The organism is Vibrio sp. A2-1 (genome assembly GCF_021728355.1).
Taxonomy (GTDB): domain Bacteria; phylum Pseudomonadota; class Gammaproteobacteria; order Enterobacterales; family Vibrionaceae; genus Vibrio; species Vibrio splendidus_K.
The window spans coordinates 691,298-748,968 of the sequence record NZ_JAKKCO010000002.1; the positions used below are offsets into that span (position 1 = coordinate 691,298).

Genomic DNA, 57,671 nt, shown 5'->3' on the forward strand with positions numbered 1-57,671 from the left:
CTCGCTTCCTAGCGGGTCACGCAAAAGAGCTAGACCTTCGCATCGTAGAATTCAAAGGTGGTAGCCTTCGTAATGCGATCCCTCGTGAAGGTTTCGTAACGGTTGCGGTTCCTGCTGTAAACCAAGAAAAACTGGCTTCGCTATACAACTACTACACAGAGCTGCTTTCAACAGAGCTAGGTAAAGTTGAAGACAGCATCGTGACCTTCAACGAAGAAGCTTCAGTTGAAATGGGCACACTAGCATCAGCAGACCAAGCTCGCTTTATCGCGGCACTTAACGCATGTCCAAATGGCGTGATTCGTATGAGTGACGAGATTGAAGGTGTTGTTGAAACGTCTCTAAACGTAGGTGTTATCACAACGGAAGAAAATTCAATCACAGTACTTTGCTTGATCCGTTCTCTTATCGACTCTGGTCGTAGCCAAGTAGAAAGTATGCTTCACTCTGTTGCTGAACTAGCAGGCGCTAACATCGCGTTCTCTGGTGCTTACCCAGGTTGGAAACCAGACGCAGATTCAGAGATCATGCATATCTTCCGCGACATGTACGAAGGCATCTACGGTCACAAGCCAAACATTATGGTTATCCATGCTGGCCTTGAGTGTGGTCTGTTCAAAGAACCTTATCCGAACATGGATATGGTTTCTTTCGGCCCAACGATCAAGTTCCCACACTCTCCTGATGAGAAAGTGAAGATCGATACTGTTGAATTGTTTTGGAACCAAATGGTTGCATTACTTGCTGCGATCCCAGAAAAAGCATAAATCGATTAGCTATGTGTTTTTCAGTAAATGGTGTTTTCCAATAAATGAGCTCTTCAATAAATAGCACTTTTCAGTAAACACCGTTTATTAAGAACAAAATAAAACAGGTACTCAATGAGTACCTGTTTTTGTATCTAATCTTTGTCACTGCTACTTGTGACTAAATAATTAAGCGCGTGAAGCCGCGTAGCTTTCTAGCTCATCAATTGAAGTTTGTGCCACGACTTCGCCGTCGATGAAGTACGTCACCATCTCGCCATCACGAACACCGATTAACGTCGCACGCTCACCAGACTGGTAAGTGATGTCCATTTGGATAGTGTTTTCGTCGATCTGCTGCATTTGACCTTTCTCAATCATATCGGCACTCGTGATCGGGCCTACTGGCGCTTCAGTCAGTGACTTATCAAGCTGATCGTTGATATCAAGGTAAGTATCAGTCTTAGTATCAAAGATGTGCGGAGCACCTGTTAGTGGGTTGCTACCCGTCCAGAACTCTAGTGAGTTGAATACCAAGTAATCCGCAGCAACAGTTAAACCGTAAGCTGGAGCTAACAGAATGTTAAGACCACCACGAGCGTAACGGTTATCAACAGCCTTCACGTTAAACTTCATTAAGTAACCTGTAACTGCGTTGCTACCAACACAACCAGATAGAGCGATAGAAACCACCGCCAGTGCAACGATCTTAGTAATTGTTTTTTTCATTTTTATCTCAATATATGAATTTGGCCGCCAAAAAATGGCGATGGATGATAACAGCCCTCACATCCAGAATTATCAGATTAAAATCAATAAATTGTCAGGAAAATCACAAATAAAAGCCCCCTCAGTTATCGTAAATAAAAAATAGAAACCAATTCCAAAGCCCCTCCATAAAAAAGTTTTGTCGTCACCGTAAAGCGATTGATTCGTACTAAAAATCAACGATTGCTACATTCCGTGTTAATGAATTATCACTATGTTGAGAACAACCTAAATGGCAAGACTAAAACCTAATCAACCATTCGAATTACTTGGTTATACTGTTCAGCCAGGACAACGAAAAGAGATTGAACTGCAAGCGGCTCAGCTTTACACGCACTCTCCACTTTCGATCCCGATTGAGATCATCCACGGTCGCCAAGCAGGCCCAACACTAATGGTAAACGCTGCTATCCACGGTGATGAGTTAAACGGTGTTGAGATTGCACGACAGTTAACGAACGCAATTGAACCCAATAAACTAAAAGGGACATTAATTGTTGTGCCGATCGTTAACGTGTTTGGCTTCATTCATAAGTCTCGTTACCTACCAGACCGTCGCGACCTAAACCGTTGCTTCCCTGGCAGTGAGAAAGGATCACTGACATCACGTATCGCACACACTTTCTTTGAAAATGTAGCGAAGCACTGTGATTACATTCTGGATCTTCACACGGGTGCGATTCACCGTACGAACCTGCCACAAATTCGTGCAAACTTGTCTAACCCAGAAACACTACGTATTGCGAAAGCGTTCGCAACACCAGTCATCATTGATTCACCTCTGCGTGATGGTTCACTGCGTAGCGAAGCCGAGAAGCTTGGCATTCCGGTGTTAACGTACGAAGGTGGTGAGGCTCTGCGTTTTGATCATTTAGCGATTCGTGCAGGCTACCTCGGTGTTCATCAAGTAATGAAAGAAATTGGCATGCTGCGTCCAAACCGCAAAAAGCTACCTGAACCCGTGCTCAGTAAATCAACCAGTTGGATCCGCGCTGAATCAGACGGTATCTTGCGTAATATGGTAAGACTTGGCGAACAAGTGGAAGCCGGACAAACTTTGGCTTACATCAGCTCTCCTCTAGGGCACGAAGAAGGGCAAGTGATCACGACTAAAGGTGGTATCGTGATTGGTCAGCAAACGCTGCCTCTGGTGAATGAAGGTGATGCGGTGTTCCACATTGCTTACTTCAAACAAGACGATGAAGAAGTAGGCCAATCCGTAGAAAGCTACATTGAAGAAGTAGCAGAAGACGATTGGTTAACCGCGCTGAACAACTGATTAAAGCTTGATAGCTCGACGTTAAAAGCGACAAATCAAAACCGTCGCTCTTAGGCAAAATAGAAACGAACTCCACAAACGAAAAAGCCCCAATATAGGTGACTATATTGGGGCTTTTTTTATAAGTCCCTTATCTTAAAATTAAGGGACCTATAAGTTAATCGTGCACCGAATTACTCAGCGTCTTCTTGCTCTTCTTCACGAGCTTTTGCGCGTGCTTCACGTGCTTGCTCAGCTTTAAGCTCTTTAGTGTGACGTAGGTCGTCACGCTCTTTACGCTGTTCTGATTTACGCTCGTTACGTTCAGCTTGGTTTGAGATGAAAGATGCTAGTTCTTTCTCAGCCCACTCTTGTGCTAGAGCTTCAGTTTCAAAATCAGATTGACGCTTAGATACTGTCGTGCTGCGAGACGTTACTTGACGAGTAATTTCTGCACACCAACCGCTGCGTTTTTCTGTAAGGCGGATATCAAATTTTTTGTTCTTAGACATGTTCTATATTTTCCTAAGGGAGATCATTAAGGGATCGGTCACTTTGATAACTCCATCTAAGTGAGCATCTTTTAACACCATCCCTTGGTAAGCGCGGTATTAGAGCACAAATCAATGAATATTGCTGCAAATATTTGCAGCGGATCACACTCTAATGCTGCAAATCGTTTGCGCCTGATTTCAATGGGTTCGTAACTCTCGATTCGCCACCAATTTACGCCCAGTTTTATCGGCCACAACGAAATAGACTATGCTCAAACAAAGATAAAAAACGAGATAGCTTATGTACTCGGATCTCGCCATCAAAACATCTCACCTACTCCGCCCATAATTACAATAGCTAAGGAGTTGCTATGGATAGCTTTATCAAAAACTTACCTAAAGTTGAGCTGCACTTGCATATTGAAGGCTCGCTAGAACCTGAACTAATGTTCAAACTCGCCAAGCGTAATAACATTTCAATTCCCTTTGAAAACCCAGACCAAGTAAGAGACGCATACCAATTCCACAATCTTCAATCCTTTCTCGATATCTATTACCAAGGCGCTAACGTACTGATTAATGAACAAGACTTCTATGACCTAACTTGGGCTTACCTCCTGAAATGCCAGCAAGACAACGTAATTCATACCGAGATATTTTTTGACCCGCAGACTCATACCGAACGTGGGGTAGCTTTTGAAACCGTTGTTAGTGGTATCAGTCATGCTTTGCAACAGGCCGAACACGAACTCGATATTACTAGTCAACTCATCATGTGCTTTCTTCGACATCTTGATGAAGAGAGTGCTTTTGAAACACTAAAACAAGCGCTTCCCTTCAAAGACAAAATTATAGGTGTCGGACTTGATTCATCAGAGCAAGGCAACCCACCAGAGAAGTTTAAACACGTATTTCAAGAGGCCATCAATCAAGGGTTCTTGGCCGTTGCACATGCCGGAGAAGAAGGGCCAGCACAAAACATTATCGATGCATTAAGTCTGTTAGGCATTACTCGTATTGATCATGGCGTTCGCTGTATCGACGATGACGCGTTAATGGAAAAGTTAGCCGCGAAGCGTATCCCTTTGACCGTTTGCCCGTTGTCGAATACAAAGCTCAAGGTCTTCGACACCATGCAAGAGCACAACATCGTCGAGTTGCTGAGAAAAGGGTTGTGCGTCACCATCAATTCCGATGATCCGGCTTACTTCGGCGGCTATATGAATGATAACTTCTTCGCCGTCGCCAATGCTCATCCACTGACTAAAAACGAATTAGCGCAATTCAGTATTAATGCTGTCGAAGCGAGTTTCATCTCGCCTCACGCCAAAGAAGATCTCATTGCACAGGTACGTCAATATCTTGCTGCGAATACTTAATGAGTTATCAAGATCAAAAAGGGAAGCTCAGAGCTTCCCTTTTAGTATGAGTTGATAACCCATTGGCTTAGCCTGGGTGACCATCCACTCTTGGCGTTAAAAGCATCATGCCGAACTTCCAGATAAACAACCCGAATGCTAGCGTCCATAAACCCGCGCTGATGTTCACCATCTCAAATAAATACGCAGGGAAGAAAGTCACACCTACGCTGCGAACCAAAGCCGCGACAAAAATAGCCGAGAACGCTAACGCCATACTTGGCCCTTTATAGATAGCACGACCGGTATGCCCCATTGTCACGCGCGTAATCATCGCAAGAATTAATCCACTCAAACCGCCAATCGCAAACAAGTGCAGCATGTTGTGGCTCGCGAACGGGTTGTCTAATAAACCACGTAGCAGCAAGCTTAAAGGGATGCATAGGTAAGCCGCATGCAGCGACCACACCAAGGGTTCAGATAACGTAGTCCAAGGCTTCCAGCGGATAAAGCGCACCAACTGAGTCACACCTGCAAATACCATCAACTCATTGCCGACTTGAGCAAAGGTCAATGGGAAGAAGCTCAATACAAATAAGCCAACCAAAGGTAGATTCGCTAACCATTCTAACCAAACCAGTGGTTGTGCTTTTTCAAAATCGAAGCGACGTGCCGTGAAGAACGGAATAACTCGCCCACCCATCACTGATAGCAGCAAGGTAAACCACCATAACATTGCGTGCCATACTGCAGACGATGGGAATGGAGGCATACCTTTAACGGTCGCGTAACTAGCAAAGTTCGCCACGATAGCCAATATAAACAGCGGCACAAAGAATAGATTCTTCCAGCCTTTCGATTTAACAACTCGGAAACCAATTTCGTAAGCGGCGAAGATTAAGAACAACGCCTCAACCGATGAGATCAGCCATAACGGTGCGGGGGTCCAAAACAGAATACGAGGTGCCAACCACAAACCAACCAGTCCGGCTAATCGATAGTGTTTGGTTCCATTGACGCCCGTCCACGTTTGCACCGCAGTTAACACAAAACCGACCACAATCGCCATGGCAAAGCCAAACAGCATTTCATGTACGTGCCACCAAAGCGCCGGTACTTTTAGCATTTCTGGCTGGCCGTTTTGGAACATGATGACCCAAGCTACAATCGCGATCACAGCATAGAGACTGCCTAAAAAGAAGAAAGGTCTAAAACCTAATCGAAGATATGCAGGAATCGCATCTTCTACACTTTTATCTGTGATATTTAACAAACTCGTTCCTCATTTCAGATAACAAGCCAAAAGTGGCTTCTGGGAATTGCTATTTCATAGTCAAATTCATGATGCAGTAATCATCACTGCAATATTGCCTAACGTAATGCATGAAACGCGCCAAAGATATAAAGCCAATAAAAACAAGCAACAAGGAGTCTTTAAGCTTCAAAAAAGTGTCAATAAAACACACCCCATAAAGTCATTTAGACTCATGAGTGTGTAAAATAAAAACTACTGACATTTGATGAAGCCAAACATATAGTAAGACTAGTCTCAAATACAAAAGAACAGACAGGGAACGCGATGTATATTTTTGGTTATGGTAGCTTGATCAACTCCTCTTCTCGTCAACTCACAGGTCAAACAGGACAAGCGATTCCTGCGATAGTGCATGGCCTAGTTCGTCACTGGAGTAAGATCGATGACAGCTATGTTTTGTCACCTTTGATCGTAAATCTCGGTGAGGGAGAAGTGAATGGAGTTTTACTTGAAGTGGATGATATTGCGCTGACTGAGTTTGATCGCCGTGAGCGTGGTTATCACCGAATCGAATTAAAGGCCTCTCAGATAGAAAGCCAAAATGAGTTTAAACAGGATCAATCGATCTGGGTTTACATCAAAGACGAGATTGAAGCACCTTGCGAAAACAGCCCTATCGTTCAAACCTATGTCGATACGGTCTTAGCAGGATGTTTAGAAGTGTCTGAAAGCTTTGCGGCGCACTTTGTTCAACATACACAAGGTTGGCATCACCCATTAGAAAATGATCGTCACCAGCCTAAATACGGCAATCTTGCTGGGGTTTCAGATCACCACCACAGTGTGATTGATGGCTTGATACTGACTGTTCGCAGCTAGTTGATTTAGGTTGGTGAGCTCGATCGCTCTCCAACCTAAAATGATCTTAAACGACACGAATACCTGCAGGCATCGCACGTTCCGGTGTCAGCAATACACTTTCAGATTCATCTTCCGTTTCGGCACATAACAACATGCACTCAGAAGTGTGGCCTCTCATCTTCGCCTTCGCTAGATTACACAAAACAACAACCTGCTTACCCATCAACTCTTCTTCGGTGTAGTAAGGCACTAGGCTGGTCACCGTTTGTAACGTCTTCTCACCGATATCCACTTGCACGATGTACAGCTTGTCTGCGTTTTCATGACGCACAACCTCAATGATCTTACCGACACGCATTTCTAACTTAGCAAAGTCACCATAAGAGACAGTATCCATTTCTCACTTCCTATATTGATTTATTTTCACCCATTAAATCATTTACTAAAATTAAGTAAAATGTAAATGTTTACACTAGCATTAAGCCTAATAATTACAAGCGGTAAAGATCTCATTACTGGAAGTAAAATGAGAGTTTCGTTGCCTTGCACTCATTGTCGGTGTTAAATAGATGCAGCAATGTATAGAGGTTAAAAATGGCAACAATTAAAGATGTCGCAAGGGAAGCTGGTGTTTCTGTTGCAACCGTATCTCGAGTCGTAAATAAGTCTCCGAAGGCAAGTGCGAACTCAATTGAATCCGTCACCAAAGCGATGTCTAAACTCGGCTATCGCCCGAATGCCAATGCTCGCGCGCTGGTAAGCCAGAGCACCAATACCGTCGGTGTGTTGGTTGGTGATATCTCCGATCCTTTTTTTGGCACGCTGGTTAAGGCTGTCGATAATGTCGCTCGTGAGAACGGAAAGCATATCCTCGTAGGTAATGGCTCACACGATCGTGAAGAAGAAAGACAAGCGATTGAGTTACTGATCAATAGCCGTTGCGACGCCTTAGTGATCCATTCAAAAGGCCTTACAGACGAAGAACTGATTGCCTATGCAAAAGAAGTCAAAGGCTTAGTGCTGATCAATCGCTATATTGCTGAGATTGCCAACCGTTGTATTTTCTTGGACAACAAGAAAGGCGCGTATCTTGCGACTGAATATCTGATTCGTCATGGTCATAAAAATATTGCCTGTATCGCTTCATCGCACAGCATTGAAGATGCCGATGAGCGTGTACAAGGTTACTTGTCAGCACTCTCGGATTACAAAATAGCGTTATCTGACAGCTATATTGAGTACTCAGCTCCCACCAGTGAAGGGGGAGAATACGCCATGACCAACCTTTTGACTAAATCACTGCCAATCACAGGCATTGTTGCGTACAACGATTACATGGCGGCAGGTGCTTTGTCTGTCTTAGATGAAAACGGTATTCAAGCGCCGGACAAAATGTCGATCATTGGTTTCGATGATGGCTTGATTGCACGCTATGTTCATCCAAAGCTAACCACCATTCGCTACCCGATTCAGATGATGGCAGAGAAAGCGACACGACTCGCGTTGCACTTAGCCAAAGGTGAAAACACCTCAACGGAGCCAATGATGTTCTCTCCGACTTTGGTGCGCCGTAATTCGGTAGAGAAAATCTAAGCCCTGGTCAACTCACCAAACAACAAACAAAAAAAGCCCTAACAGAATCGCTTCTGTTAGGGCTTTCCTACCTTACTCTGATACCCAACAATCGCGCTTAATAAATCACACACTCGTTGAGCGCCACTTTTGCTCATCCCCCAAGAACAACGCGATAACTCACATCGTTCTATTCACAAACAAAAGCAATTGGCGTAACCGTTTTGAGCTAGAGCGTACTAGTTTGAAGAATCCCCCGAAAATTCAAACTGGTAACAGGTACGGTAGTTATATTCTTGTTCAGGCTTGAGAATACAACTGTCCTGCTTCCACTCTGGGTGGTTAGGAGAGTCAGGTAAGAACTGGGTTTCTAACGCCAAACCAGCGTAGTCTTCATAGCTGCCACCACTTCGGTTTGGTGTACCACCAAGCCAGTTTCCGGTGTATAGCTGCATTGCAGGTTTGGTTGAAAATACTTTTAGTGTGACGAGCGCGTCCGGTGACGTTACGGTCGCAGCGCATTGAGTGCGCTTACAGCCATCAGCCAATAGGAAAGAGTGGTCGTAACCCTTTGCTGCTTTCTGCTGTTCATCACCCAACAAACGCTCTGAGATCATCATAGGCTGATTGAGGTCGAAGCTGGTCGATTTCACCGATTTAAGATTGCCTAATGGAATACCTACCGAGTTGGTCGGTAAGAACTGATTGGCGTTGATGCTCACAATGTGTGACAAACAATCGTGTCCGGCTTCTGCGCCAAGTAGATTGAAGTACGCATGATTCGTTAGGTTGACCACGGTTGGCTTGTCTGTGGTTGCAGAGTAATGAATGGAAACTCGATTATCTTCGGTGAGTTCATAACGCACCGACACATTCAAATTCCCCGGAAAGCCTTGATCGCCATCAGCCGACTCTAAAGTAAACGATACAGATGTATCAGTCTGCTCGGCAATATTCCAACGACGTTTATCAAAACCGTTCGGACCACCATGTAAAGTATTGCCCGCTTGGTTGGTTTCCAGCGTGTAGTTCTGACCATCAATTTTAAAGCGACCATTGGCTATGCGGTTAGCATAACGACCAACAGTTGTACCCATATAGCTGGCTTGTTTATCGAAGTTCTCCATTGAGTTAACACCCAACAAAACCTCTCTTTTATTTCCCTTTACTGGCAGGATACAGCTCAACCATGTTGCACCAATGTCCATGAATGTCACTTGCATGCCATGCGTATTTGATAGCGTCACTAACTGAGCGGGTTGGCCATCATAGGCTGGAGTCTGCGTCATGGATTGATGCAGGTTTTGCTCTTGTGTCATTCTAAATTCCTTCTAGTGCCAGTAAAAAGCCTCTACCTGAAGTAAAGGCTTTAGCATTTGGCCTACCATGATCTTTTTAGTTGGTAAGCTCTATATTAAGTCTCGAAGCGGTTAGATTACTGCAACTAAGCCTGCTCCGTCTTTCGCTTGGCACACATAAATAGATTCTTTTAGACCCGTCGCCGCTTGATATTTCTGCTCAACGGTTGTTTTAATTTCATCAACCAATGCCGGTGGAACCAATGCCACAATACAACCACCGAAACCACCGCCAGTCATACGCACGCCACCTTGGTCACCAATCACGTGTTTTACCAGCTCAACTAAGGTGTCGACTTCTTTGACTGTGATTTCAAAATCATCACGCATTGACGCATGTGATTCAGCCATCAATTCGCCCATGCGTTTCATGTCATGAGTACGCAGAGCTTGAGCCGCTTCAACGGTACGGTCATTTTCAGTGATCACGTGACGAGCACGTTTCGCGACCATTTCATCTAACTCAGACTCTTTCGCTTTGAACTGCTCAATGGTCACATCACGAAGTGCAGGAACACCAAAGATGCGTGCCGCTTCTTCACACTGTTCACGACGCGTGTTGTATTCGCTGTCGACTAAGCCACGTTTCTTGTTTGAGTTGATGATAACCACAGCCATATCTTCTGGCATAGAAACCGCTTGAGTTTCTAGGCTACGACAATCCAAAAGCATCGCGTGATTTGCGCGGCCTTCTGCAGATATCATTTGGTCCATGATGCCGCAGTTACAGCCTACAAATTCGTTTTCCGCTTGCTGGCCATTTAGTGCAACTTCAGCTTGGCTGATCTCTAGGTTGTAAAGTACCTTGAATGTCTGACCAATCACGACTTCCAATGCCGCAGAAGAACTTAAACCCGCGCCTTGAGGCACATTGCCCGTAACAGAGATGTCTGCACCTTTAAATTCAAAACCACGACCTTTTAAACACTTCACCACACCACGAATGTAGTTCGCCCACATCTTGTCTTGTTGAAATGTGATCTCTTGAGTAAGGTCGAATTCATCAACGGCATTACCGTAATCCACAGACACAACACGAACGATATTGTCGTCACGCTTCGCCGCCGCTACAACGGTTTGGTAGTTAATGGCACACGGTAGAACAAAACCATCGTTGTAGTCAGTGTGCTCGCCAATCAGGTTCACACGACCTGGCGCTTGGATAATATGAGTCGCTTGGTAACCAAGGACTTGCTCAAAAGATGCTTTCACGTTTTGGATTAGGTCAGACATAAGTAAACTCTCTGGTTAAACTCTTTGTTCAATTGGTTATGGCCCCTTTACGGCACCACTTTAATTCTTTTAGATCCCCTATCTCGTTCGTCTCTCACGGTAGGGAATGACAACATCAGCTTCTAAGCTTCTAAAACCTTAAGTTCTTAAGCTCCTAGGCTCCTAGGCTCCTAGGCTCCTAAAACCTTAAGCTCCTAAGCTCCAAACTTATATGCCTTTCACCTGCCGTCATTCCAGAATCGAGGGACGAGATATCAGGAATCTCGCTTTTTTATTTAGTAACCGAGCTATCGATTAGTTTTACTATCAACGAAACAGTCGATTACTGCTCTTTGTAGTGAACGTCACTCAAATCACGAAGACGCTGCGCGGCTTGTTCTGCGGTTAAATCACGCTGAGACTCAGCCAACATTTCGTAGCCGACCATGAACTTACGAACCGATGCGCTGCGTAGTAGCGGTGGGTAGAACAACGCGTGTAGCTGCCAATGGTCGATGTCAGTACCTTCTTCGAAGAACGGCGCATAGTGCCAGCCCATTGAGTAAGGGAATGAACACTGGAACAAGTTGTCGTAACGGCTCGTCAGCTTCTTAATCGCAACCGCTAAATCATCACGCTGCTCGTCAGTCAGTTCACTCATACGGCGGATGTGTGTTTTTGGCAGCAACATGGTTTCAAATGGCCACGCTGCCCAGTAAGGAACCACAGCAATCCAATGTTCGGTTTCAACCACAGTACGAGAGCCGTCTTTCATTTCAGCTTCAACGTAATCCACTAGAAGATTAGAACCTTGTTGTTCGAAGTACTCTTTTAGCAGTTTTTCTTTGCGTTCAATCTCATTGGGTAAAAAGCTGTTTGCCCAGATTTGACCGTGTGGGTGTGGCTGAGAGCAGCCCATGGTCTCACCTTTGTTTTCAAACGCTTGAACCCATAGGTAGTCTTTACCTAACTCTTCAATCTGTTCATTCCAGGTATCGATAACACCACGGATCTTGTTTACCGGAAGCTCCGGCAACGTTTTGCTGTGGTCCGGAGAAAAACAGATAACACGGCTCAACCCGCGAACACCTTGAGTCTTGAATAGAGGGTTTTCAGACTCTGGAGCATCAGGTGAGTCAGGCATCAACGCCGCGAAATCATTACTGAATACATAAGTGCCGTCGTAATCTGGGTTTTCATCGCCCGAAATACGCGTATTGGTTGGGCACAAGAAACACTCTTTCTCATACGCAGGAAGCTGCGCAGTCGATGGTTTTTCATCTTGGCCACTCCAAGGACGCTTTGCTCGGTGCGGTGATACCAAGATCCACTGACCCGTTAATGGGTTATAACGACGGTGCGGATGGTCTACTGGGTTAAATTCAACTTTTGACATGTTTAGATTGCTCTCAAATTTTGTGTCTTGGTCAATTAACCAAGATGAATAATTCTTCTACAAGGAGATTCCCTATCACGCTCGTTCCTCGCTGTAGGGAATGACGTTCAGAAATCGTAGTTTTAAAATTCGTCATTCCAGAATCGAGGGACGAGATATCTGGAATCTCTCTTCATCTGTATTCTCCAAAGAAATTGGAGTTGCAGCTAACAACGCTGCGGCTTCAATTACGAAGGGGAATAGCCGTTCGGGTTATTCGACTGCCAATTCCACGTATCCGCTGTCATCTCCATCACGCTACGCGTCGCCTTCCAGCCAAGTTCGCGCTCTGCTTTTTCAGTGCTTGCCCAACATTCAGCAATATCACCAGCGCGGCGTGGGCAAAGTTCATAAGGAACTGGCTTACCCGATGCTTGTGCGAAGGCTTCAACCATCTCGAGTACGCTTGAGCCTTTGCCCGTGCCTAGGTTGTAAATGTGTAAACCCGCCTTCTCGCCAACCGCTTTCAATGCGGCTACGTGTCCGTCCGCTAAATCCATAACATGAATATAGTCGCGAACGCCTGTGCCATCGACTGTTGGGTAATCGTTTCCAAAAACAGCCAATTTGTCGCGACGACCTACCGCTACTTGAGCAATAAACGGCATTAAATTATTTGGAATACCTTGTGGGTCTTCACCCATGGTGCCTGATGAATGGGCGCCAACTGGGTTGAAGTAACGCAGTAATGTCACACTCCAATCGTTCTCAGCGTTGAACAAATCACTCAAACATTCTTCGACCATGTACTTACTGCGACCATAAGGATTAGTTGTTGCACCTGTTGGAGAGCTTTCAGTAATTGGCACCACTTCTGGATCACCGTAAACGGTAGCCGAAGAGCTAAATACAATGCTCTTCACACCCGCTTTCTTCATGCTGCGAGCTAACACCAATGATCCATTGACGTTGTTATCGTAGTACTCCAAAGGCTTAGACACCGACTCCCCAACCGCTTTCAGGCCAGCAAAGTGAATCACAGCTTGGATATCGTTTTCTGAAAAAACGCTATCTAGAAAAGATTGATCACGAATGTCGCCAAGATAAAAAGTTGGTCGCTTACCGGTCAATGATTCGATTCGCTCCAGTACTAGCTCTTTGCTGTTGCAAAGGTTATCAACAATGATTGGCTCCATACCCGCCTGTATCATTTGAATACATGTATGACTTCCGATGTAACCCATGCCGCCCGTAACCAGTACTTTCACAATCAACCTCTCTTTGTCGTCATTCTTGGACTAACTCGAACTGACATTCAGCTCAGTAGCACCGTATGCCAGAAATAGTAGCAGCCATTTTGGCTATAATTCTGTGATCAAAACCACGAAGTGTAAACGTTTACACTAACTCATATCATTGTTACTGAACGTGACATAGGAAGAACGTATAAATAAATACACCTAATCCATTGAATTTTAATAATATAATTATAGATAGTTAGATTTGAGACATCATAGAGGAGTTGAACATTTATTTTACTAAAAGTTAATGCAATGACTTCCAGTTTGATTACAATAGGTCTGTAGAATAAAGAGGTGCATTGCTTTTTTACTAAATACCAATTTCAAAGCAGCGCAATGTTCCAATAACAGGAAGTGAGTATGGCAACGTTAAAAGATATCGCGACTGAAGCACATGTTTCATTGGCTACAGTTTCAAGGGTTCTCAATGAAGATCCAACATTAAGCGTCAAGGAAGAGACCAAAAGGCGTATCTTTGAAATTGCAGAGAAGTTGGAATACAAAACCAGCAGCTCACGAAAAGCCGTTAGCAGTAAAAAACAAAATCATCACTTCCTTGCGCTGTATAACTACAAGCAAGAAGCTGAAGTGAATGACCCTTACTATCTATCGATTCGCCACGGGATTGAAACCCAATGTGACAAGATGGAAGTTAAACTAACTAACTGTTATGAAAGTAAAATACACGTAAATTCAGCACCTGTCACTGGTGTATTGTTGGTGGGGAGAATGACACCGGAGGTTATCGAACAAGCCAAAAAGCTAAGCGATAATATCTGTTATGTCGATTTCACTGATCACTCTGAACCTTATGACTCTGTCGATATCGACCTGGCTTTGATCAGCAAAGAGATCACCAACTTCTTTATCAACCAAGGCTATCAACGCATTGGTTTTATTGGCGGACAAGATAACGTCAACACTCCTGATATTCGCGAAGTCGCCTTTGCTGAATACGGTAGCCTTAAGAACGTTGTCAGCGAGCAAGACATCTATCGTGGAGACTTCTCTAGCTCTTCAGGTTATAAGCTTGCAAAACAGATGCTAGCGACTGGCGACTACCCTAAAGCCATGTTTATTGCGTCAGATTCCATCGCAATTGGTGTTTTACGAGCCGTTCATGAGCACGGATTAAACATTCCTGAAGATATTGCACTGATTAGTGTAAATGACATCCCAACAGCTAAATTTACCTTCCCATCTTTATCGACTGTTCGTATTCACTCTGAACTAATGGGAATTCAAGGCGTTAACCTGTTGATTGAGAAAGTACGCGACGGCCGTACTATCCCACTACGTGTCTATGTACCAAGCAAATTAAAGCTGCGCGACACGACAAAATAGTTATAAATATCAAATAGATAAACTAAGGCTACCTTTGTTGAAGGTGGCCTTTTTTGTGCCCATCACATACGCCTATATACACATACCGGCCTCTTTAGCCTGCTTCATAAAACAGCCAATAGCATTCTTTTAAGTGGATCACACAGCACTGTAAAAAGACCATAAAAAACGTGATGGAGTTAAAGTAAAACGTTTTCACCAATTTCATTTAGTAAAAGTTTTACTAATAATTACCTCAGTCCAAAAATACTCGTATTCACTACGACCCAATTACGCATAAGAACGTCGGTCAGCAAATTGCATCTAGGCCGAGAGAGAGGCAACGTGAACAACTGGGAAAACTTCCTGAACTTACATGAGAACCGTATGGCACCGCGTGCATACTTCTTCTCATACGCATCAGAAAAGAATGCAAAAACGTTTCAGCGTGAACTTAGCAGCCACTTCCAACTATTGAGTGGCCAATGGAATTTCAGCTATTTCACCAATCCACTATTGGTTCCTGAAGAGTTCTACTCTCAAGAAATGAAAGACTGGGGCCATATTACGGTTCCAAACATGTGGCAAATGGAAGGCCACGGTGATCTTCAATACACAGATGAAGGTTTCCCATTCCCAATTGATGTGCCTTTCGTACCATCAGACAATCCAACCGGCGCATACCAACGCTCTTTCTTCCTAGGCGAAAGCTGGGACGAGAAACAAACCATCATCAAATTCGATGGCGTTGAAACTTACTTCGAAGTTTACGTAAACGGTGAGTACGTGGGTTTCAGCAAAGGCAGCCGCCTCACCGCTGAGTTCGATATCTCTAGCCATGTAAAAGCAGGCAACAACCTACTTTCTATTCGCGTGATGCAATGGGCCGATTCAACCTACATTGAAGACCAAGACATGTGGTGGACGGGCGGTATCTTCCGTGATGTTTACCTAGTAGGTAAAGAACAACTGCACGTTCAAGACGTTACCGTTCGCACAGACTTCGACGACGCTTACCAAAGCGCTACCCTGTCGTGCAAAGTGGAACTAGAAAACCTAGCAGCAGCAACAAACGCAACCCTTGAGTACGCATTGCTTGATGGCGGCCAAGTTATCTCGCAAGGCTCTGTAGATAGCTTAGCCGTTCCTAATAGATTGACTGACGGCAATGCGAATACTCAATTCTCTATTGATGTGGTTAACCCAGTTCAATGGAACGCTGAAAACCCTTACCTGTACCAACTGCTACTAACGCTGAAAGACGCTGACGGCAAGGTGCTGGAAGTGATTCCACAACGCGTTGGTTTCCGTGATATTAAAGTTCGCGATGGTCTGTTCTACATCAACAACAAGTACGTGATGCTGCACGGTGTGAACCGTCACGACAACGACCACCTAAAAGGCCGTGCTGTCGGCATGGATCGCGTAGAGAAAGACTTGGTACTGATGAAGCAACACAACATCAACTCAGTACGTACAGCGCACTACCCGAACGACCCACGCTTCTACGAACTGTGTGATATCTACGGCCTATTCGTCATGGGCGAAACCGATGTCGAAACACACGGCTTTGCGAACGTTGGCGACCTAAGCCGCATCACTAACGATGCAGCATGGGAAGCGGTGTTTGTTGAACGTATCGAACGTCATATTCACGCTCAAAAGAACCACCCCTCAATCATCATGTGGTCATTGGGTAACGAGTCTGGCTACGGCTGCAACATCCGATCTATGTACGATGCCGCAAAAGCGATTGATGACACGCGTCTGGTTCACTACGAAGAAGACCGTGATGCTGAAGTGGTAGATATCATTTCAACCATGTACTCACGTGCTCAACTGATGAATGCCTTCGGTGAATTTCCACACGAAAAACCGCGCATCATTTGCGAATACGCACACGCAATGGGTAACGGCCCTGGTGGTTTAACTGAATACCAAAACGTGTTCTACAAACATGACGCAATTCAAGGTCACTATGTTTGGGAATGGTGTGACCACGGCATTTTAGCGCGTGATGAAGCGGGTACTGAGTTCTACAAGTACGGCGGTGACTACGGTGACTACCCGAACAACTACAACTTCTGCATGGATGGTTTGATCTACCCAGACCAAACGCCAGGCCCTGGCTTGAAAGAGTACAAACAAGTCATCGCGCCTGTGAAGATCCGCGACTTCAACGCAGAAGACGGCACCTTTACTGTCGATAATAAACTTTGGTTCTCAAACATCGATGATTACACCATCACTGCGGAAATCCGTGCTGAAGGTGAAACGGTTGCAGTACAACACATCAAAGTAGAAGAGCTGGCTGAAAACTCTAGCCGTGAACTAACGCTTAACTTACCAAAGCTAGATGAGCGTGAAGTGTTTGTGAACTTTACGGTTCGTAAGGACTCTCGTACTTCATACAGCGAAGCAAACCACGATATCGCGGTTTATCAATTCCAAGCGAAAGAGAACACAGCACAGCTTGACACCTTCACCAACAACAATGCAACGGCACTGAATGTTGAAGAGTCTCGCCTCGCTTATGTAATCAAAGGCCATAACTTTGCACTGAACTTCTCGAAAGTGAACGGCAAGCTGACGTCATGGTTAGTCAATGGCGAAGAACTGATTAAGTCGGAGCCTAAGCTGAACTTCTTCAAGCCAATGATCGATAACCATAAGCAAGAGCACGATGGTTACTGGGAGCCTGCGCATCTACAAATCATGCAAGAGCACTTCCGCACGCTAAACGTTGAGCAAGTTAACGGCAAGGTAGAGATCACCACCACCAGCATCGTTGCTCCACCAGTATTTGATTTCGGCATGCGTTGTGAGTATCGCTACCAAATCAGTGCTGAAGGTCAACTGAACGTTGAGCTAAGTGGCGAACGTTACGGTGATTACCCTCACGTGATTCCAGTAATTGGTTTCGACATGGGCATTAACGGTGACTTCGACCAAGTTCAATACTACGGCCGCGGTCCTGAAGAGAACTACCAAGACAGCAAGCAAGCCAACATGATTGATGTTTACCAATCAACCGTGGCTGACATGTTCGAGAACTACCCGTTCCCACAAAACAACGGCAACCGCCAACACGTTCGTTGGGCTGCGCTTTCAAGCCGCGCGGGTAATGGTATTGCAGTAAAACCACAGCAAGAAATCAACTTCAGCGCATGGTTCTACACCAACCAAAACCTTCACCAAGCACAACACACCATTGAGCTAGAGAAGAGCGGTTACATCACGCTAAACCTAGACCACCAAGTGATGGGCTTAGGCTCGAATTCTTGGGGCAGCGAAGTGCTCGACTCTTACCGAGTTTACATGGACGAGTTCCGCTACGGCTTAACTCTGATTCCATTCCAAGCAGGCGATTGCGACGCGCAGCACCTAATCAATCACAACTTTGGCGATGAGTTTTTTACGGCGAATCCACCGAAAGCTCAACCACAACAGAACGAGGCATAAGCGATGATCGTTTTAGACAACCTAGAGCAATTTAAAGTCGTTTACCGCGACGGTCGTAAATGGCAACGCTGTGTAGAAGCGATTGAAAACATCGGCAACATCAAAGATGGCGTGATGTATTCCATTGGTGACTCACTGGCTTACATGATTGAAGACGGTGTGGCTCGAAACACCGAAAACTTTACTGGCAACCGTCGTTACTTCGACGTGCATTACTACCTAGAAGGCCGTGAAACCGTCGAGTTCGCAGCCAAGTCAGAGCTAGAGCAAATCCAAGCTTACAGCGATGAGACTGACCGTGAACACCTAATGGGTAACGGTGAAACTCGTGAACTCATTGAAGGCCAAGTAGCGATATTTGATAACAGCAAAGCCTACCGATTCCACGGTGATAACCGAGTTCGTAAAGTGGTGCTGAAAGTGACTATCGAAGACGGTTACTTCCTTAATAAGTAAGTAACTGAAGCTAAACAAACGAAAGCAACAACAAGATCTATTCACAGTGTGACGGAGCCTTGCCGTTCAAGGCTCCGTCACACTGCATAACGCCTTTATGCTTATTCCCTACAAGGAAGCCTAAAGAAATAACGACTATAATTACGTGACCCTTGGAGGACACTATGTCTGAATCTGTACGCGGTAAGTTAGGTAAATTTGCCTTGCTCTCCATGACATTTGCAGCGGTATTTAACGTTCGCAACATTGTAAATAACAACATCGAATTGGGATTGAGTTCAGCCCCTATCTTTTTGCTTGCGACTCTTATTTACTTCATTCCATTCGTATTCATTATTGCTGAATTCGTATCAGCAAATAAAAATTCTGAGTCAGGCATGTATGACTGGCTTAAACAACCTTTAGGTTCAAAAGCCGCCTACTTAGGTTCATTCCTGTATTGGTTCGTTAACCTATTCTGGTTTGTATCATTGCTGCCCAACGTTATCGCATACGCGTCTTACGCGATGCTTGGCTACGAGTACGCCTTCTCTCCTATTGTGACATCAGCAATCTCAATTGGTCTATTTGCGGCGGCAACGCACATCTCTACTAAAGGCGCGAGCTGGTTAGGTAAGATTGCAGAGATCGTGGCATACGGCGTATTTGCACTGTTCGCGGTTTACGTTATCGGCGCGATGATGGCACTCGGTGGTAACCATGAACCTGTAGAGCCAATCACACTTGAAGCAATGACGCCAACCATCAACTGGGCAACGTTAGGCATCATGTGTTGGATCTTCCAAGCAGCCGGCGGTGCAGAAACCGCAGCCGCTTACCTAAACGATGTTAAGGGCGGTCATAAGTCTTTCATCAAGGTGATCATCAGCGCGGGTATCGCTATCGGTATCATGTACGCAGTCGGTTCTCTGTTAGTGAACGTGTTCGTTGCACGTGATGAACTCACTTATGCTGGCGGTATGGTTGAAATCTTTACTGGTATGGCGAACTACTTCGATATTTCACAATCTCTAACGGGTCGCTTCGTCGGTATTATCCTATTCGTTGCGATGTTCGGTTCAATGATGATGTGGACAGCAGCTCCAGTAAAAATTCACTTCTCTGAAATCCCTAAAGGTGTTTACGGTGAGAAGACGACTGAGCTTAACGAACACGGTGTGCCAGTACGCGCAGCATGGTGGCAGTTTGCGTTCGTATTCCTAATGCTAGTGGTTAACGGCTTCGGTTCTGAGTCTGTGCAAGACATGATGAACACAGCAATCAACCTAACAGCAGGTACCGCAATGTTACCGCCTATCTTCATCATGGTGGCGTACTTTGTATTCCGCTTGAAGCATGACGATACACCACGTGACTTCCGCATGGGTACTCGAGTTCAAGGTATGTCTGTTGTGTCAGTACTTATCGGTATCTTTGTTGTCAGCATGACGGCGTCAGCATTCCCAACAGGTGTAGACCTAATGCAAGCGTTCTTCGTCAATGTATTTATGACGGCTGTATTCTCAGCTATCGCTTGGTGGTGGATCTCTCGCTTTGAAAAGAAGCAAGCAGGTAAAGATGCAAAGCTAGAAGCGGCTAAGCAATCGTAATACTTAGCAGCATTAGAACCAATTTCAAAAGCGCCTACCATGGCGCTTTTTTTGTTTTAAATCAGATAATTAAAAAACAACACCCGAAAATAAAAACGCCGTTCCGTCAAGGGTTCACTTCACGAAAAACGTTAATTAAATCGTAATAAAACCCGAACAAAAACAAAGGTAAAATATTAACTAAATTTATTTACTCAAGGTCACATATTTGATCAATTTTGATTAACTTCCCGCCGCTTAATCTTTAATCTTCTTGCTGAAGAGACGAACGAGTTCATATTTAAAAACGACAAAAAGCCCCTACAAGCCTTACAAATCGTCGTTCATGAAACAAACAACCTCTTTGATGAACCTCTTAACCTTTAACTCTTTGTTTTGGTAATAACTTTACTGAAAATCAAGAAAGAAAAGCACTAAGAAGTCCGATCGTAAATCTATAAAAACAACAATGAGCCAACCCTGACAAAACAAAGCGGGTGTTTGCCAAACCAACATAACAATAAAAGTGCGGCCTAGAGCCTCCCTCTCTAGGACCAAGTTATAACGATCATCAACGTGATTCACCGGAGAACATCATGTCCGAAAATAAACGCAGTACGATAGGCAAGTTTGCCCTACTGTCTATGACCTTCGCGGCGGTATACAGCTTCAACAACATCATTAACAACAACATCGAGATCGGCCTTTCCTCGGCGCCGATGTTCTTTCTAGCCACCATCTTTTACTTTGTGCCTTTTTGTTTGATCGTCGCAGAGTTTGTGTCACTGAATAAAAACTCTGAAGCGGGCGTTTATTCTTGGGTTAAAAGCTCTCTAGGAGGCCGCTGGGCGTTTATTTCGGCTTATACCTACTGGTTTGTTAACCTGTTCTTCTTCACCTCTCTGCTGCCTAGAATCATCGCTTATGCGTCGTATGCGTTCTTAGGATTTGAGTACATATTCACGCCAATCACCACGGCGATCCTCAGCACCATTTTATTTGCGATTGCTACGCACATTTCAAACAATGGCGCGAAACTACTAGGCCCCATCACCTCACTAACATCGTCGCTTATGTTGTTGCTAACAATGTCTTACATCTTGTTGTCTGGCGGTGCTTTGATCGGTGGTATCGAGCCAGCAGACCCAATCACCATTGAAGCGATGACACCAAGCTTTAACTGGGCATTCCTTGGCGTAATCACTTGGATCTTCATGGCGGCTGGCGGTGCAGAATCGGTAGCGGTTTACGTTAACGACATCAAAGGCGGTCACAAGTCTTTCGTTAAAGTAATCATCATCGCGGGTATCTTCATTGGTGCGCTTTACTCGGTGGGTTCAGTACTAGCAAACGTATTTGTGTCGCGAGAAGAGCTTAAATTTACTGGCGGCTCAGTGCAGGTATTCGAAGGGCTAGCACGACACTTTGGGTTGTCTGAAATCCTAATGAATCGCTTTGTGGGCGTGGTTTCATTCACGGCGATGCTGGGCTCTCTACTGATGTGGACAGCGACACCCGTTAAGATTTTCTTCTCTGAAATCCCTAAAGGTATCTTCGGTGAGAAAACGGTCGCTCTAAACAAACAAGGCGTTCCAGAACGTGCGGCTTGGATTCAGTTTTTGATTGTGATTCCACTGATGTTCATTCCGACACTGGCGTCCGATACAGTACAAGATCTGATGAGTACCATTATCAACATGACGGCTGCAGCATCGATGTTGCCACCACTATTCATCATGATCGCGTACCTTAATTTACGTTTGAAGTTGGATCACTTACCTCGTGATTTCAGAATGGGCTCACGTATGACAGGCATTACCGTGGTCTCTATTCTGATCGGCATTTTCACTGTTGGTTTCTTTGCGTCTACTTTCCCAACAGGTGCTGACATCATGACCATCATCTTCTACAACGTGGGCGGGATTGTTATCTTCCTTGGCTACGCGTGGTGGAAGTACGGCAAATATGAAAAAAGCTTATCTCCAGAAGAGAAAAAACTAGAAGCAAAACCTGAACCGGCGAACGCTTAGTCTCCTATTAACCTTGATTTAAATCTTAGCTTTGATTTTGTTTGAACTATTACAGGCACTCACCACACGGTGAGTGCTTTTTTTTGTCGATACCTTTTTCTAAAAACCTATCTCCGACCAAATACCTCCTACCAAAACACCCCTCTTCCACCAAAACTATCAAGACAGAACATATTCAATTCAACAATCTATCCGCTCAGACAAGGATTCACACAGGGAATACTTACAACCCTAGCCATACCTCTGCAAATTCAACATAAAGTCAAAATAAAAACAAAGTAAATATTTACTAAAAATAGATCACATTTTTAAGGTGATTTAATTTTAAACATGAAAATAATCATTAATATCGGTTTTGCGATCGTAAGTAACCTGACCAATACTCCTTGAAGAGCACCCCATATTAGAAGTCAGAACTGCTTGCGAACCTTCATTTATAACCCCGACACAGAAGTGATTAAAATGAAAAGTAGTTTTACTAAAAACACTCTTATTACAAGCTGTATTCTTGCTGCCTTAAGTGCCACTGCCCACGCGGAAGAGTCCGCAGCAAACCACAGTGATACTCAGCCTCCTCAGACAGAAACTGAAACCCTATTTAACTTTTATGGTGAGCTTGGCCTTGGTGGTCACGTGGCACTAGAAGGTGATGATAAAGGCCGCTACGCAGACGGTACTTACATTGAAGCAGGCTTGGCTATCGAGCACGGTAATTGGTTTGGTCTTGCTTACATGGAAGGCTGGACAGTACAAGCCGACGACGAAGGCAATGCTTGGGCAACAGGCCACGGCTGGGGCGGCTTTGAAGGTGGTTTCAACCGCTTTTACGCTGGCTACCGCACAGATAACAAAACAGAATTCATGATTGGTCGTATGGACTCTTCATTAGATGACGTTCAATGGTGGGGTGACCCTACGGTTGAATACGGCTACGCGATCTCAAACACGCGAGACGTGCACCTTGGTGTGAAGATTCAAAACCTAGAAGGCAAGCTTCGCTACAGCGTTTCTTTCGCGCCAGAGTCTGACTTCTCGGAAGACGATGCTCTCGTTCACTTCGGTAAATACGACAGCTTCGCAGACCAATGGAAAGATAAGAACGCCATGGTCAATGGTTACCTTCAATACGATCTGACCGACGACTTAACCCTAATGGGTGGCGGTGAAGTTCGTAACAACGATGGTGGTGAACTATTGCTATTGGGTGCTGAGTACAAAAACTTCGCCACTCGTGTTTGGCACGATACCGATAAAGGCAACCAAGAGTCTTTCGGTAGCGAGTCTGGTATTCAAACCAGTGCATGGTACGAAGCGGCACAAGGCGTTTACCTATCTGCAGCCTACAACTACGCAAACTTTGACGGTGACAATGGCGACAAAGAAATCACGTCTTACATCAATGCTGGCGTTTGGTACGAATACGGAAACGGTGCATTTGCGACTGCTTTCGACAGCCGCTTTGGCGTAGGCAGCGACACTGAAATCGGCGACGCGCAAGTGTTCGCAATGCAATACTTCTACTGGTAATAACAGGAACTCATCATGAAACTGAATAAATCATTCGCAGCTCTCGCTATCGGTGCAGCCCTTGTCGTTACTGGCTGTACTTCAAACTCAATCTCCGGATCAAACTCAATCTCTGGCTCAGGATCTGACACAGAACAACTGCAAGCCAACGAATTTAAGAACGTTATCGACCGTACTGGCTCACCTGAATACATGCGTGACTACGACTTCGATGACCACCAACGCTTTAACCCATTCTTCGACCTAGGTGCATGGCACGGTCACCTGCTACCAGACAGTGCAGAAGGCATGGGCGGATTCCCAGGTACAGCACTGCTTACCGAAGAATACATCAACTTCATGGCTGATAACTTCGACCGCCTAAGCGTGTTCAAAGACGGCAAAAAAGTGGCTTTCACTATGGAAGCTTACAGCCTACCGGGCGCATTGGTTCAAACGCTAAAATCTGACGATGTGACAGTAGAAATGACGATGCGTTTTGCTTCAAACCGTACCTCTCTGCTAGAAACTAAAATCACCACTGACTCCCCAGCCGAATTAGTGTGGGATGGTGAACTACTAGAAAAAACGCACGCTAAAGAAGGCGTGGCACAAACCGACAAAACCATCGCTGAAACTTACCCTGAGTATGACCGTCAAATCGTCGCGACCGACGATGGCCTAAAGGTGACCTTCGGTAAGGTTCGTTCGACATGGGATCTACTGACTTCTGGTGAGTCTGAGTACCAAGTTCACAAGTCGATTCCAACACAAACCACAGTGGATGGTTTAGCGTTTACTTCAACCGCAAACATTGAAGCATCGACCACCATCTACACTACTTACTCGCATGTTCTAACGGCAGAAGAAGCGCAAGCAGAACAGCCTAAAATCAAAAAGATCATGGCAAACCCTACCGACTTCTTAGCGGCATCAGCAGAACGTTGGGAAGGCTATCTAGAGATGGGATTAACCAACCCGAACGCAACACCAGAGCAAGAGCGTGTTGCGGTTAAAGCGATGGAAACCCTAAACGGTAACTGGCGTGGCGCTGCAGGTGCGATGGAGTTTGACTCAGTCACGCCATCAGTAACGGCACGTTGGTTCTCGGGCAACCAAACTTGGCCGTGGGACACATGGAAGCAAGCTTACGCAATGGCTCACTTCAACCCAGATGTAGCGAAAGACAACATCCGCGCGATGTTCGCATACCAAATTCAGGCTGACGATGCAGTTCGTCCTTGGGATGAAGGTTACGTGCCAGATTTGCTTGCTTACAACCTAAGCCCAGAACGTGGCGGCGATGGTGGCAACTGGAATGAACGTAATACAAAACCAAGCCTAGCAGCATGGGCAGTAATGGAAGTCTATAAGACCACCAGCGATCAAGCTTGGCTCGAAGAGATGTATCCAAAGCTCATGGCATACCACGATTGGTGGCTGCGCAACCGTGACAACAACGGCAACGGCGTACCTGAATACGGCGCAGCACGTGATAAAGCACACAACACACCGGAAGGTGAAATGTACTTCACTGTGGTTCGTGGCGATAAGCACGAGACAGTTATAGGCCAAGCTGCACTGGATAAAGTGATTGCTGAAGGTAACTACGATTACATCGAAAGCCCAGCACAAACAGCCGCGTCTTGGGAGTCAGGTCGTGACGATGCAGCCGCATTTGGTTTCATCGATAAAGATCAGCTAGACGCGTATGTGGCGAATGGCGGCAAGCGCAGCGATTGGGATGTTGAGTTCGCTCAAAACCGCGCTGAAGATGGCACGCTACTGGGCTACTCACTACTGCAAGAATCTGTCGACCAAGCAAGCTACATGTACAGCGATAACAAGTACCTAGCAGAAATGGCTGACATTCTTGGTAAAGATGCAGAAGCGAAAGAGTTCCGTGAAAAGGCTGAACACCTATCGAACTACATCAACACCTGTATGTTCGACGAAGGCACTAACTTCTTCTACGACATTCGTATCGAAGACAAACCACTAGCGAATGGCTGTGCAGGTAAACCGATTGTAGAGCGTGGTAAAGGCCCTGAAGGTTGGTCACCATTGTTCAATGCAGCTGCCACTCAAGCTAACGCTGATGCAGTTGTCTCTGTAATGAAAGATACAGAAGAGTTCAATACCTACGTTCCACTAGGCACAGCAGCGCTTTCTAGCCCTGCATTTGGCCCAGACATTTACTGGCGTGGACGTGTATGGGTGGATCAATTCTACTTCGGCCTAAAAGGCATGGACAGCTACGGCTACCGCGACGATGCGATTGAAATGGCAGGTGCGTTCTTTGACCACGCCGATGGATTAGTTCAAGACGGTCCAATCCGTGAAAACTACAACCCACTAACCGGCGAACAACAAGGCGCACCAAACTTCTCTTGGAGTGCGGCTCACTTGTACATGCTTTACAACGATTTCTTTACTGACGCAGAGTAAATCGAACCTTTTTACCTGTCCTCTGAGATTCATTAATACACCGGTTCAATAAGATACTGCGAATTAACAAATTTCAGGCTTTGGCACTCAGCGTTATGTTGAGTGCCTTTTTTATATCTGAAGCCAAATAATCGAACAAACAAGCATTTAGACTATTTGGCCTACTATGATCCTTTTACTCCATTCGCTGTACTTTGACCGTTCTCACCACAATAGAAGCGCACCTGATAATGGTAATGCTCTTTCAATAATTTGTATTCATCATGAACACTTGGCGTCCATGAATCGTCGCCGCCGACACCCATATGGAAGCCATCGACATAAACAAACAGCTGTTCTTGTTCGGTTAAGTCACAAGTATGCTTTGCCTTCTGTAGCTGCTGTAACCCAAAACGACTGACTGAGAAATGGAAGTCTCCTTGCAGTTCAAATGCTCCCACTTTTGCCTCGCGAACATCACAACGCAAGCCGCAATCAGAAGGGAAAATATACGGGGTATGCATTTGTTCAATGTTCTGCTGATATCGCCCTATATGGGCTGACATTTTTCGATCTGGGTAGTTTTCGTGTGGCCCACGACCAAACCATTCCACCCCATCAGGCACATGGTTCAAAGCAAACTCAAAACCGACTCGTGGCAGAGACGGCAAACCTTTCGCCGCTTGAACATCCACATCTAACTTAACCTCACCATCGGTAAATAATTGGTACCGCCAAGTCGACAACAAACGAACCTGCTCTTCCACTGTATGAGCAATGATTGCCGTCACCGACACCCCGTTTTTCTGAGTGATGGATGAAAATTCGATACATTCTGGAGTGAGCCTATCCAACCTCATCGCCTGCCAGCGTGCTATCCATGAATTGGGGTCGACGCGGTTTGCTTCACTGACACCGATATCGTTGTCCAATGGTGCACGATAAAAGTTATCTCGAAGACCACTAGCAAGCTGTTCCACGCCTTTGATTTTCCAGCTCTCTAGTGTCCCAGATAATCTGTCAAACTCTACTTGATAAGTATCACAACTCACCGTCAGCAGCGCATCGGTTTCAGTCACTTTCGGTGGAAGTTGAGAGAGGTTGGCATCCAACATCAATTGCGGCTGAGTAGGTAAGCTAAACTGTTCAGTCGCCGTCACATGACCTTTATTCGCCCACGCAGTATTGGCATTTAATACTACTTCAAGATTGAGGTAATTAAGCGCATTGGCCGTATGAGGAATAGTCACACCATTAAGCTCTATCTGAACACTCTCGCCCGCACCAACCATCAATTCGATACAACCATCGCTCGTCACCACACCATTCTGGGTAACCGTCCAATTCAACGTTTCAACCCTGCTGGTCACAAATAGGTGTTCGCTGTGTACCTCAATCACCAGTGGTGATGCAGAAACCAGCTTGAACAGATAAAACTGTTGCGCCTTTTTCACTTCATGCAGCGTTGGATGAACCGTTCGATCTGGGAATACCAAACCATTAATGCAGAACTGGCGATCATTAATATCGTCGTCGAAATCACCACCGTATCCCCAATACGGCTTGCCGCTCGAATCGGTTTTTGTGATCCCTTGATCGACCCAATCCCAGATAAATCCGCCCTGTAATCTTGGGTTGTCTCTAAACGCCTGCCAGTATTTATCAAAGCTACCTAGACTGTTCCCCATTGCATGGGCGTACTCACAGAGAATAAGAGGACGATGCTCGTTTGGTAGAGCGATCGCTTTGCGAATGCCCACGCGAGGTGTCACTTCAGGTTGACTCTCAACCACAGGTAAATCCCAATCAACACGCGCATACATTGGGCACAAGATATCGGTCGCTGCTGTATCTGCCCCGCCACCTTCATACTGAACGGGACGTGTTGGATCAGTTTGTTTCACCCATTGATACATCGCATGGTGATTACGACCAATCCCCGACTCATTACCCAACGACCAAATGATCACGCTGGCGTGGTTTTTATCGCGCTCCACTAACCTTGTCATTCGTCTCATGTACGCATTCAACCACGACGAATCATTAGACAGTCGACACATCGGAAACTGACCATGGGTTTCCACATTCGCTTCATCAACCAAATACAGGCCATACTCATCACACAATTCATACCATAATGGGTGATTCGGATAATGAGCGGTTCTAACGGCATTGAAGTTATTTTGTTTGAGCAGTTTGATGTCTTGAATCATTCCTTCACGAGTCATGGTGTGACCCAATTCAGGGTGATGTTCATGGCGATTCACACCACGAATCAGCAACGGCTTACCGTTAACTTTGAGCAAACTATCGGTAATTTCAACACATCGAAATCCAACATCGTAAGCCTCACAATCGACAAGCTCATCATGTTCATTGAGCAATGACACCACACAACGATACAGATAAGGTGATTCGGCACTCCACTTGTTCGGATTCACCACTGAAATGCGGTGTTCAGCGACTTCAGACCAAGGCCCTTTCTCATCCACAACTCGCTCACCAAAGCCCACGATTTGAGGTTCACAAACCAACTGTCCTTGAGCATCATAAAGTTCAGCTATCAGCTTATCGCAGCCTTCTACATCATTGCTGTGCTTGGTTATTTGCGTAGAAATATTTAAAACCGCATCGCGATAGCAAGCATCTAGCTGAGTCTCAATACCAACATCCTCAATGGCGACCTTGGGCTTTCTCAATAAAGTCACATCACGGAATATGCCGCTGAGCCACCACATATCTTGGTCTTCAAGATAGGAACCATCAGACCAACGCAGCACCATGACTGCTAGCGTGTTCTCGCCTGCTTGTAAGTATTCAGATACGTCAAATTCAGCCGGTAATCGGCTGTCTTGTGAATACCCAACCCATTTACCATTGCACCACAAATGAAATGCCGAGTTAACGCCATCAAAGGTGAGCCTATGGGTATCCAAAAGCGCTTGTTCGGTACAATTAAAACGCGTGCGATACAGCCCCGTTGGATTGTCGGCTGGAACAAAAGGCGGTTTGTCATCGAAAGGATATTTCACATTGGTATAGATTGGTTTATCAAAGCCTTGCATCTGCCAGTTGCTTGGCACTGCGATCGACTTCCATGAAGAATCATCAAAATGCTCAGAGACAAACTCTTCGCTGACCAACTCAGGCGAATCGAACAGCTGAAACTTCCAAACCCCATTGAGAGACAAGGTGCGTGACGAGTTCTTCCCCACAGCCTCAGCCAACGAGGTGTAGCCATTCAAAGGAGCATGAGCATCAACAACGTTATGATGAGTGATGTGTTGGTTTTCCCATTCACGGGCAGAGATGATTTGAGAGAAAGTTCTCATGGAGTGTTCCTTACGATAAACCGTTCAAAGTGAATCATTGCAAGTGATACTCAGTGCTCCATAACATTCAAACATGACGAACACCAACGAATCAGCACTGGCAATAATCCCTAGAGAGACAAAAGAAAAGCCGCAGCCAGAACCGCTGCGGCTATTGAGATATTACTTAAAGGTACGCTTGCTCACCTTATCGAGTTTCTTTAAGATTTTTTCGATTCGGTCAGGGTGAACCATAAACTCTTGGAAACCTTTCATGCCCTCTTTGGCCATCGCAGGATCGGTATCACGGTCATAGAACTGAGCCGTACCATCGGTAGAAGCGAGCATTGCTACACCTTTATCTAAGAACGGATCAGACTTGGCTTTGGCTTTATTGTTGGTCGGAATTTGTAACAGCATCTCATTGATCAGCTGTTGGTTTTCAGCGCGAGCAACAAACTCTAAGAACTTACGTGCATCTTCCTTATTTTTCGCTTTAGAAGGAATGTGTAACGTATCCATTGGCGCGTCTTCTGACATCGGAATACTTGGGTCGATGACAGGAAATTGGAAGAAATCCATCTTGCCATCTAACTCAGCAGGGAAGTTAGGCGTGATGAAGTTCCCCATGAGGTACATCGCCGCTTTACCGTTGTACAAGAAAGGTTGAGCTTCTTGCCAAGAATAAGAGGCGTGATTTTCTAGATAGTAACCAGGCTCAACAAGCTCAGCCCAGTTAGCGAAGGTTTTCTTCACACGTTCGTCAGAATAAGGCACCTTGCCTTCCATCAACTGAATATGAAAATCCAAGCCGTTAGTACGCATGTTGATGTAATCAAACCAACCTGCGGCGGTCCACAAGTACTTAGTACCAATCGCAAACGGTGCCACACCATTTTCTTTCAGCGTTGCCGATGCCGATTTCAGATCATCCCATGTTTTAGGTTCAGCAATTCCATACTGTTCAAAAATGTCTTTGCGGTAGTAGATACCCCATTGGTAATACGTGTATGGCACACCAAATTGCTTGCCATTTACCGTCATTGCAGGTGCGGCTGACGCAAAGTCTTGCTTCATGTTGTTGTCAGTCCAAATATCACTAACATCTTCAAACAGGCCGCGGTCAACAAAGGCTTTCATTCGGTTACCCGCATACCAAAAAACCACGTCCGGCGGCGAAGTAACCAACCAATTACGAATCGTTGTTTTGTACGACTCGTGATCGTACAAGTTGTACTTCACCGTAATATCTGGGTTTTCTTTTTCAAAGCGATTGATGATCTCACCCCACGCCTCTTTTGGCGCTGGATCAGAAGCATCTGAGTTGATGACTAAGGTGCCTGCAAACGATGTTGCAGACATGGAGGCAGCGAGCACTGCAGAGGCAGCGATATGTTTCACGTATTTCATATTGAGGTCCTTGTTATGGAGCTAAGCTCTCTAAGTCCAATTCTTATTGTTTTCTCTCGTAGGGTTGTTCGTGTTTTAGTTTCTCTTCAATGATTCATCCATTCGGGATGTCGGTAGCAATAACGACTAAAGCCGTCGCTATTGCTAGATTCGTGTATCGATTCTTATCTCGTTATTTACCCTTTGGTCGCACCTAATGTCAGACCTGCGATAAAGTGCTTTTGCATGGTGAAAAACAGCACAACCGGTGGGATAGCCGCGACAACAGCACCCGCCGACATAAACTGCCAAGACGCCAGCCATTGGCCTTGTAGTGAGCTCAAACCCGCAGTTACAGGACGAACGTCATCACTCTGAACCAGTACTAGTGCCCAGAAGAAATCGTTCCAAATAAAGGTAAACACCAATACAGCTAACGCCGCTAAAGCTGGGCGAACCAAAGGCAGCACCACATGCCAGAATATTTTCCATTCACTCACCCCTTCAACACGCGCCGCTTCGATCAAGGCATCGGGAATGCCAACGATAAAGTTACGCATGAACAGGGTACAAAAGCCGGCTTGAAAAGCGATATGGAAGAAAATCAGCGCCCAATGGGTATCGTACAAACCGAGTCCAATCGTTAAATCACGCACTGGAATCATCAAGATTTGGAACGGAACAAAGTTGCCCGCGATAAACATCGCAAAGATCCAAACGTTGGCTTTGAAGTTGTATTTCGCCAAGGCATACCCGGCCAAAGTAGAAAGAGCGACAGCCCCTGCGACTGCTGGCAATGTAATGATCAAACTATTGATTAAGTACTGCCCCATCGAAGTCGAAGTAAAAACTTGGGTGTAGTTCTCAATAAACTGAATCTCGCTCGGCCAGCCCCAATAATTACCTTTGTTGATGTCATCCATCGAACGAATCGACGTCATCATCACGGCGATAAGCGGTAACAACCACATCACGATCGAGATAGGTAACGCGACTCGGTAACTGATATTAGTAAAGCGACCGGCTTTTTGAATTGGTTGCGGAAACATTATTTTTCACTCCTTAACATGCGCCACAAGAAGTAAGCGATATAGATATCCATAATCAGAAACAGCACCACTGAAACCGCCGCACCGTAACCCATTCGATAGTTAAAGATAGACTCTTCATACATTTGATACGCCAGTACCGTCGAGCTGCCCCAAGGTCCACCCGCCGTCATGGTTGCCACTAAATCGAAAGAACGTAGGGCACCAATCACGGTCACGACCACAGCAATAAACGTCGCGGGTCTTAGTTGAGGAAGAACTACGTACCACAACATCCGCCACTTCTTTGCACCATCCAGTCGCGCCGCTTCCAACTGTTCTGGATCGAGGTTGTTCAACCCCGTGAGATACAAGATCATGCAGTAAGAAATTTGTGGCCATAGGCCAGCGGCAATGATCCCGTAGGTGACATAGTCTTCGTCAGCGAGTATTGATATGGGCTCAAAACCGAAGGCACCCAAAACCATATTGAAAAGGCCAAATGAGGGGTCATAGAACCAGGAGAACACTAGACCAACCACCACTTGAGAGATAACAAAGGGGAAGAAAAATAAGGATTTAACGACACGAATGCCTTTCACTTGTTGGTTTAAGAAAAGGGCAATCGCCAAGCCACACGGTGGCGCAAGCATAAAGAAAATCAACCAAAGGAAGTTATTCGTTAACGAAGTATAAAAAGCATCTGAGTCAAAAAGCTCACGATAGTTCTCAAGCCCCACCCACTCTTTTTCGCCTAACCCATCCCACTCAAAGAAGCTCAGCCAGATACTGTCCAAGATGGGGTAGATAACATAGAGAGAGAAGATAGCGATGGCTGGCGCCAAAAACAGCCAAGGCGACACCTTAGAACTAATGCGCCTTTTCTTTTTCGCCGATGGGATGCGATTTTCTGGGTATATCGTTTTCACAGATTGCTCCATTTCCCGAAATTCCTTGTATTAAAAGCTTCATTTACTATTTGATTAATTTCCACCTAGGTTTCTAAATTTAATCGAGCAACGCAGCATTTATAGTAATTACGTTCAAATATTAGGCTTATTGATAACATTGCGCACAGTTATGTTTTATTTTTGTAAACGTTTCCACAAAAATCAGTATAGATTGCCAAATTTATATGACCACGATCAATAAATCATGCGAGGCACCTAACAAATTTCTGATGAAAGCGTATGTTTTAAAGGCAAAGAGATGCAGTCCAACGAAGCAAGGAGAGAGCATGGCTGATATCAGCTTAAAACAGGTCATCAAACGATATGGTGATGTTCAAACGATCCATGGTGTTGATCTAGAAATAAGTAACGGCGAATTCGTAGTATTCGTTGGACCGTCTGGTTGCGGTAAATCAACTCTCTTACGCTTAGTTGCTGGCTTGGAAGAGATTACTGAAGGTGAGATCCATATTGGCGATGATCTGGTTAACGATATCGATCCTGCCGAGCGTGGTGTCGCGATGGTATTCCAGTCCTACGCCCTTTATCCGCATATGACGGTTGAAGAAAACATGGGCTTTGGCCTGAAAATGAACGGTGTTGCTAAAGAAGTCGTCGAGAAACAAGTCACCAGTGCAGCGAAAACGCTTCAACTAGACCCTTTGTTGAAACGTAAACCTAAAGAACTTTCGGGAGGACAACGTCAGCGTGTTGCTATCGGTCGAGCAATTGTTCGTAACCCAAGAGTGTTCTTATTCGACGAACCTTTATCAAACTTAGATGCTGAACTTCGTGTCGATATGCGCTTACAAATCGCCAAATTGCATCAAGATCTGCAAAATACCATGATTTATGTCACGCACGATCAGGTCGAAGCAATGACGCTTGCTGACAAGATCGTAGTACTGAGAGATGGTCGAGTAGAACAAGTCGGTTCACCTCTCGAACTGTACCATTCTCCACAAAATGAGTTTGTGGCCGGCTTTATTGGCTCTCCGAAAATGAACTTCTTACCGTGTGTCGTGAACAGCACCTCAGAAACTCATGCCCAACTGACCGTCAATGGACTTAATAAAATGACTCTGCCATTGCCAAGTGATGGCCTTGCCGAAGGACAAAAATTGACTATTGGTATTCGACCAGAACATTTGGAGATCAATGGCGAGTCAGATATCACGATTGAGTTCCAGAGCGAAGTGGTAGAAAGGCTTGGCAACAGCACTTATATGTTTGGCCAATCATGTGGTGTTGATAGCTTCAAGGTTCATCTACCCGGGGATCAAGAAGTCGCACGCTATCAGTCTCTCAATTTAAATTTCGCATCAAAAGATTGCCATCTGTTTGATGCTGAAGGTCAGCGTATTAACTAGGCTTTAAAAACGGTAGAGCTAGCTCGATGTCGCTAGCTTTACCACTTCATTCCAAATTCATTTCTTGTGCCACTTTTAAGTAGTTAAACGCTTCCACTTTCTTCCTCTTTACGTTATGAAACATCTCTCAAAAGTTTCATAACTCACACCTAAATGTTGGCCTCTGAAGGCTTATTCGAACTTTATTTACCCTTAATAGCTATCCGGACATTAATTTGATAGTCGTTTACTCAATAATGGCTAAACTATAGTGTCGCCTCCCCCTTTTTTGAGAAAACCTAAATGCCTAATGCTGATTCCACCCTAAATAAACGCATGGGAATCGTTGCGCTCACCTGGCCAATTTTTATCGAAGTTCTTCTAAGAACCGCACTCAACACCAGTGATGTATTCATGTTATCGGGGTACTCAGACAAAGCCGTGTCTGCCGTTGGTGTTATCTCTCAGATATCCTTTTTTCTGATCATCGTCTCAACCATGGTCAGCAGTGGTACAGGCATCCTAATCGCACAATACAACGGTGCTTCTCGCACTCAAGAGAGCGCTCACGTGGGCGTGGCGAGCATTATCTTGGCCATTATTACCGGTGTGTTACTCAGTATGATTGCGGTTCTTGGTGCTGAATATTTTATTCCGCTCTACCAACTGGAAGCTCAAGTCGAACAGTACGCTCAAGAGTATCTGTTTATCAGTGGCGCGCTCACCTTTAATGTCACGATAGGTGTCGTTCTCACCACGATTCTACGCAGCCATGGCTATTCAAAATCACCGATGGTCATCAACATGATTGCAGGTGTGATCAACATCTTCGGTAACTACTGCGCACTTTACCAACCTTTCGGCTTGCCAGTGTACGGCGTACAAGGGGTTGCAACGGCGACAGTCATTAGCCAAGTGATCGGCTTATTGATCTTAATCGGTGTCGTAAGAAACAAAGGCATTGATCTACCGATGAAACAGTTCAAATCTGTGCCTAAAGCTATCTATCAAAAAATCATTAAGATCGGCTCGATGAATGCGGGTGAGGTACTGTCTTACAACATGGCACAAATCACGATTACCTTCTTCATAGTGCAGATGGGAACCTCATCATTGGCTGCGTTTACTTACGCACAAAACATCGCACGTCTCTCTTTTGCCTTTGCCTTAGCCATCGGCCAAGGTAGCCAAATCCAAACGGGTTATTACATTGGTAAAGGTTGGATAGATGAGATAGCCAACCGTGTACAACGATACTTTGTAGTAGGCTTCATAGCCTCTATCACCATTACCTGCGTGGTCTATATTTTCCGATTCGAGATTTTGGATTTATTCACTCAAGATCCAGAGATCATCGCACTGACTGCCGCACTCATCGCAGGATCGATACTTTTAGAAGCTGGTCGCGTGTTTAATCTGATTTTCATTTCTTGCTTAAAAGCCGCAGGCGATATTAAGTTCCCTATCAAAATGGGCATTCTCAGTATGTGGGGCATTGGCGTTGCGATGAGCTATTTACTTGGCGTGCATTGGGGTTATGGCGTATTTGGTGCTTGGATGGCAATCGCGATGGACGAATGGTTCCGCGGATTGATTATGGTTCGTCGCTGGCGAGCGAAAAAATGGACTAGATTCTCTTTGTAAGTGGTAAATAGCCAGACAATAACCAATCATAAAGACAATATGTTAGGCATCTCAATCATCACGATTGAGATGCCTTTTAGTTATTGGCCTACGATGATCCTTTTACTTATAAAGCTCATTCTAAAGGAACTAATGGCAGGCTCTATTAAGGTTATGCGGCAGCTTCAACGGCTTTCTTGCGCTTTGCTAATCGCGCAGCTATTCCGAACAACATCACAATGCCGCACACACCGTACACTTGCATAATGGTTGGATCATCAGATACAAAACCAACATCAGAGAACATCACATAAGCGCCCAGCACCATGTAAAGAATGATCGCTGAAGCTTCGAAACGGAACGCCCAAGGCGTAACATCAATGTTTTCATTCACAGGCATCACATAATCATCTTCACGTGGCATAAAGTAGCCAATAATGAACATCAACGCCGTACATACAACAAACAGAATCGCCAGTTGGTGTAAGAAGTGAATGGGCGTTTTGAACACTAACTGCATCGCAGCGTATGAACTTACAAACACCACCAAAGCAACTTTAGCCGCCACAGCAGGTACACGTTTAGAGACATAACCAACAAACACAATCGTAAAAATTGGCACGCTGAAGAAGCCCGCTACCATTTGTAGGTATTGGAACAAACCTTCAGGGGCATACATGATGAACGGTGCAATACACACAGAGATAATCGCGATCACAACGCCGAAGATACGGCCTTTACCCACCAGTTCTTCATCCGTTTTACCTTGACCAAACAAAGGCTTGTAGACATTCAATGCAAAAAGAGTGGTCGAGCTGTTAAGCACACCATTAAACGTACTTAGGATGGCACCAAACATAACCGCGACGAAGAAACCGACTAATGGTTTAGGCAACACTTCATTTACCAAGCGCGTGTACATGGTGTCAGGGTTACCGGCATCTGCGCCAAACATGTGGAATGCAATGATGCCTGGAATGATTAGGAACAACGGAGAAATAACCTTAATTGCACCCGCAAGGATTACCCCTTTCTGACCTTCTTTTAAGTTCTTAGCACCCAATGCACGCTGGATGATTGATTGATCCGTACCCCAGTAGTAAAGGTTCACAAGTAGAAGACCTGTAAACAAGGTTGAGAACGGCAGTGGATCAGTCTCTGTACCAACCGATTGCAGTTTCTCTGGCGCTGCATAAAGCAGAATATCCAAGCCAGCACCAAAGCTGCCCTCGCCCAACACCATCAAACCAAACACGGGGATCATCATGCCGCCAACAATCAGGCCTACGCCATTAATCGTATCCGCAATCACAACCGCTTTTAGGCCGCCATAAATCGCGTAAAAGAAGCCAAGTAGACCAATCGTCGCCGAAATAAGTGCTATTGAACTAAACTCTGAAATATTTAGCAGAGCTTGAACATCAAAGATCTCCCCCAAAACAACGGCACCGGCATAAAGTGTGGTTGGCAAGATATTGATGACGTACTGGCACAAGAAAAGTAACGTCACAAACTTCTTCACCGACATGTCGTAACGGCTCTCTAAGAAGTCTGGAATCGTCGTTATCCCTTGCTTCAGGTAACGCGGTACCAGCATCAGAGCGATGATGACTAAAGTGACACCAGACGCCACTTCCCAACCCATGACACTCATATTGTGGGTATAAGCTTGTGCACTCATGCCAACAAAGCTAGTCGCGCTTAAATTGGTTAAAATTAGGGAGCTGGCAATCAAACCACCGGTTAAGCTTCTTCCGCCGAGAAAGAAACCGTCTTGTGAGGTGTTCTTGTCATTTTTAACTTTGTTGTAGGTAAACGCGACAACAAAACCAGTAAATAACAAGAATGACAGCAGAACTGTAATAGACATTTTGTTTTCCTTAAGTTTAGTTATTGCGGCAGCAATTCCTCGCTGCCGATTATATTTTTATATTTAGAATTTTATTTGTAGGGGTACTCATAGTTAGCGCTTCATATCTTTTTCAGATGAACAATCAAGGCTGACTCTGGGTCTAGAATCGGTAAGGTCAATCCAATTTCCTTGAGGTTATCGCCACTCAGGGCCAACGTTTTGTCGAGCCATTGGGGGCGCTGTTTCATCAATTGGAAACTGGTTTTTGGCATGTCCACTAACTTCACTTGATACATCGCATTGTCTTCCACGCAGCTAATACGAAGTGGCGAAGGCAGAGCATACTCAGGCATCGCTAATTGGCACACGGTGATCAGCATTTCATCGTCATTTTCAACGCCATAAATGTTCTGATTTTTGTCCGAAGGATCCATTCGGAAACTACGACCAGAATGCAAAACATGACGAAATTGCTTATGCAGTGAAATGTAATGTGAGAATGCTTGTTTCTCTTCCGGTGACTCTTTAACAGGGTCAAGCTCAACACCCATATGCCCCATGAGTGCAGTTACACCACGCATATTGATGCTGTGACGACGGTTGGTTGAGTGGCATTCTGCTGGGCCAATGTGCGCCCCCATCACTTCTGGTGGGAAGAAGTAACTCATGCCTTTCTGAATGGCTTGGCGCTCTAAGGCATCATTACAATCTGATGCCCAGAAACGATGGGTTCGTTTTAGAATTTCAAAATCGATACGGCCGCCGCCCGAAGAACAAGATTCAATCTCAACTTCTGGGTGCGCTAGATTCAACTCATCAACAAGACGGTATAGCGCTTTAGTTTGACCATGCACCGCAGCTTTACCTTGATGCCCAGGTTGAACCAACTCTCGGTTCATGTCCCACTTAAGGTAAGTGATGTTGTACCGAGTCAGCAGCGCATTGAGGCGTTCATACAAGTAGTTAAAACACGCTTCATTTTGTAGGTCTAACACGTATTGCCAACGACCAGACGGTTGATGATACCCTTGTAGTCCAAGTACCCAATCCGGACGGTTTCGATAAAGATTAGAGTCTTGGCTAACCATCTCAGGTTCAACCCACAACCCAAACTCCATACCCTGTTGATTAACATGTTCAATCACAGGTTCTAAGCCATTTGGATATTTCACCTCATCCAAATACCAGTCGCCCAGTGCGGTACGTTCACCATCACGCCCCACAAACCAACCATCATCAATAATGAAACGTTCAACACCCATCACGCCCGCTTCCGTTGCCATCTTCATGATGTAGTCAGGCTTGTGATCAAAATAGATCCCTTCCCATGTATTCAAGTGAACTGGGCGAGGTTTTTCGGTTGGGAATTTAATAATATTGTCGCGAACAAATTGCTGAAAACGTTGGGCAATACCGTTCAAACCAGAACTGCTGTAACAGCCATAGAGCCAAGGTGTCTGATACGTAGTTTCTGGTTCTAGAATCGATTCGCCCGCAAGCAATAACTCTCCTGCTTGTACAAAACGTCGACCATCACTGCGGACATCAGCACGCATTTGGTGGTTACCGCTCCAACCCAAATGAAATCCCCATACCAAACCATGTTGCTCAGAGAACCCTTGAGTCCCTGCAAACATCCCCGGGAAATTCTCGTGAGATGTGCGACCACGACGGTTTTCTTGCATGAAGCCACCGTGTTCAAAGCGCTGACGTTGTGTTTGGAACTCATGACACCAACGGCCATGGAACGTCATAAGCTCGTTAGCATGATTCGGTAACGGCAGCGTTGAAGAAAGCTTATTCAGGTAGTATTTGTTGCTGCCTTTATTGGTGAGGGTTACACGCTTTTGGACGACGTCAGATTCGAAATCCAGCTTAATCTCAACCTTAAGATCCAGTAGAGCAACCTTATCTTCAAGGTAAAAACTCACTTCTTGATCTTGAGCATCGTAATGAACGGTCTTAAAGACGGGAGCCCAATCAAGCCCTTCTCTATGACCTTCAATACCCGGAGCGTTAAAGTGTCCACTGCCTAACTCAGGGCAAAGAGAAAGTGGCACATCCACATCCAGTCGCGCTTGGGAAATCGGTCTCTCTGTCGAAAGCAGAAGATCTTCATCAATACTTGCGATCTTTGCTCCCCAATGCAAAACCTCTGGAACACGCCCTGATTTAATGATCAAACTATGATTTTTACTCTTTAAGTGAATAAATTCGTTCATTACTAATCTCTATTGTTTTCGTAAACATAATATAGAAATAATAGTGAACTCATCACGCCAAATTAGTATCCAAAATCGACAAAACCGTGATTTAAATTGGGTTTAACATTCGAAAAATTTGCACAAGATCGACTGTTTCCGGAAACACTTTTAATGTTTTAAAAGACATTTGTTTGAGAGTGAGCAGAGTTTAGTTTGGTAAATTTCGGTAGGCTTAGTTCACTCTAAAATATTCGATGAGCAGAGCGATGAGTATCACCTTTAAAGACGTAGCAAAACTGGCAGGGGTATCCACCCAAACAGTATCTCGAGTAACCAATGGCTCACAAGACGTCGCGGAATCCACCCGAAACAAGGTTAACGCCGCCATAAAGCAACTTGGTTATGTACCCAATAAAGGCGCTCAAATGCTCAGTCGAGCCAAGTCCACCAGCGTTGGTTTAGTCACTCTCGATATGGCACTGCATGGCGCAGCAATGATTGCAAATGGCGTGCGAATGCAGGCTCATGATATGAGTTATGGCGTCGCTTTCTCTGTTGTTTCCGAGCCTAATCTCGCGAACACCCGTGAGGCAATTCGTGAATTGATGGCTCAACAGGTCGACAGCATTATTCTGAATGTGCCTTTAGAGAGTGCCGATGCAGAATGGTTAGTGGAACAATATCAGCACCTCAACCTTATCTTCATTGATGTCCCCTCTAACAGCCAAGTGAACTATGTTTGCGGTGATCATGCAGAAGGAGCAAAGCTGGCGGCCCAACATCTACTTGAAAGCGGACGAACGGACTTCCTACTGATCACTGGCCCGAATGAATCCAGTGCCTCAAAGATTCGCCATCAAAGTTGGTTAGCCGCGTTATCAGATGCAGAGAGTAAGGTGAAGTATCAATATCAAGGAAACTGGCAAACAGAAAGTGGTTATCTTGGTGTTCGAGAAGCTGTCGCTAAACAAGCCGTATTTGATGCCGTGTTAGTGGCAAGTGATCAGATGGCATTAGGGGTTTTACGCGCGCTGCAAGAACTGCAGGTTCCAGTCCCTGACAAGGTTGCGGTCGTTGGCTTTGATGGCATCGAGGACAGTGCGTTTTTTAATCCACCGCTGACCACCATCAAACAGGACTTCACCACTATTGGCCGACAAGCAGTGGTACTTGCAGAGAAGCTCAACGCCAACTCACAAGATACTTTACTGCAGCACCATATCGAAACTGCATTACTCCCAAGAGAAAGCAGCCAACCGAAGGTAACGGCTCACTATGAAAAACAACAGATAGAACAACTATTGAGTCAAATTCAAAGCTTACTTCCTGAATAGATGTCAGGGAAAAGAAAAAGCGCTAGGGGGAGCTAGCGCTTTAAGACCAACTAAGTCCGTTTAGCCTGGTAGTTTTTTAAGCTATATCATGAGGATATAACCATTTTTTTACTTAGGTAAATCAAAAAGCCTATTCTTTACGACTGCTTTGAGTCGTAAATTAAGTATAGTCGGGTTCTGGTAATTAACCGGATTTTTTTAGGGATAATTTGGACAAACTTAACGACAAATCGCAGCTAATGAATTTACTCACTAATCACAGACGAAATAGCTTTAGCAATCAACTTTCTAAGTAATTTATTTTTATCATCTAGATGCTTTGCCTTGCGATAGACAAGCTGTATATCAAAATCTGGAACATCAATAGGTGGTTTCACCGCCAGCAAAGTATCTTCGGTATCAATATCATTACGCGCCACGAGTCGAGGAACAATACACAACAACTCTCGACCACGAATTAATCGTTTTACTGTCAAGAAGTTACTTGAAGATATAGCGACTTTCCGACTGAAACCTAGCTCAGCCAATCGAATATCAACACCCGTTTTTAGAGCCCCCGCAGGAGAAACCAATGCATGTTCTACAGACACAAACTGCTCTAAAGACATTGGCTGTTCAATAGATAAAACCGACTGATCGAACAAACAGACATGTTGCTCTGTATACAAATGCTTTGTTCGATAAGGCTTTGCTACCTCGCCAAAACTACCGATCGCGATATCGAGCTTGGCATCTTCAAACACTTGTTGATAGTTGCTTCGATTGACATTGAATAACGTCACTTGAGAATAAGGCGAAGATTGCTTAATCAGATCAAACAACATTGGAGCGAACATCTGCTCTGCATAATCAGTAAGTCCGATCTTCCAAGTGCCTTTATAAGTTGCTACATCAAACGATTTAGACAACAGTACTTCTGACTGAATGGTATTGAGTAAGGCATCGACGGTGCTTGATAATTCAATCGCTCGGTCGGTCGCTTCCATCTTACTACCGACACGCTCAAACAAAGGGTCATCAAACAGCTTTCTCAGTCTTTGTAAGCTATGACTCATCGCTGATTGGCTGACATAACAACGTTCTGCCGCCTTACTAACACTGTTTGTTTTATACAGAGCTTGCAGTGCAATCAATAAGTTAAGGTCAATTCCTTTCCAGTTAAAATCAGCCACAAATCAATCCCATATTATTCATAGTTATAATTAAAACAATTAATTTGAATCATAGTTCAACTCCACCTAAATTACGCTAAACATTTATCTGGAATCGATCATGCTTTCAATTTTTAAAACCTTTTTCTGGCTTGGCTGGATTAGCTTTGGTGGACCAGCGGCACATATTGGCTACTTCCGTAAAACCTTTGTTGAGAAACTGAATTGGTTATCCGACGAAGAGTACGGGCAAATTGTCGCCCTCAGTCAATTTTTACCGGGCCCAGGCTCAAGTCAGGTTGGCTTCGCGGTTGGTTATAAAAAAGGTGGCTTAACCGGTGCGATTGCCGCATTTGTAGGCTTCACCTCCCCTTCTGTCATCCTAATGTTGATATTGGCCTTAGTGAGCAACCAGTTGTTGGAAGCACCGCTTTTCATTTCAATCATCCACGGACTTAAGCTACTCGCGGTCGTGGTTGTGGCTGACGCCACTTTCGGCATGTACAAAAACTTTTGCCAATCAAAGATAGCAACAGCACTGTGTGTGATAACCGCAATTGTTCTACTTTTGATTCCGGGGATCTGGCCTCAGGTATTAGTTCTATTGTTTGCTGCTATGGTTGGCAGTAAGTTCTTAACCTCACACGAATTAAAAACAACACCTTCGACGCACAAGATATCGTTAACACCACTCGTGATTTTCGTTGCTTTACTGGTTGGTCTGCCTCTATTCAGTGCTTACTCTCAAGGCATTGAAGTATTTGGCTTGTTCTACCAAGCAGGCAGCTTGGTATTCGGTGGCGGCCACGTGGTACTTCCGCTGCTACAAAATGGTATTGGCGATCAACTGTCTCAAGATGCCTTCCTAACAGGCTATGCTGCTGCGCAAGCGGTTCCTGGCCCGATGTTTACGTTAGCTACTTACCTCGGTTATGTGTTAATGCCATCGGCACCGATTACAGGGGCACTGCTCGCAACAATTGCAGTGTTCTTACCGGGCTTCTTATTGCTACTGGGCGTACTGAAGAACTGGCAGGCAATTGCGAGTAAGCCTCTAGTAGCTGGGGCGCTTACAGGTGTGAATGCGGCTGTAGTCGGCTTATTACTTGCGGCTCTATACCAACCCATCTTCACAAGTGCAGTGAGTAGCGGCTTAGACTTCGCTCTGATCATTGTTGGTGTTTGGCTCTTGAAGACCGTGAAGATGCCGATTCTAGGTTTAGTTGGGGTATTCATGTTATTTGGTGCCGCTACCGGCCTGTAACATTAAACATTAAAAATTAAACATTAAGCATTAGAGTAGGAAGCTAACTGCTGCTTCCTACTCTAATGCTTAGAAACAATTTTAATTCCATGAAAATTGAAGAATAAATTACAGTCGATAAGGGGGGCAAAGCTCAACGGCCAAAACGAGTTTTGATTGTCAGGAAGGTAATAGTTTAAAAAGGCAATTAGGTTATTACATGGATTAACATGTTCCCTCGCCATTATGTAATCGTAATTCCACCCCTTTTTTAAACCGTGTTTTCTTGTCGTCATATAACGACCGACCTTCCAAGCAATTCCGGGATCGGTAGGAATCAAAATAGACAGAGTGCCTCCTGGTTTTAACACTCGTAACCACTCTTTGATCACCAAATGAGGCTCGTATAGGTGCTCCAATATATGAGTTGCGATCACGCGATCAAAACTGTTGCTTTCAAAATCTAACTCACAAGCATTAGTTACGTTAAAAATGAGTTTGTCATAAGAATTGATACGACTGAGTTGCTTATCTGCTACTTCGAGTGCTGATGCATCACCATCACTAACAATGTATTCATCGAAGGTGTGTTTAACATGCAATAAGTGTTCACCAGTTCCAGAACCTACCTCTAATACTTTGGGGAAATGCTTATCTTCTCCGAATGGTCTTTCACACGCAATATGACCAGCCCTCATCACATACCCCGTGGTATTGCTCTCATAAACTCGTTCATCGTATTCATCACTGAAACGAGACAAATAATCTAGCCATTCCTTATCTTCATCCTTGCTTATTCTCATACCAGAATCCTATTCCAATGGTTTGTTATTACTGCATCTTAATATAGAAAGAATTCGCATCTCTCGCCGACCTCGTGACACGTTGTCGAGTATCAATCCACAGAAAAAAGACATCACCGCAATTAATGCAATCGAGCTAGACAAAATCGCAGTTGGCACCCTTTCTACCAGCCCGGTATCAACAAAATCTAAAATAACGGGAATCCCCAAGCTCAATGAGATGACACAAAACAACACAGACAATACGCCAAAGAAAAACATCGGCTTCACATCTCTCAATAAGAACAAGATAAAGTTGAGGATCTTCAGACCATCACTCAATGTATTCAATTTGCTAGCTGTTCCTTCCGGCCTAGATTGGTACTGAGTTGAGACTTCTTTAATGGACATATTATGATGTAATGCATGCACGGTGAGTTCGGTTTCAATTTGAAAACCATCACTAAAAATCGGGACTGATTTCACAAACCGGCGACTCATAATCCGATAACCCGAAAAAACATCACTTAATTGGGCGTTAAATCCCCGATTGATAAGTGAGGAGAACATTTTATTGCCGAAGATATGCCCTTTAGGATACGCACCTGAAGAGCGCTCTCGGCTTCCAATAATCATATCGAGCTTTTCATTATTTAATTGCTCGATCAAAGCCGGACATATAGACGCATCGTAAGTGTCATCACCATCTGCCATCACGTAAATATCAGCCTCAACATCAGAGAACATGCGCCTAACGACTTCTCCCTTCCCTTGACGAGACTCATGTCGAACAATAGCACCTGCTTGCATCGCCTCTTCTATCGTGTTGTCAGTTGAATTGTTGTCATACACATAAATAGTAGAATTAGGTAAAGCTTGTTGAAAAGAAATGACCGTTTTTCCGACCGCACCTGCTTCGTTATAGCACGGGAGTAACACGGCAATGGTTTGGTTTTTCATGAACTCCCCCTAACTCTAAAGACTCGGTAACCGCTTTCAATGTTGTCGTGCACAACCTCCAACCAAGTTGGAGTATCTGAGCTGTATAATTTATTGATAAACGCCTCATCTCCCGCCGAACCCTTTAGAATCAATAAATGAGGATCATTGCCAACAACAATAATATCTACGCTTTTATCTATAATCTTCCTTTCAACTAACCCGAGATCTTCCTCTAGCATCACCTCAATAAGAAACCTATTCCCGACAATATTTCGATGATAAGGAGCGGCAATAATGCTGTTATTTGTCTTTGCTAATACAGGAGCCCCAGTTTCTATTCCAGAGAGAATGGTTTGTGAGTTGATATCGTTATCTTTTAGTACTTTATAGATATTCAGCGATTCTTTCTCTTCATCAAGAGTAGTTGTAATTTCCTCTGTTGGCGACAAAGCGAGAATGACAAATGCTACAGCTAACGGTGCGCCAGAAAAAATGACTGTAGCTTTTAAGATTGAAGAGCGAATGTAATCTGACAACTGCAGAACAACATATGCTTGAAGAGGAGCAGCTAACACAAAGCACAATCTCATGACCCTAATCTGCCAAAAAATCGCAAGGGCTAGATTAAACAGAAAAATGAGATACAAAATTGTGCAATGGTCGTTTTTATTCTTAAAAAGTGGGTACAACGTGGCTGGAACAACGAGTAAAGCATAATTCTCTATAGAGAAAAAACCGTGACTCGTGATGTATCTAGCGATCGATTTTGCTTCTGTAACTTGGTCAAGCCAATAAAATTTTAGAATCGGAGGGTAATCAATCAACAAAGCACTGCTGAGTGACGGATAAAGCACTCCAACCGGGATTAAAAATAAAATGCCCAGAAAAACGAACAACAAGGCTTTTTGCAACAGCTTCTTACCTTCATTAATGAATCTATGGTAAGTATTAACAAAGAGCCAACCACAAAAGAAAAGAATAATGAGAACAAATGATATTTCGTCGTACTTAAAAGCAAGAAACTCATCGTAAGGCCGGTTTAATAAAACCGCACAAGCGCTAAATAAAGCAGAACTCGCATACAACTTAGAAACATAACTAAACCACTCGTGGCGAAAAAGACCGCAATACACGGTGTAAATAGCGAAGAAAAACATAAATAACAATACATTATCTAAACCAGTCCACAACGATAAAGACAGGATAATTGATTGAGCATAAACACGCCATGAGTGATTCATCTGGCGATGATTCACAGGTGTTAAAGCTAAAAATAGGGCTGCAAAGATAAGCTGAATATTATGATGGTCAATAGAACCCGGTAAGAAGTGAATAATTGAAGGGGAGGAGATAGCAAACATCATGCTAATAAAACGATATTTGTCGCCGAATAAATGTTCACTTAAATAAAAGCATGACAATGCAAAAATCAGTAAATAAAGTAATGGAACAATCGATATTGAAATCGTATACGCAACACTATCATCGGCGACTAGTAATAGTGGAAAAGCGACTAGCGATAACATTAGGTCAGGGAAGCGAGACCAATGGATTATAATACCATCAGCGGGATTAAAGTTACTCATCGGTTCAAGATACCAATGACCATTCTTCATCCACTCTTGAAACTGAACAAAACGCATATAATCGTCATTATCATTCAGGTTGAGTATTGAAACGCTTTCCCACTTGTAAATAAATATCGCGATGGCACAAACTAGCCAAATTGCAGAAATAACAACGATATCTTTGTTAAAACTCTCATTTTTAGGCAATATGAATATCCTTTTCATTGAGCCAAAGTCAAATTATTACTATTCCATCTCTCTCACTTCTGCTAACGCTCTGTTTAAGTTTTCATTTGCTACTTTGTAATAAGATGATTTTTTATCGATAGCTTGTTGTAAATATGGAACCGCCTGATCAGGTTTTCCTTGTAAGATCAGGAAATATCCAACATTATTCAACGCTTCCGGTGCATCCATATGCCTCATGAACACGTTGGTTGCCTTCTTAATATCCCCAGAAGCTAAATAAATAAGCGCCAGATTATTCTGAGCTTTTTCATTATTCGGCTCTAACTCTAAAGCTGAACGCGTGTACTGATACGCTTCCTTGTAGTTACCGTACATATAATGAGAGTAGCCCATATTCAACAAAGCTTTGACTGAGCTTTTATCTATCGTCAGTGATTTTTTAAAGTACTCTTGTGCGATCTGATGCTTTCCGTCAACATCTTCCAATACACCAATTCCCATATAAGCTAGCGCTGGAGACATACTATCGACCTTCAAACTGGCCACTTCACTTTGGTTCAATGCTTGGTAGTTTTGGATAGTTTCACTGCTTTTTAAACGAACTTGGTCTGAATTAATCGCTTTAAAGAAATAACTACGTCCTTCATCTGTGCGACGTTGTTTGGTGTATAGAACGCCTAACTGCTCCAACACTTCTGTGTGGGCAGGGTTAAAATCTAGCGCAGCAAGGTAAGCTCTCTCGGCCAACGCATAATTACCGCGAGATGAATGTATTTGGCCAATAGTGAACAGGGTTTTATCGTGAAACTCTTTTTCAGGGAAAGACAAAGAGCGTATGTATTCATACAACGCCAAGTCTATGTTGTTGTCTCGCAGAGCAATGTCACCGCGCATAATTGCTTCTTTCTCATTAAGAGGTGGCTCATCGCTAGTTAAAGTATCGATTGGCTTACCGGAATACAATTCTGCATCAAATTGATTAGTTGGTTCATCAGAAGAAGCACAACCGAGTAGCAAAACTGGCAATAAAAGAAGAAGAAACTTATTGTAGAAAATCATAAACTTGCTCCCGGCGCACTTAATGCGTCCATTACAATCAAGAGTCCAGGGCCAAGTGCAACAATGAAAAAGCAAGGCCAAATAAATATCAACATGGGAAATAACATTTTAGTCGGTATTTTCGCCGCGATTTCTTCAGCGGCTTGCTGACGCTTATCTCTAAAGTCTTCGGTATAGTCACGGAGCGTTTGCGCTAAACTTCCGCCCATTCTCGATGCATGAGAAAGCAAAGAAACCAAACCTTCCAATTCGACTAAACCGGTTCGTTCAATAAGCTGCCTAAGCGCATCAGGCATAGTGACGCCAGCTTGGATTTTGGCAAACACAGTCTCTAGTTCATCCGCAAGCTCCGGCTGAGAAATATAGAGTTCTGATGCAACACGTCCAAGAGCTGCATTAAAGCCAAGTCCTGATTCAGTACATACAACAAGAAGATCAAGCGCATCAGGGACGCCGTTTCTGATTTTTTTCTGACGCTCTTTTTGTAGCTTACTTAGAATAATATTAGGTGTGAATGTGCCAAGAAAAACACAGGTCATGATGAGTAAATTATTATAATCTCCGCCCAACGCTATGTAATAAACCATAAAGCCCGCGACGATACCTATCAAGCTAGATAAAACCTTCAACGCATAGAAAACCGATAACGAACTCTTCTCATGGAACCCGGCATGCATCAACTTTTCCGAGTAAGTTTCATTATCTTTTTTATTACCTTTACTTATAAAAGGGCTTAATGATTCTAACGTATTGGAAAAGTCGTATGGTTTTCTGCCAGTCGGTGCCCCGTCTTCTGATATCTGTCTCAGTTTCTTGTCCAAAGGAGAACGAGCTCCTAAAAATAGAAATCCAAGCGTTAGTGTTAACAAGACTGTTGTAAGCAAAATCATCGAATAGATAACCATCTGAGAGCTAACTCCAAAGTCTGCTAACATCTGCTTCCAAACTTCAATATTTAATAATTCCATAGGTTAAATCTCTATGCTGATGATCTTTTTAATCCACAAGGCTCCGATAGCCAAAAGAACAATACCGACACTGACCATCGAGAGACCGCGAGGATCTTTATAGAGTGGCTCTATATACTCGGGGCTAGCGACCCTTAAGGCGAAGAACAAACCAAATGGGGATAACGTTAAGATCCATGCTGATAAACGACTTTCAGCAGAGAGCGTTTTGATTTTTCTTTCCAGTTTAAAACGCGCTCTCAGTACTTCAGATACCTTTTGCAGGTTTTCAGATAAGTTACCCCCAGTCTCTTTTTGCAACATTACGGCACTAGAAAATGCCAACATTGAGACGGTTGGTACTCGTTCTGTCATCTGTAGAATCGCTAAGCGTAAGTCATAACCATAGTTAAGTAGGTTATAGGTATTTTTAAATTCAATACCGATTGGATCTGGAAGTTCTTCGCCAACTTCATTGAATGATTGGACGAGCGGTTGTCCTGCTTGCAATGCGCGTCGAATAATATCTAAAGCCTCAGGAAGTTGTTCCTCAAATCGAGCCATTCGGTAAGTCACTCGATTTTGCACAAATAGATAAGCGATAACCCAAACAAAAATGAACGCCGCGACACTAATGAACCATACTTGGTTCGTCATTATCGATATCAACGTGAGTGACACACCACAAAGAGAAACAATAAGTAAGAACCTGCTTAACGTCACTTTCATACCGGCTAGTTCCAACATTTTTTTCAAGCCAGCGAAGAAAGAAATAACGATGAGCTTACGATCTAGCGGGGACAGCTCTTTGTTATAGTGTTCTTTGAGTAATGACAAACTCTCTGCATCGATATTACGTTGCGTCTCTTTCAAACGTCGAGACAACTCTTTGTGCTTCGCTTTTTTCCCTGCAGCAGGGAGCAACAAAGCTTGAGAGATAAAAAGCACCGCAATGAATAATAGACCTAATGAAACGCTTACATTGTCCATAATCTCTCCTTAACCTTTGGTCTCACTAAAGAGCTCGAAAGGCAGGTCGAGTCCACGTTTGACTAACTGGTCATGGTATTGAGGAACGACCCCCGTTGCCGTGAAATAACCGATAATATTGCCGTCTTCATCAATACCTTTACGCTGAAAACGGAATATTTCCGACATAGTGATCACCTCACCTTCCATGCCGTTGATCTCTTGGATACTCACCATACGACGCTTACCATCTTCTTGGCGTTCCATTTGAACAACAAGGTGGATAGCCGAAGCAATCTGAGCTCGTAAGTTTTTGGTTGATATGTTCCACCCTGCCATCGAGAACATGTTTTCGACACGACTTAAGGCATCACGGGGGGTATTCGCGTGAATGGTCGCAAGAGAACCATCATGACCGGTATTCATCGCCGCTAGCATGTCAACGGCTTCGCTACCTCGCACCTCCCCAACCACGATTCGGTCTGGTCGCATACGCAAGGTATTTTTAACCAATTCGCGCTGACTGATTTCTCCCTTGCCCTCTAGGTTCGCAGGGCGGGTTTCTAAGCGAATAACATGAGGTTGTTGCAGTTGTAATTCGGCTGAGTCTTCTATGGTAATAATTCGTTGGTCTCGCGGAATGAAACCAGAAAAGATATTAAGTGTGGTTGTTTTCCCTGACCCCGTCCCTCCTGAAATCAATATATTGAGCTCACCTTTCACTGCAGCCTCCACAAACTTAGCCATTTGAGGCGAGACTGAGTCGTAGCCAATTAAGTTATCCATAGTCAAACGATCGACTGCAAAACGACGGATCGAAACTGAAGGGCCATCAAGAGCTAAAGGAGGGATAATTGCATTAACACGTGAGCCATCAACTAAGCGGGCATCTACCATAGGTGATGCTTCATCTATTCGTCGACCAACCTGGCTTACTATTCGATCGATAATGTTTCTAAGGTGACGATCATCAAGAAAGGTATAAGGCGTTTTCTCGAGTTTACCTCGGCGTTCGACATAAACACTTTTTGGGCCGTTGACCAATATATCCGATACAGTTTGATCAGCTAATAAGGGCTCCAACGGACCAAGGCCAAAAACTTCATCTTCTATCTGTTTGATGACCCGTTTACGACCTTCTGCGCTGAGTGCATGACTACCATCATCAGCCATCAACTGAACGATAGCTTCATGCAAATCTAGCTTGGCGCGCTCTTTCTCCAAGCTAGAAAGTAATCCTAAGTCTAACGTTTCAAGTAGCTGCTTGTGAAAGAAGTGTTTGATTGATAATTCTTGCTCCAGTACTTTTCGAGCTTCATCAATCGCTTTTTCCTTTTCAACGCTCGCTTCTGTCCGAGAGTTACTGGACGTCTCAACACTTGATAAACGTTCAACAGGATTGGCATCTTCTGAATCATGCGAAATCTGTTCTACTTTTTTTTCAAACTCTGGATTTACATTTTTTCGTTTAAAGAACATCACAATCCCTCGTGTTTACTTTTCACCAACCCATTATGAAAACAACTTTTTCAGCCACCCTTTCTCTTCCTGCTCTGGTGGTGAAAGAACATGAGATAAGTCGATGATAGAGCGAGTAATAGAGCTTTTTTTTCTCGACTGAACTAACGGCTGCCCCAAATTGGCACTCTCTAGCGCGACTTTAAAATCATTTGGCATAAGGTGTATATCGTGGTTGCCCACTGCTTGTTCAATGTCTTTCAACTTAATTGAATGTCGCTTTTCATAACGGTTGAGAATGACCTCTATTGAGTCACTTTGTAAGCCGTACTCAAATTTCAGAGATTTAATTAGTCGGCTTGTGTTTTTTACTGACACTAAGCTCTGTTGCAAAACCAAAAGTACTTTAGTCGCTGGTGATATTGCTGATGCAAATACGTGATCTAGGCCTCTAGATAGGTCAATGATCACATAAGGGTAGAAACGACGTAGAATTGGAAGTAATCTGCCAATTTTCTGAGCCTGCTCGAAATCATCAGCGTTATTTTCATGTTTAAAGCTTAGAACATGGAGACCTGATTCGTGTTTATTTACCAAAGAGCCCAAAGACATTTCATCCAAATCATTCGAATTGTTGATCGCATCCGAAACGCTATAAGTCGGTACTATGTTCAAATAGTCTGGAATCACGCCAAACTGAAGATCGATATCGAGTAAAAGAACTTCATTAGGGTGTTGAGTGGCCATCTCAATGGCAGTATTTAGCGCCAAGGTGGTTGCCCCCATCCCTCCTTTGGTATTCAAAAACAAGATAAACTCTCCGTAACTGGAGTTTTCAAGCTTTTCGGAAGCGGTTTTCTTCAATAATGGAAGTAAATCCGATAGAGTCACATTATGAGACAGAAAATCTGAAGCCCCTAAGCGAAGTGCGATTTTTAATGATCCATTATCACTTTCATCACCGAGCACAACTAAAGACAAATCCTTGTCTTCTAAAGACAAATCATACCCTTGCAACTCAACCATTTTTTGCGCCCAACTCCCATTAGCTTCAACGAAAATAAGCTCTGGGACATCTGCACTTTTTAGGTATTCCTCACTCATTGCCGCAAGAGAAAACGACGTTACATGAACATTTCGGCATTTTTTTAGTTCTTTACTCATATGCGAATGAAAGCCGTCAGTACTGTAGACTAACCAAACCTTTAGATTCGTTCTTAAACGCGTCATATCCTTATCGTTTTCATTCGGCGTTATTTTGATCGCTTCCCCCATACCGCTACTCCTGTAATAAATAACTTATGGACACCGATTCCTTTTTTCAGAGTCCGCCCTAACCACACCCAAGCTTTCAGCTGGTAATATTGTTTCAAACGCAGGGGCAGCAAGAAATCCATTCTCTCCTAGAAAGCTTAGGTTACTGATTAACTGAATGCCATAACCCGTAGCTCTAGCACGTACAAACTTAATACTGCCAAAGTTAGCTTCAAAATCAGAAGCAATCTCTCCCCCGCTCGCGTCTAAGTAAGCCACTTCTAAGTTAGCATTAGTAAATCCAACAAGAGGAATATCATCCACCACCATTCCCGCAATATTGTCTCTATCTAGGACGTAACATACCGTCGCTAACCTAGCAGCCTTCCTAGTCGCTTCACTGACCATTTGCAGCGAAAATATATAGGCACCTAACGCTAAAATGAGGAAGAGCAGCAGAAAAATTAATGATGAGACCAAAGTGAACTCAATAATGGCAAGCCCTTTGGTTCGTCTTTTAAGTCTTATCATCACAGCACCCTCATCACTGAAGTCACACTTAATGGAACAGCAAAACTCTCATTCGAAAAAGGGATAGACAAAAAGAGTGGAACATAATCATACGTCACACTAACTCGTACATAACTGTCGCCTGAAGGCGGGGTTACGGTCACATCCGATGTCGTCAATGAAGATAATACAGCTGTTCCTGCGCTGTTCTGACCATAGACCACGACATTCTGAATTTCAGACGTCGGTGCGATGGTTCCACCAATGGTTCCATACACTTCACTAACCGCATAACGAGCGCCATTCTGCACTGACTTCGATATCACATTGTAATGAACAAGAATATTGCCAAGCTCTAGAACTAAGACTAGAAAAAACAGTAAAACGGGAGTCGCGATGACCATCTCTACGGCAGCAAACCCCTGTTGAAATTGATTAGATGGCTTCATGATCAAGATTCCCCACTATTGGGGTCCTTATACAGAACAATCTTATAAGTCCCTTCCGTTGTCGACGTTGTACTACCAGATCCACCAGCAACACTGCAAGAGTGGATAAACTCACCAAAAACGGCGGGTGTACCTGAGTTGTTAGTTGGAGCTTTTTGTAACAAGAAAAAGCAGCCAATTTTGTTTACGGTAAAGTCAGTTGCACCACCACTTTTACCTGAGCAATCAACCATAGGAATGGGTAAAATACGACGCCAAGCAACACCATTAGATGCACACCCGGAACCACCGTTTGCTATACAGGCGTTGGTATCTGACTCATATTGAGCATAGGTATAACTTCCGTCAGAATCTATATCTCCCGTACCTGCATCAATCGTTATTTCATTGGTAGGTTCTGTGGTTACATAATCTGAAGGGTAATCGGATGCCGATAAGCCACCACCATAATCGCCAAAACGAGTATTCAAACCATCGCCTGTGGGGCCAACCGTGCCACCTGGTTTGGTCGTGATATCTTCACCAATTTTGACTGGCTGGTCATAGCTACCACCTAAACCTTCTTTGACGGTTTTACCACCGGAACCGAAATCCAACAGATGATAATTACCGTTGCCCATTTCTGACAAGCTACTGTCACCCACCTTCAATGCGTGGACCGTTCCGACTTCATATCCAAATACATTAACTATCTCTTCGCCTGTCACATCGTGATAGCCATCTTCTGGGTCAATATCGTTATCCGAAGTGCCATCACCAATACACACCCCAATGGGTACAACGTTATTAACTACATCTTGCCCAGAGCTTGGCCCAGCAACGGCACTTGCCGATACTTCCTTATCAAGACCAAACATATGAATGAAAAATTCATCCATCTCTAGTGCATCTACGCGAACTCGCACATAAACATCATCACTTGCACCGAACGTCGCCGTGCCAGTAAAATCTTGTGGGTCATTCGAATAATCAATGCTTATAGAAGCGGTCGAGAAATCAATTTCTTGGTTCCCTGTTGAAGCCGCCATGGCATTGAGCGCCGTACCGACTTCTGCATCCACCGCGTCTTTATCTTTGCTATTGTCTAATATGGTTGCGGCAGCCAGCGCTGCAGAATCAACCGCATTTTGTAAGCGCGTTTTATTTACAACCATATGGTTTATGTCTACAGCTAGCGCTGAGACCGCTAGAAAAACCAACAAGGCAGCAGTAATCATCACCACAACTAAGCCTTGTTGTTTTTTAGGGCTTTGTGATACTCGATACAACATATGAGTACCTCCAGATTTAGTTAAAATCTTCTAAGATCTGGCTACTACTTCCGGACAGATCGTTTTCACCTTTGCCAACATATCTGTCGTAACCAGTCTGCATCCGCTCCCCTGTACCATCAGGTACTTCGAGTAAATTCTCTTGGGTAGCATTAGGGTTATACGTTTGCTCTGTTTTCACTAGTGCCACCGAATGCCCTAAACGAGCATCGTTCGCACAGCCAACTAATAACATTGCGAGAAAGATCATCATTATTTTAGTCATATCATCCCCTTATAAATCATGCCCAAATGAGCCTTCGCTACCACCATCAGTCGGTGATATATCCTGTGAAGCTTGAGATTGCTCTGAATCAGATTCAGACGGTTCAGCTATGTAAGCGCCTCGGCCTAATAAGTAATATTCCAAATCATTAGGGTCAACAAAAGCATCTGTGGGTAAGGTCACTTTGCTTCTATCAATAGGCTTTGCCAACCTCGGAGTTACTAAGATTACTAATTCAGTTTCTCCAGATATGTACTCTTGGCTGTTAAAAAGTTGGCCTAAAATCGGCACATCTCCAAAACCTGGCATCTTGTTACTGATGTCCCTAACATTCTCACTCAACAACCCCGCAATACCGATAGTTTGTCCATCGGCTAGCTCCAGTGTTGATGACGCGCTACGTCGAGTAATAGGTGGGATAAAATAAGTCGCATTTGTGGTACCCGGATCAATGGTCAATGAGCTGGTATTGGCTATCTCACTAACATCAACGGCTAGATTTAAATTGATTTTTTTGTCACTGAGTACCGTCGGTATAAACTTAAGCCCTACACCGTATTCTTTGTATTCAATGGTAATGCCATCTTCGTCTGGCACAGGGATAGGAAATTCACCACCCGCTAAAAACTCAGCCTTAGAACCACTTAATGCGGTTAAGTTAGGTTCAGCCAATACCTTAGCGACCCCGTTTTGTTTTGCTACGTCCAGTGCGAAAGTAAACAGAGTATTACTATCAATGAAAGACCCTAAAATGCCGTAGTCCGTCGACGTGGGAATATTGAAGATAGGCGTAGCTCCTAATACTCCGGCAGGTACAGAAGACGCCCCCCAAGAAAAGTCAGAACCACTGGTTTGGAAAAAATGGAAGTTCGCATCAAACTTTCTCACTAAGCTTCTTTGAACCTCGGCAACCGTCACCTCTAACATAACCTGTTGCGCGCCACCTATAGACATCAGGTTAATAACACCTGTCGCTGCAGCTTGTTCACTGCCGCTTTCTTTGGATTCGTCAGCAGCCTGCCCTGATGAATAAGTTTCCGCGATTCGCATCGCCATATTCATTTGTTGCTGGTTACTGACCTGACCACTCAGCAACAAACGGTTCTGCGCGCTGTGCACTTCAATAGTTTCATCAGGAAGAAACTCATACAATTTAGCTTTGAGGCTATTAAGATCATGAGTAACCTCAATATTAATAGACTCGATCAACTGACCTCGTGAATCCCAAGCCATTAGGTTTGTCGCACCTAATTTTTTGCCGATTAAGAACAATTCATTTGATTTTAAAATTACAATATCTAAGACTTCAGGATCACCAAGAGAAACCTTCGCCGCTTTTCCCGACAGCACCACATGCGTAGATTTATGATGTGGAACCGTGACTGTTTTTCCCGTCTGTAACGCCGCAACACTGGCCGTCGAAAAACAAATCAGGCTCAAAACACACGCAATTAATATTTTCATATTTCACCTCAATCCTTGACGCGCACATTAGATGTTTCTGTACCTTTGATAATGGTGACACTTGGTCTAGGCACATATCGACGAACCACTTTTTTCTCAACTTCATGTGGGTTTCTCAAAGTCAGCTGAATGCTGCCTTTGCTTTTAGCCGTGAGAAGTTTCTCGGCCTCTTTCGGCGTCATCTCAAGAGTTACCGCTCGTACAATAATCGGACTGTTTTCTTTCGTTTTAGCTGTTTGGTCTACAGCCAAAACCTTAATATCTTTAAGAACGGTTTGAGTCGCTGCAGAGTTTTTTCCGTAAGAAACGGTATTGAGAATATCAACCTTATTCCCAGGTAATAAGAAACCGGCCACACCAATAACATCATCAACACGTATCGTTACCGCACGTTTATTTTCAGGGATAAGAGCGGCAAGTGTTGACCCTTCTCCTGGTACAGTAAATCGTAACTTGTGAAGCACCTCTCCGGCATAGATAGTATTCGCAACAACCTTGCCAATCAGATCCGCTTTATCCGAATAGTTATTTTCATTAATCCAATCAACTTCCATCAACCGAGTAGTTAAGAACTGATCTTCGATAATGGTTCCGGCTTCAATTTCTTGTGATGCGACAACAACGGGGTGACGCTCAACCGTTTCAACTTCAACGGTTGGCTGAACTTGATCATCCATCCACTGCTTAGCAAAAAATACAGCCGCCAAGCCGAATACTACGGACAGTAAAAACAGTAGGAAAACTTGACTCTTATTCATTATTCTCTTCCTCGTGTCCATC

Annotated in this window: 45 protein-coding genes and 1 pseudogene (2 of these 46 running past the window's edge); 16 read left to right on the forward strand and 30 right to left on the reverse strand. The window is 44.3% G+C overall.

What is annotated here, in order from left to right; all coding sequences use genetic code 11:
• A protein-coding gene (locus tag L3V33_RS10750; RefSeq protein ID WP_237290358.1) for an aminoacyl-histidine dipeptidase crosses the window boundary here: on the forward strand, positions 1-767 show its 3' portion. 706 nt of this gene lie to the left of the window's left edge; the window shows 767 of its 1,473 coding nt (coding positions 707-1,473); its start codon lies beyond the left edge, outside the window; it ends in the stop codon at positions 765-767.
• Positions 768-935: 168 nt separating this feature from the next.
• Here L3V33_RS10750 and L3V33_RS10755 read toward each other — a convergent pair whose 3' ends face one another.
• A complete protein-coding gene (locus L3V33_RS10755) occupies positions 936-1,475 on the reverse strand; it encodes a DUF3332 domain-containing protein (protein ID WP_237290359.1) in 540 nt (179 codons plus the stop codon).
• Positions 1,476-1,746: 271 nt separating this feature from the next.
• On the opposite strand from L3V33_RS10755, the gene L3V33_RS10760 reads away from it, so the two are divergent.
• The gene (locus tag L3V33_RS10760) at positions 1,747-2,793 is read left to right on the forward strand and encodes a succinylglutamate desuccinylase/aspartoacylase family protein (RefSeq protein ID WP_017076238.1); all 1,047 of its coding nucleotides are present in this window, start codon (positions 1,747-1,749) and stop codon (positions 2,791-2,793) included.
• Between the two features lie 173 nt (positions 2,794-2,966).
• Here L3V33_RS10760 and L3V33_RS10765 read toward each other — a convergent pair whose 3' ends face one another.
• Positions 2,967-3,284, reverse strand: coding sequence for a DUF3622 domain-containing protein (locus tag L3V33_RS10765; RefSeq protein WP_017076239.1), 318 nt, complete (start codon positions 3,282-3,284; stop codon positions 2,967-2,969).
• 353 nt (positions 3,285-3,637) lie between these two features.
• On the opposite strand from L3V33_RS10765, the gene L3V33_RS10770 reads away from it, so the two are divergent.
• Positions 3,638-4,645, forward strand: a complete 1,008-nt coding sequence (locus L3V33_RS10770; protein ID WP_237290360.1) for an adenosine deaminase — start codon at positions 3,638-3,640, stop codon at positions 4,643-4,645.
• Positions 4,646-4,712: 67 nt separating this feature from the next.
• Here L3V33_RS10770 and L3V33_RS10775 read toward each other — a convergent pair whose 3' ends face one another.
• Positions 4,713-5,897, reverse strand: a complete 1,185-nt coding sequence (locus L3V33_RS10775) for an NnrS family protein (protein ID WP_065606090.1) — start codon at positions 5,895-5,897, stop codon at positions 4,713-4,715.
• A gap of 306 nt (positions 5,898-6,203) precedes the next feature.
• Here L3V33_RS10775 and L3V33_RS10780 point away from each other — a divergent pair, with 306 nt between their 5' ends.
• Positions 6,204-6,758, forward strand: coding sequence for a gamma-glutamylcyclotransferase family protein (locus L3V33_RS10780; RefSeq protein ID WP_237290361.1), 555 nt, complete (start codon positions 6,204-6,206; stop codon positions 6,756-6,758).
• Positions 6,759-6,804: 46 nt separating this feature from the next.
• Here the strand turns inward: L3V33_RS10780 and L3V33_RS10785 are convergent, their stop codons facing one another.
• Positions 6,805-7,137, reverse strand: a complete 333-nt coding sequence (locus tag L3V33_RS10785; protein WP_004734420.1) for a tRNA-binding protein — start codon at positions 7,135-7,137, stop codon at positions 6,805-6,807.
• Between the two features lie 197 nt (positions 7,138-7,334).
• Here L3V33_RS10785 and L3V33_RS10790 point away from each other — a divergent pair, with 197 nt between their 5' ends.
• Complete coding sequence (locus L3V33_RS10790) at positions 7,335-8,333, forward strand: substrate-binding domain-containing protein (protein ID WP_017080052.1); 999 nt, start codon at positions 7,335-7,337, stop codon at positions 8,331-8,333.
• A 218-nt stretch (positions 8,334-8,551) separates the two neighbouring features.
• On the opposite strand, the gene galM is transcribed toward L3V33_RS10790, so the two are convergent.
• The 4 genes from galM to galE all read right to left on the reverse strand — a co-directional run bounded on the left by galM (position 8,552) and on the right by galE (position 13,525).
• Positions 8,552-9,631 (reverse strand): galactose-1-epimerase, encoded by a 1,080-nt coding sequence (galM, locus tag L3V33_RS10795; protein ID WP_237290362.1) that lies wholly within the window; start codon positions 9,629-9,631, stop codon positions 8,552-8,554.
• 111 nt (positions 9,632-9,742) lie between these two features.
• Positions 9,743-10,903 carry a galactokinase gene (gene galK, locus L3V33_RS10800; RefSeq protein ID WP_237290363.1) on the reverse strand — a complete coding sequence of 387 codons (1,161 nt, stop codon included), beginning with the start codon at positions 10,901-10,903 and terminating at the stop codon, positions 9,743-9,745.
• A 322-nt stretch (positions 10,904-11,225) separates the two neighbouring features.
• Positions 11,226-12,278 carry a UDP-glucose--hexose-1-phosphate uridylyltransferase gene (locus tag L3V33_RS10805; protein ID WP_237290364.1) on the reverse strand — a complete coding sequence of 351 codons (1,053 nt, stop codon included), beginning with the start codon at positions 12,276-12,278 and terminating at the stop codon, positions 11,226-11,228.
• Between the two features lie 227 nt (positions 12,279-12,505).
• Positions 12,506-13,525, reverse strand: coding sequence for a UDP-glucose 4-epimerase GalE (galE, locus tag L3V33_RS10810; RefSeq protein ID WP_054547556.1), 1,020 nt, complete (start codon positions 13,523-13,525; stop codon positions 12,506-12,508).
• Positions 13,526-13,918: 393 nt separating this feature from the next.
• Here galE and ebgR point away from each other — a divergent pair, with 393 nt between their 5' ends.
• The 7 genes from ebgR to ygjK all read left to right on the forward strand — a co-directional run bounded on the left by ebgR (position 13,919) and on the right by ygjK (position 26,351).
• Positions 13,919-14,902 carry a transcriptional regulator EbgR gene (ebgR, locus tag L3V33_RS10815; protein WP_102498625.1) on the forward strand — a complete coding sequence of 328 codons (984 nt, stop codon included), beginning with the start codon at positions 13,919-13,921 and terminating at the stop codon, positions 14,900-14,902.
• A gap of 324 nt (positions 14,903-15,226) precedes the next feature.
• Positions 15,227-18,343: a beta-galactosidase subunit alpha gene (gene ebgA, locus L3V33_RS10820; RefSeq protein ID WP_237290365.1), complete on the forward strand. Its 3,117-nt coding sequence runs from the start codon at positions 15,227-15,229 to the stop codon at positions 18,341-18,343.
• A 3-nt stretch (positions 18,344-18,346) separates the two neighbouring features.
• Positions 18,347-18,799: a beta-galactosidase subunit beta gene (locus L3V33_RS10825; protein WP_017089759.1), complete on the forward strand. Its 453-nt coding sequence runs from the start codon at positions 18,347-18,349 to the stop codon at positions 18,797-18,799.
• A 164-nt stretch (positions 18,800-18,963) separates the two neighbouring features.
• Positions 18,964-20,388 carry an amino acid permease gene (locus L3V33_RS10830; RefSeq protein ID WP_004734429.1) on the forward strand — a complete coding sequence of 475 codons (1,425 nt, stop codon included), beginning with the start codon at positions 18,964-18,966 and terminating at the stop codon, positions 20,386-20,388.
• A 575-nt stretch (positions 20,389-20,963) separates the two neighbouring features.
• Positions 20,964-22,397: an amino acid permease gene (locus L3V33_RS10835; protein WP_017080740.1), complete on the forward strand. Its 1,434-nt coding sequence runs from the start codon at positions 20,964-20,966 to the stop codon at positions 22,395-22,397.
• Positions 22,398-22,859: 462 nt separating this feature from the next.
• A complete protein-coding gene (gene ygjJ, locus L3V33_RS10840; RefSeq protein WP_237290366.1) occupies positions 22,860-23,924 on the forward strand; it encodes a protein YgjJ in 1,065 nt (354 codons plus the stop codon).
• Positions 23,925-23,939: 15 nt separating this feature from the next.
• Positions 23,940-26,351: an alpha-glucosidase gene (gene ygjK / locus L3V33_RS10845; RefSeq protein ID WP_237290367.1), complete on the forward strand. Its 2,412-nt coding sequence runs from the start codon at positions 23,940-23,942 to the stop codon at positions 26,349-26,351.
• 164 nt (positions 26,352-26,515) lie between these two features.
• On the opposite strand, the gene L3V33_RS10850 is transcribed toward ygjK, so the two are convergent.
• From L3V33_RS10850 to L3V33_RS10865, 4 genes are all read right to left on the reverse strand, one after another.
• Entirely contained in the window at positions 26,516-29,662 is a 3,147-nt protein-coding gene (locus tag L3V33_RS10850) for a beta-galactosidase (RefSeq protein ID WP_237290368.1), read from the reverse strand.
• A gap of 162 nt (positions 29,663-29,824) precedes the next feature.
• Positions 29,825-31,051, reverse strand: a complete 1,227-nt coding sequence (locus tag L3V33_RS10855) for an ABC transporter substrate-binding protein (protein WP_004734434.1) — start codon at positions 31,049-31,051, stop codon at positions 29,825-29,827.
• A gap of 176 nt (positions 31,052-31,227) precedes the next feature.
• Positions 31,228-32,079 (reverse strand): carbohydrate ABC transporter permease, encoded by an 852-nt coding sequence (locus L3V33_RS10860; protein ID WP_004734435.1) that lies wholly within the window; start codon positions 32,077-32,079, stop codon positions 31,228-31,230.
• Positions 32,079-32,999 carry a sugar ABC transporter permease gene (locus L3V33_RS10865; protein WP_004734436.1) on the reverse strand — a complete coding sequence of 307 codons (921 nt, stop codon included), beginning with the start codon at positions 32,997-32,999 and terminating at the stop codon, positions 32,079-32,081. Before L3V33_RS10865 ends, L3V33_RS10860 begins: the two co-directional genes overlap by 1 nt.
• A 296-nt stretch (positions 33,000-33,295) precedes the next feature.
• On the opposite strand from L3V33_RS10865, the gene ugpC reads away from it, so the two are divergent.
• Both ugpC and L3V33_RS10875 read left to right on the forward strand, forming a co-directional pair.
• The gene (gene ugpC, locus L3V33_RS10870) at positions 33,296-34,378 is read left to right on the forward strand and encodes a sn-glycerol-3-phosphate ABC transporter ATP-binding protein UgpC (protein WP_237290369.1); all 1,083 of its coding nucleotides are present in this window, start codon (positions 33,296-33,298) and stop codon (positions 34,376-34,378) included.
• Between the two features lie 282 nt (positions 34,379-34,660).
• Positions 34,661-36,001: an MATE family efflux transporter gene (locus L3V33_RS10875; protein WP_237290370.1), complete on the forward strand. Its 1,341-nt coding sequence runs from the start codon at positions 34,661-34,663 to the stop codon at positions 35,999-36,001.
• Between the two features lie 151 nt (positions 36,002-36,152).
• Here L3V33_RS10875 and L3V33_RS10880 read toward each other — a convergent pair whose 3' ends face one another.
• Both L3V33_RS10880 and L3V33_RS10885 read right to left on the reverse strand, forming a co-directional pair.
• Positions 36,153-37,850 carry a solute:sodium symporter family transporter gene (locus L3V33_RS10880; RefSeq protein ID WP_171308107.1) on the reverse strand — a complete coding sequence of 566 codons (1,698 nt, stop codon included), beginning with the start codon at positions 37,848-37,850 and terminating at the stop codon, positions 36,153-36,155.
• Positions 37,851-37,951: 101 nt separating this feature from the next.
• Complete coding sequence (locus L3V33_RS10885) at positions 37,952-40,054, reverse strand: alpha-galactosidase (protein ID WP_237290371.1); 2,103 nt, start codon at positions 40,052-40,054, stop codon at positions 37,952-37,954.
• Between the two features lie 248 nt (positions 40,055-40,302).
• Here L3V33_RS10885 and L3V33_RS10890 point away from each other — a divergent pair, with 248 nt between their 5' ends.
• Positions 40,303-41,370, forward strand: a complete 1,068-nt coding sequence (locus L3V33_RS10890; RefSeq protein ID WP_237290372.1) for a LacI family DNA-binding transcriptional regulator — start codon at positions 40,303-40,305, stop codon at positions 41,368-41,370.
• A gap of 245 nt (positions 41,371-41,615) precedes the next feature.
• On the opposite strand, the gene L3V33_RS10895 is transcribed toward L3V33_RS10890, so the two are convergent.
• Positions 41,616-42,542, reverse strand: a complete 927-nt coding sequence (locus L3V33_RS10895) for a LysR family transcriptional regulator (protein WP_004734443.1) — start codon at positions 42,540-42,542, stop codon at positions 41,616-41,618.
• A gap of 100 nt (positions 42,543-42,642) precedes the next feature.
• On the opposite strand from L3V33_RS10895, the gene chrA reads away from it, so the two are divergent.
• The gene (chrA, locus tag L3V33_RS10900; RefSeq protein ID WP_114633949.1) at positions 42,643-43,785 is read left to right on the forward strand and encodes a chromate efflux transporter; all 1,143 of its coding nucleotides are present in this window, start codon (positions 42,643-42,645) and stop codon (positions 43,783-43,785) included.
• 62 nt (positions 43,786-43,847) lie between these two features.
• Here the strand turns inward: chrA and L3V33_RS10905 are convergent, their stop codons facing one another.
• From L3V33_RS10905 to L3V33_RS10975, 15 genes and pseudogenes are all read right to left on the reverse strand, one after another.
• A complete protein-coding gene (locus tag L3V33_RS10905) occupies positions 43,848-44,567 on the reverse strand; it encodes a class I SAM-dependent methyltransferase (RefSeq protein ID WP_114633950.1) in 720 nt (239 codons plus the stop codon).
• A gap of 9 nt (positions 44,568-44,576) precedes the next feature.
• Positions 44,577-45,506, reverse strand: a complete 930-nt coding sequence (locus L3V33_RS10910) for a glycosyltransferase family 2 protein (RefSeq protein ID WP_114633951.1) — start codon at positions 45,504-45,506, stop codon at positions 44,577-44,579.
• Complete coding sequence (locus L3V33_RS10915; protein ID WP_237290373.1) at positions 45,503-47,281, reverse strand: hypothetical protein; 1,779 nt, start codon at positions 47,279-47,281, stop codon at positions 45,503-45,505. The genes L3V33_RS10910 and L3V33_RS10915 overlap by 4 nt, the downstream gene beginning before the upstream one ends.
• 21 nt (positions 47,282-47,302) lie before the next feature.
• Positions 47,303-48,304: a tetratricopeptide repeat protein gene (locus L3V33_RS10920; protein ID WP_146454875.1), complete on the reverse strand. Its 1,002-nt coding sequence runs from the start codon at positions 48,302-48,304 to the stop codon at positions 47,303-47,305.
• Entirely contained in the window at positions 48,301-49,272 is a 972-nt protein-coding gene (locus L3V33_RS10925; RefSeq protein ID WP_017080031.1) for a type II secretion system F family protein, read from the reverse strand. The genes L3V33_RS10920 and L3V33_RS10925 overlap by 4 nt, the downstream gene beginning before the upstream one ends.
• Positions 49,273-49,275: 3 nt before the next feature.
• Complete coding sequence (locus tag L3V33_RS10930) at positions 49,276-50,241, reverse strand: type II secretion system F family protein (protein ID WP_114633953.1); 966 nt, start codon at positions 50,239-50,241, stop codon at positions 49,276-49,278.
• A gap of 9 nt (positions 50,242-50,250) precedes the next feature.
• Positions 50,251-51,699, reverse strand: coding sequence for a CpaF family protein (locus L3V33_RS10935; protein ID WP_029222298.1), 1,449 nt, complete (start codon positions 51,697-51,699; stop codon positions 50,251-50,253).
• 33 nt (positions 51,700-51,732) lie between these two features.
• Positions 51,733-52,953, reverse strand: a complete 1,221-nt coding sequence (locus L3V33_RS10940) for an AAA family ATPase (protein WP_237290374.1) — start codon at positions 52,951-52,953, stop codon at positions 51,733-51,735.
• A gap of 24 nt (positions 52,954-52,977) precedes the next feature.
• On the reverse strand, positions 52,978-53,463 hold the full coding sequence (locus L3V33_RS10945) for a TadE/TadG family type IV pilus assembly protein (protein ID WP_237290375.1): 486 nt from the start codon (positions 53,461-53,463) through the stop codon (positions 52,978-52,980).
• The gene (locus L3V33_RS10950) at positions 53,463-53,891 is read right to left on the reverse strand and encodes a TadE/TadG family type IV pilus assembly protein (RefSeq protein WP_029224629.1); all 429 of its coding nucleotides are present in this window, start codon (positions 53,889-53,891) and stop codon (positions 53,463-53,465) included. The genes L3V33_RS10945 and L3V33_RS10950 overlap by 1 nt, the downstream gene beginning before the upstream one ends.
• Before the next feature lie 2 nt (positions 53,892-53,893).
• Positions 53,894-55,162: a TadE/TadG family type IV pilus assembly protein gene (locus L3V33_RS10955; RefSeq protein ID WP_171311773.1), complete on the reverse strand. Its 1,269-nt coding sequence runs from the start codon at positions 55,160-55,162 to the stop codon at positions 53,894-53,896.
• Positions 55,163-55,178: 16 nt separating this feature from the next.
• A pseudogene (locus L3V33_RS10960) lies at positions 55,179-55,474 on the reverse strand (hypothetical protein).
• Positions 55,437-56,891 (reverse strand): type II and III secretion system protein family protein, encoded by a 1,455-nt coding sequence (locus L3V33_RS10965; RefSeq protein ID WP_237290376.1) that lies wholly within the window; start codon positions 56,889-56,891, stop codon positions 55,437-55,439. The pseudogene L3V33_RS10960 and the gene L3V33_RS10965 overlap by 38 nt, the downstream one beginning before the upstream one ends.
• Positions 56,892-56,899: 8 nt before the next feature.
• Positions 56,900-57,649 (reverse strand): Flp pilus assembly protein CpaB, encoded by a 750-nt coding sequence (cpaB, locus tag L3V33_RS10970; protein WP_017080023.1) that lies wholly within the window; start codon positions 57,647-57,649, stop codon positions 56,900-56,902.
• Positions 57,642-57,671, reverse strand: the final stretch of a protein-coding gene (locus tag L3V33_RS10975) for an AAA family ATPase (RefSeq protein ID WP_081229529.1). Its footprint extends 1,320 nt past the window's final position; 30 of the gene's 1,350 nt are visible here — the last part of the coding sequence; the start codon falls outside the window, past its right edge; it ends in the stop codon at positions 57,642-57,644. Before L3V33_RS10975 ends, cpaB begins: the two co-directional genes overlap by 8 nt.

What these genes read in the sequence shown, in the direction of transcription:
- L3V33_RS10755 (WP_237290359.1), bottom strand. Translation starts at nt 1,475, where the DNA reads ATGAAAAAAACAATTACTAAGATCGTTGCACTGGCGGTGGTTTCTATC.
- L3V33_RS10760 (WP_017076238.1), top strand. Translation starts at nt 1,747, where the DNA reads ATGGCAAGACTAAAACCTAATCAACCATTCGAATTACTTGGTTATACT.
- L3V33_RS10765 (WP_017076239.1), bottom strand. Translation starts at nt 3,284, where the DNA reads ATGTCTAAGAACAAAAAATTTGATATCCGCCTTACAGAAAAACGCAGC.
- L3V33_RS10770 (WP_237290360.1), top strand. Translation starts at nt 3,638, where the DNA reads ATGGATAGCTTTATCAAAAACTTACCTAAAGTTGAGCTGCACTTGCAT.
- L3V33_RS10780 (WP_237290361.1), top strand. Translation starts at nt 6,204, where the DNA reads ATGTATATTTTTGGTTATGGTAGCTTGATCAACTCCTCTTCTCGTCAA.
- L3V33_RS10785 (WP_004734420.1), bottom strand. Translation starts at nt 7,137, where the DNA reads ATGGATACTGTCTCTTATGGTGACTTTGCTAAGTTAGAAATGCGTGTC.
- L3V33_RS10790 (WP_017080052.1), top strand. Translation starts at nt 7,335, where the DNA reads ATGGCAACAATTAAAGATGTCGCAAGGGAAGCTGGTGTTTCTGTTGCA.
- galM (WP_237290362.1), bottom strand. Translation starts at nt 9,631, where the DNA reads ATGACACAAGAGCAAAACCTGCATCAATCCATGACGCAGACTCCAGCC.
- galK (WP_237290363.1), bottom strand. Translation starts at nt 10,903, where the DNA reads ATGTCTGACCTAATCCAAAACGTGAAAGCATCTTTTGAGCAAGTCCTT.
- L3V33_RS10805 (WP_237290364.1), bottom strand. Translation starts at nt 12,278, where the DNA reads ATGTCAAAAGTTGAATTTAACCCAGTAGACCATCCGCACCGTCGTTAT.
- ebgR (WP_102498625.1), top strand. Translation starts at nt 13,919, where the DNA reads ATGGCAACGTTAAAAGATATCGCGACTGAAGCACATGTTTCATTGGCT.
- L3V33_RS10825 (WP_017089759.1), top strand. Translation starts at nt 18,347, where the DNA reads ATGATCGTTTTAGACAACCTAGAGCAATTTAAAGTCGTTTACCGCGAC.
- L3V33_RS10830 (WP_004734429.1), top strand. Translation starts at nt 18,964, where the DNA reads ATGTCTGAATCTGTACGCGGTAAGTTAGGTAAATTTGCCTTGCTCTCC.
- L3V33_RS10835 (WP_017080740.1), top strand. Translation starts at nt 20,964, where the DNA reads ATGTCCGAAAATAAACGCAGTACGATAGGCAAGTTTGCCCTACTGTCT.
- ygjJ (WP_237290366.1), top strand. Translation starts at nt 22,860, where the DNA reads ATGAAAAGTAGTTTTACTAAAAACACTCTTATTACAAGCTGTATTCTT.
- ygjK (WP_237290367.1), top strand. Translation starts at nt 23,940, where the DNA reads ATGAAACTGAATAAATCATTCGCAGCTCTCGCTATCGGTGCAGCCCTT.
- L3V33_RS10850 (WP_237290368.1), bottom strand. Translation starts at nt 29,662, where the DNA reads ATGAGAACTTTCTCTCAAATCATCTCTGCCCGTGAATGGGAAAACCAA.
- L3V33_RS10855 (WP_004734434.1), bottom strand. Translation starts at nt 31,051, where the DNA reads ATGAAATACGTGAAACATATCGCTGCCTCTGCAGTGCTCGCTGCCTCC.
- L3V33_RS10860 (WP_004734435.1), bottom strand. Translation starts at nt 32,079, where the DNA reads ATGTTTCCGCAACCAATTCAAAAAGCCGGTCGCTTTACTAATATCAGT.
- L3V33_RS10865 (WP_004734436.1), bottom strand. Translation starts at nt 32,999, where the DNA reads ATGGAGCAATCTGTGAAAACGATATACCCAGAAAATCGCATCCCATCG.
- ugpC (WP_237290369.1), top strand. Translation starts at nt 33,296, where the DNA reads ATGGCTGATATCAGCTTAAAACAGGTCATCAAACGATATGGTGATGTT.
- L3V33_RS10875 (WP_237290370.1), top strand. Translation starts at nt 34,661, where the DNA reads ATGCCTAATGCTGATTCCACCCTAAATAAACGCATGGGAATCGTTGCG.
- L3V33_RS10880 (WP_171308107.1), bottom strand. Translation starts at nt 37,850, where the DNA reads ATGTCTATTACAGTTCTGCTGTCATTCTTGTTATTTACTGGTTTTGTT.
- L3V33_RS10885 (WP_237290371.1), bottom strand. Translation starts at nt 40,054, where the DNA reads ATGAACGAATTTATTCACTTAAAGAGTAAAAATCATAGTTTGATCATT.
- L3V33_RS10890 (WP_237290372.1), top strand. Translation starts at nt 40,303, where the DNA reads ATGAGTATCACCTTTAAAGACGTAGCAAAACTGGCAGGGGTATCCACC.
- chrA (WP_114633949.1), top strand. Translation starts at nt 42,643, where the DNA reads ATGCTTTCAATTTTTAAAACCTTTTTCTGGCTTGGCTGGATTAGCTTT.
- L3V33_RS10905 (WP_114633950.1), bottom strand. Translation starts at nt 44,567, where the DNA reads ATGAGAATAAGCAAGGATGAAGATAAGGAATGGCTAGATTATTTGTCT.
- L3V33_RS10910 (WP_114633951.1), bottom strand. Translation starts at nt 45,506, where the DNA reads ATGAAAAACCAAACCATTGCCGTGTTACTCCCGTGCTATAACGAAGCA.
- L3V33_RS10915 (WP_237290373.1), bottom strand. Translation starts at nt 47,281, where the DNA reads ATGAAAAGGATATTCATATTGCCTAAAAATGAGAGTTTTAACAAAGAT.
- L3V33_RS10920 (WP_146454875.1), bottom strand. Translation starts at nt 48,304, where the DNA reads ATGATTTTCTACAATAAGTTTCTTCTTCTTTTATTGCCAGTTTTGCTA.
- L3V33_RS10925 (WP_017080031.1), bottom strand. Translation starts at nt 49,272, where the DNA reads ATGGAATTATTAAATATTGAAGTTTGGAAGCAGATGTTAGCAGACTTT.
- L3V33_RS10930 (WP_114633953.1), bottom strand. Translation starts at nt 50,241, where the DNA reads ATGGACAATGTAAGCGTTTCATTAGGTCTATTATTCATTGCGGTGCTT.
- L3V33_RS10935 (WP_029222298.1), bottom strand. Translation starts at nt 51,699, where the DNA reads ATGTTCTTTAAACGAAAAAATGTAAATCCAGAGTTTGAAAAAAAAGTA.
- L3V33_RS10940 (WP_237290374.1), bottom strand. Translation starts at nt 52,953, where the DNA reads ATGGGGGAAGCGATCAAAATAACGCCGAATGAAAACGATAAGGATATG.
- L3V33_RS10945 (WP_237290375.1), bottom strand. Translation starts at nt 53,463, where the DNA reads ATGATAAGACTTAAAAGACGAACCAAAGGGCTTGCCATTATTGAGTTC.
- L3V33_RS10950 (WP_029224629.1), bottom strand. Translation starts at nt 53,891, where the DNA reads ATGAAGCCATCTAATCAATTTCAACAGGGGTTTGCTGCCGTAGAGATG.
- L3V33_RS10955 (WP_171311773.1), bottom strand. Translation starts at nt 55,162, where the DNA reads ATGTTGTATCGAGTATCACAAAGCCCTAAAAAACAACAAGGCTTAGTT.
- L3V33_RS10965 (WP_237290376.1), bottom strand. Translation starts at nt 56,891, where the DNA reads ATGAAAATATTAATTGCGTGTGTTTTGAGCCTGATTTGTTTTTCGACG.
- cpaB (WP_017080023.1), bottom strand. Translation starts at nt 57,649, where the DNA reads ATGAATAAGAGTCAAGTTTTCCTACTGTTTTTACTGTCCGTAGTATTC.